The sequence below is a fragment of the Bordetella sp. genome, from assembly GCF_051960075.1.
Classification (GTDB): Bacteria; Pseudomonadota; Gammaproteobacteria; order Burkholderiales; family Burkholderiaceae_B; genus Bordetella.
Window position 1 is genome coordinate 1 of sequence record NZ_JBQCER010000091.1, and the last position, 55,668, is coordinate 55,668.

52 protein-coding genes (1 of these 52 only partly in view) are annotated in these 55,668 nt (G+C 64.4%); 23 read left to right on the forward strand and 29 right to left on the reverse strand.

What is annotated here, in order from left to right:
• Window positions 1-106: 106 nt before the first annotated feature.
• The 4 genes from ACTHJ1_RS15440 to ACTHJ1_RS15455 all read right to left on the reverse strand — a co-directional run bounded on the left by ACTHJ1_RS15440 (window position 107) and on the right by ACTHJ1_RS15455 (window position 3,964).
• On the reverse strand, window positions 107-1,309 hold the full coding sequence (locus ACTHJ1_RS15440; RefSeq protein WP_440193970.1) for a trans-sulfuration enzyme family protein: 1,203 nt from the start codon (window positions 1,307-1,309) through the stop codon (window positions 107-109).
• Window positions 1,310-1,315: 6 nt separating this feature from the next.
• A complete protein-coding gene (locus ACTHJ1_RS15445; RefSeq protein WP_440193972.1) occupies window positions 1,316-2,008 on the reverse strand; it encodes a nitroreductase in 693 nt (230 codons plus the stop codon).
• 8 nt (window positions 2,009-2,016) lie between these two features.
• Window positions 2,017-3,078 carry an MBL fold metallo-hydrolase gene (locus tag ACTHJ1_RS15450; protein WP_440193975.1) on the reverse strand — a complete coding sequence of 354 codons (1,062 nt, stop codon included), beginning with the start codon at window positions 3,076-3,078 and terminating at the stop codon, window positions 2,017-2,019.
• A 136-nt stretch (window positions 3,079-3,214) separates the two neighbouring features.
• Window positions 3,215-3,964, reverse strand: a complete 750-nt coding sequence (locus ACTHJ1_RS15455; RefSeq protein WP_440193978.1) for an SDR family oxidoreductase — start codon at window positions 3,962-3,964, stop codon at window positions 3,215-3,217.
• A 126-nt stretch (window positions 3,965-4,090) separates the two neighbouring features.
• On the opposite strand from ACTHJ1_RS15455, the gene ACTHJ1_RS15460 reads away from it, so the two are divergent.
• The gene (locus ACTHJ1_RS15460; protein ID WP_440193981.1) at window positions 4,091-5,008 is read left to right on the forward strand and encodes a LysR family transcriptional regulator; all 918 of its coding nucleotides are present in this window, start codon (window positions 4,091-4,093) and stop codon (window positions 5,006-5,008) included.
• 21 nt (window positions 5,009-5,029) lie between these two features.
• On the opposite strand, the gene ACTHJ1_RS15465 is transcribed toward ACTHJ1_RS15460, so the two are convergent.
• Genes ACTHJ1_RS15465 through ACTHJ1_RS15475 form a run of 3 tightly spaced genes read right to left on the reverse strand, consistent with a single transcriptional unit; the run spans window position 5,030 to window position 8,713 of the window.
• A complete protein-coding gene (locus ACTHJ1_RS15465) occupies window positions 5,030-6,202 on the reverse strand; it encodes a M20 aminoacylase family protein (RefSeq protein WP_440193984.1) in 1,173 nt (390 codons plus the stop codon).
• A complete protein-coding gene (locus ACTHJ1_RS15470; protein WP_440193987.1) occupies window positions 6,192-7,421 on the reverse strand; it encodes a diaminopropionate ammonia-lyase in 1,230 nt (409 codons plus the stop codon). The genes ACTHJ1_RS15465 and ACTHJ1_RS15470 overlap by 11 nt, the downstream gene beginning before the upstream one ends.
• 38 nt (window positions 7,422-7,459) lie before the next feature.
• On the reverse strand, window positions 7,460-8,713 hold the full coding sequence (locus ACTHJ1_RS15475) for a Zn-dependent hydrolase (RefSeq protein WP_440193990.1): 1,254 nt from the start codon (window positions 8,711-8,713) through the stop codon (window positions 7,460-7,462).
• A 120-nt stretch (window positions 8,714-8,833) separates the two neighbouring features.
• Here ACTHJ1_RS15475 and ACTHJ1_RS15480 point away from each other — a divergent pair, with 120 nt between their 5' ends.
• Together ACTHJ1_RS15480 and ACTHJ1_RS15485 are read left to right on the forward strand one after the other, a co-directional pair.
• A complete protein-coding gene (locus tag ACTHJ1_RS15480; RefSeq protein WP_440193993.1) occupies window positions 8,834-9,310 on the forward strand; it encodes an Lrp/AsnC family transcriptional regulator in 477 nt (158 codons plus the stop codon).
• A gap of 27 nt (window positions 9,311-9,337) precedes the next feature.
• The gene (locus ACTHJ1_RS15485) at window positions 9,338-9,976 is read left to right on the forward strand and encodes a VOC family protein (protein ID WP_440193996.1); all 639 of its coding nucleotides are present in this window, start codon (window positions 9,338-9,340) and stop codon (window positions 9,974-9,976) included.
• Between the two features lie 32 nt (window positions 9,977-10,008).
• On the opposite strand, the gene ACTHJ1_RS15490 is transcribed toward ACTHJ1_RS15485, so the two are convergent.
• A complete protein-coding gene (locus tag ACTHJ1_RS15490; RefSeq protein ID WP_440193999.1) occupies window positions 10,009-10,524 on the reverse strand; it encodes a MarR family winged helix-turn-helix transcriptional regulator in 516 nt (171 codons plus the stop codon).
• Window positions 10,525-10,562: 38 nt separating this feature from the next.
• Between ACTHJ1_RS15490 and ACTHJ1_RS15495 the strand changes: the two genes are divergently transcribed.
• The gene (locus ACTHJ1_RS15495; RefSeq protein WP_440194002.1) at window positions 10,563-10,853 is read left to right on the forward strand and encodes a DUF1330 domain-containing protein; all 291 of its coding nucleotides are present in this window, start codon (window positions 10,563-10,565) and stop codon (window positions 10,851-10,853) included.
• 108 nt (window positions 10,854-10,961) lie between these two features.
• Here ACTHJ1_RS15495 and ACTHJ1_RS15500 read toward each other — a convergent pair whose 3' ends face one another.
• Complete coding sequence (locus ACTHJ1_RS15500; RefSeq protein WP_440194005.1) at window positions 10,962-12,146, reverse strand: acetyl-CoA C-acetyltransferase; 1,185 nt, start codon at window positions 12,144-12,146, stop codon at window positions 10,962-10,964.
• A gap of 278 nt (window positions 12,147-12,424) precedes the next feature.
• Between ACTHJ1_RS15500 and ACTHJ1_RS15505 the strand changes: the two genes are divergently transcribed.
• Window positions 12,425-13,177, forward strand: coding sequence for a TVP38/TMEM64 family protein (locus ACTHJ1_RS15505; RefSeq protein WP_440194008.1), 753 nt, complete (start codon window positions 12,425-12,427; stop codon window positions 13,175-13,177).
• Between the two features lie 6 nt (window positions 13,178-13,183).
• On the opposite strand, the gene ACTHJ1_RS15510 is transcribed toward ACTHJ1_RS15505, so the two are convergent.
• The 7 genes from ACTHJ1_RS15510 to ACTHJ1_RS15540 form a co-directional block, all read right to left on the reverse strand.
• On the reverse strand, window positions 13,184-15,235 hold the full coding sequence (locus tag ACTHJ1_RS15510; RefSeq protein WP_440194011.1) for an EAL domain-containing protein: 2,052 nt from the start codon (window positions 15,233-15,235) through the stop codon (window positions 13,184-13,186).
• A 187-nt stretch (window positions 15,236-15,422) separates the two neighbouring features.
• Entirely contained in the window at window positions 15,423-15,809 is a 387-nt protein-coding gene (locus ACTHJ1_RS15515) for a type II toxin-antitoxin system VapC family toxin (protein ID WP_440194014.1), read from the reverse strand.
• On the reverse strand, window positions 15,806-16,054 hold the full coding sequence (locus ACTHJ1_RS15520) for a type II toxin-antitoxin system Phd/YefM family antitoxin (RefSeq protein WP_440194017.1): 249 nt from the start codon (window positions 16,052-16,054) through the stop codon (window positions 15,806-15,808). The genes ACTHJ1_RS15515 and ACTHJ1_RS15520 overlap by 4 nt, the downstream gene beginning before the upstream one ends.
• A 302-nt stretch (window positions 16,055-16,356) precedes the next feature.
• Window positions 16,357-16,830, reverse strand: a complete 474-nt coding sequence (locus ACTHJ1_RS15525) for a Mov34/MPN/PAD-1 family protein (RefSeq protein ID WP_440194020.1) — start codon at window positions 16,828-16,830, stop codon at window positions 16,357-16,359.
• Window positions 16,815-18,482, reverse strand: coding sequence for a ThiF family adenylyltransferase (locus tag ACTHJ1_RS15530; RefSeq protein WP_440194023.1), 1,668 nt, complete (start codon window positions 18,480-18,482; stop codon window positions 16,815-16,817). The genes ACTHJ1_RS15525 and ACTHJ1_RS15530 overlap by 16 nt, the downstream gene beginning before the upstream one ends.
• A gap of 8 nt (window positions 18,483-18,490) precedes the next feature.
• Window positions 18,491-19,651 (reverse strand): CBASS cGAMP synthase, encoded by a 1,161-nt coding sequence (locus ACTHJ1_RS15535; protein WP_440194026.1) that lies wholly within the window; start codon window positions 19,649-19,651, stop codon window positions 18,491-18,493.
• Window positions 19,645-20,664, reverse strand: coding sequence for a CBASS cGAMP-activated phospholipase (locus ACTHJ1_RS15540; protein ID WP_440194029.1), 1,020 nt, complete (start codon window positions 20,662-20,664; stop codon window positions 19,645-19,647). Before ACTHJ1_RS15540 ends, ACTHJ1_RS15535 begins: the two co-directional genes overlap by 7 nt.
• A 306-nt stretch (window positions 20,665-20,970) precedes the next feature.
• Here ACTHJ1_RS15540 and ACTHJ1_RS15545 point away from each other — a divergent pair, with 306 nt between their 5' ends.
• From ACTHJ1_RS15545 to ACTHJ1_RS15580, 8 genes are all read left to right on the forward strand, one after another.
• Window positions 20,971-22,170 carry an AAA family ATPase gene (locus ACTHJ1_RS15545; protein ID WP_440194032.1) on the forward strand — a complete coding sequence of 400 codons (1,200 nt, stop codon included), beginning with the start codon at window positions 20,971-20,973 and terminating at the stop codon, window positions 22,168-22,170.
• Between the two features lie 8 nt (window positions 22,171-22,178).
• Window positions 22,179-22,691 (forward strand): hypothetical protein, encoded by a 513-nt coding sequence (locus ACTHJ1_RS15550; RefSeq protein ID WP_440194035.1) that lies wholly within the window; start codon window positions 22,179-22,181, stop codon window positions 22,689-22,691.
• A 199-nt stretch (window positions 22,692-22,890) separates the two neighbouring features.
• Window positions 22,891-23,271, forward strand: a complete 381-nt coding sequence (locus ACTHJ1_RS15555; RefSeq protein ID WP_440194038.1) for a MerR family transcriptional regulator — start codon at window positions 22,891-22,893, stop codon at window positions 23,269-23,271.
• Between the two features lie 21 nt (window positions 23,272-23,292).
• Window positions 23,293-24,471, forward strand: a complete 1,179-nt coding sequence (locus ACTHJ1_RS15560; protein WP_440194041.1) for an isovaleryl-CoA dehydrogenase — start codon at window positions 23,293-23,295, stop codon at window positions 24,469-24,471.
• Window positions 24,472-24,510: 39 nt separating this feature from the next.
• Window positions 24,511-25,692, forward strand: coding sequence for an acetyl-CoA C-acyltransferase (locus ACTHJ1_RS15565; protein ID WP_440194043.1), 1,182 nt, complete (start codon window positions 24,511-24,513; stop codon window positions 25,690-25,692).
• A 42-nt stretch (window positions 25,693-25,734) separates the two neighbouring features.
• Window positions 25,735-27,342: a carboxyl transferase domain-containing protein gene (locus ACTHJ1_RS15570; RefSeq protein WP_440194046.1), complete on the forward strand. Its 1,608-nt coding sequence runs from the start codon at window positions 25,735-25,737 to the stop codon at window positions 27,340-27,342.
• Between the two features lie 16 nt (window positions 27,343-27,358).
• Window positions 27,359-29,404: an acetyl/propionyl/methylcrotonyl-CoA carboxylase subunit alpha gene (locus ACTHJ1_RS15575; protein ID WP_440194049.1), complete on the forward strand. Its 2,046-nt coding sequence runs from the start codon at window positions 27,359-27,361 to the stop codon at window positions 29,402-29,404.
• Between the two features lie 44 nt (window positions 29,405-29,448).
• Window positions 29,449-30,678 carry an MFS transporter gene (locus tag ACTHJ1_RS15580; protein ID WP_440194052.1) on the forward strand — a complete coding sequence of 410 codons (1,230 nt, stop codon included), beginning with the start codon at window positions 29,449-29,451 and terminating at the stop codon, window positions 30,676-30,678.
• A 1-nt stretch (window position 30,679) separates the two neighbouring features.
• Here the strand turns inward: ACTHJ1_RS15580 and ACTHJ1_RS15585 are convergent, their stop codons facing one another.
• Complete coding sequence (locus ACTHJ1_RS15585) at window positions 30,680-32,233, reverse strand: MFS transporter (protein ID WP_440194055.1); 1,554 nt, start codon at window positions 32,231-32,233, stop codon at window positions 30,680-30,682.
• Window positions 32,234-32,385: 152 nt separating this feature from the next.
• On the opposite strand from ACTHJ1_RS15585, the gene ACTHJ1_RS15590 reads away from it, so the two are divergent.
• The gene (locus ACTHJ1_RS15590; RefSeq protein WP_440194058.1) at window positions 32,386-33,276 is read left to right on the forward strand and encodes a LysR family transcriptional regulator; all 891 of its coding nucleotides are present in this window, start codon (window positions 32,386-32,388) and stop codon (window positions 33,274-33,276) included.
• 76 nt (window positions 33,277-33,352) lie between these two features.
• Here ACTHJ1_RS15590 and ACTHJ1_RS15595 read toward each other — a convergent pair whose 3' ends face one another.
• Entirely contained in the window at window positions 33,353-34,543 is a 1,191-nt protein-coding gene (locus ACTHJ1_RS15595; protein WP_440194061.1) for an acetylornithine transaminase, read from the reverse strand.
• A 232-nt stretch (window positions 34,544-34,775) separates the two neighbouring features.
• On the opposite strand from ACTHJ1_RS15595, the gene ACTHJ1_RS15600 reads away from it, so the two are divergent.
• The 5 genes from ACTHJ1_RS15600 (at window position 34,776) to ACTHJ1_RS15620 (ending at window position 41,254) form a co-directional block, all read left to right on the forward strand.
• A complete protein-coding gene (locus tag ACTHJ1_RS15600; protein ID WP_440194064.1) occupies window positions 34,776-35,234 on the forward strand; it encodes a DUF494 family protein in 459 nt (152 codons plus the stop codon).
• Window positions 35,235-35,243: 9 nt separating this feature from the next.
• Window positions 35,244-36,128, forward strand: coding sequence for a tRNA glutamyl-Q(34) synthetase GluQRS (gene gluQRS / locus ACTHJ1_RS15605; protein WP_440194067.1), 885 nt, complete (start codon window positions 35,244-35,246; stop codon window positions 36,126-36,128).
• A gap of 88 nt (window positions 36,129-36,216) precedes the next feature.
• Window positions 36,217-38,838, forward strand: coding sequence for a DNA topoisomerase III (locus tag ACTHJ1_RS15610; RefSeq protein ID WP_440194070.1), 2,622 nt, complete (start codon window positions 36,217-36,219; stop codon window positions 38,836-38,838).
• Window positions 38,839-38,952: 114 nt separating this feature from the next.
• Complete coding sequence (locus ACTHJ1_RS15615; RefSeq protein WP_440194073.1) at window positions 38,953-39,738, forward strand: SDR family oxidoreductase; 786 nt, start codon at window positions 38,953-38,955, stop codon at window positions 39,736-39,738.
• A gap of 79 nt (window positions 39,739-39,817) precedes the next feature.
• Entirely contained in the window at window positions 39,818-41,254 is a 1,437-nt protein-coding gene (locus ACTHJ1_RS15620) for an aldehyde dehydrogenase family protein (protein ID WP_440194076.1), read from the forward strand.
• Between the two features lie 115 nt (window positions 41,255-41,369).
• Here the strand turns inward: ACTHJ1_RS15620 and ACTHJ1_RS15625 are convergent, their stop codons facing one another.
• The 8 genes from ACTHJ1_RS15625 to ACTHJ1_RS15660 form a co-directional block, all read right to left on the reverse strand.
• Window positions 41,370-42,659, reverse strand: coding sequence for an amino acid ABC transporter substrate-binding protein (locus ACTHJ1_RS15625; protein WP_440194079.1), 1,290 nt, complete (start codon window positions 42,657-42,659; stop codon window positions 41,370-41,372).
• Window positions 42,660-42,709: 50 nt separating this feature from the next.
• Window positions 42,710-43,207 carry a MaoC family dehydratase gene (locus ACTHJ1_RS15630; RefSeq protein ID WP_440194082.1) on the reverse strand — a complete coding sequence of 166 codons (498 nt, stop codon included), beginning with the start codon at window positions 43,205-43,207 and terminating at the stop codon, window positions 42,710-42,712.
• On the reverse strand, window positions 43,204-44,019 hold the full coding sequence (locus ACTHJ1_RS15635) for an IclR family transcriptional regulator (protein WP_440194085.1): 816 nt from the start codon (window positions 44,017-44,019) through the stop codon (window positions 43,204-43,206). The genes ACTHJ1_RS15630 and ACTHJ1_RS15635 overlap by 4 nt, the downstream gene beginning before the upstream one ends.
• On the reverse strand, window positions 44,020-45,177 hold the full coding sequence (locus ACTHJ1_RS15640) for a CaiB/BaiF CoA transferase family protein (RefSeq protein ID WP_440194088.1): 1,158 nt from the start codon (window positions 45,175-45,177) through the stop codon (window positions 44,020-44,022). It lies immediately after the preceding gene.
• A gap of 10 nt (window positions 45,178-45,187) precedes the next feature.
• Complete coding sequence (locus tag ACTHJ1_RS15645; RefSeq protein ID WP_440194091.1) at window positions 45,188-46,354, reverse strand: acyl-CoA dehydrogenase family protein; 1,167 nt, start codon at window positions 46,352-46,354, stop codon at window positions 45,188-45,190.
• A 39-nt stretch (window positions 46,355-46,393) separates the two neighbouring features.
• A complete protein-coding gene (locus tag ACTHJ1_RS15650; RefSeq protein WP_440194094.1) occupies window positions 46,394-46,786 on the reverse strand; it encodes a cupin domain-containing protein in 393 nt (130 codons plus the stop codon).
• 204 nt (window positions 46,787-46,990) lie between these two features.
• On the reverse strand, window positions 46,991-48,703 hold the full coding sequence (gene leuA / locus ACTHJ1_RS15655; RefSeq protein WP_440194097.1) for a 2-isopropylmalate synthase: 1,713 nt from the start codon (window positions 48,701-48,703) through the stop codon (window positions 46,991-46,993).
• Between the two features lie 449 nt (window positions 48,704-49,152).
• Window positions 49,153-49,782: a hypothetical protein gene (locus ACTHJ1_RS15660; RefSeq protein ID WP_440194100.1), complete on the reverse strand. Its 630-nt coding sequence runs from the start codon at window positions 49,780-49,782 to the stop codon at window positions 49,153-49,155.
• 64 nt (window positions 49,783-49,846) lie between these two features.
• Here ACTHJ1_RS15660 and rpoN point away from each other — a divergent pair, with 64 nt between their 5' ends.
• Both rpoN and ACTHJ1_RS15670 read left to right on the forward strand, forming a co-directional pair.
• Complete coding sequence (rpoN, locus tag ACTHJ1_RS15665; protein WP_440194103.1) at window positions 49,847-51,277, forward strand: RNA polymerase factor sigma-54; 1,431 nt, start codon at window positions 49,847-49,849, stop codon at window positions 51,275-51,277.
• Window positions 51,278-51,618: 341 nt separating this feature from the next.
• Window positions 51,619-52,461 (forward strand): DMT family transporter, encoded by an 843-nt coding sequence (locus ACTHJ1_RS15670; protein ID WP_440194106.1) that lies wholly within the window; start codon window positions 51,619-51,621, stop codon window positions 52,459-52,461.
• A gap of 7 nt (window positions 52,462-52,468) precedes the next feature.
• Here the strand turns inward: ACTHJ1_RS15670 and ACTHJ1_RS15675 are convergent, their stop codons facing one another.
• Both ACTHJ1_RS15675 and ACTHJ1_RS15680 read right to left on the reverse strand, forming a co-directional pair.
• Window positions 52,469-52,993 carry an N-acetyltransferase family protein gene (locus tag ACTHJ1_RS15675; protein ID WP_440194109.1) on the reverse strand — a complete coding sequence of 175 codons (525 nt, stop codon included), beginning with the start codon at window positions 52,991-52,993 and terminating at the stop codon, window positions 52,469-52,471.
• 13 nt (window positions 52,994-53,006) lie between these two features.
• The gene (locus tag ACTHJ1_RS15680; protein ID WP_440194112.1) at window positions 53,007-53,567 is read right to left on the reverse strand and encodes a helix-turn-helix domain-containing protein; all 561 of its coding nucleotides are present in this window, start codon (window positions 53,565-53,567) and stop codon (window positions 53,007-53,009) included.
• Between the two features lie 171 nt (window positions 53,568-53,738).
• Here ACTHJ1_RS15680 and ACTHJ1_RS15685 point away from each other — a divergent pair, with 171 nt between their 5' ends.
• Window positions 53,739-54,017 carry a (2Fe-2S)-binding protein gene (locus tag ACTHJ1_RS15685; RefSeq protein ID WP_440194115.1) on the forward strand — a complete coding sequence of 93 codons (279 nt, stop codon included), beginning with the start codon at window positions 53,739-53,741 and terminating at the stop codon, window positions 54,015-54,017.
• A 39-nt stretch (window positions 54,018-54,056) separates the two neighbouring features.
• On the opposite strand, the gene ACTHJ1_RS15690 is transcribed toward ACTHJ1_RS15685, so the two are convergent.
• A complete protein-coding gene (locus tag ACTHJ1_RS15690) occupies window positions 54,057-54,902 on the reverse strand; it encodes a LysR family transcriptional regulator (protein WP_440194118.1) in 846 nt (281 codons plus the stop codon).
• A 148-nt stretch (window positions 54,903-55,050) separates the two neighbouring features.
• Between ACTHJ1_RS15690 and ACTHJ1_RS15695 the strand changes: the two genes are divergently transcribed.
• Window positions 55,051-55,668, forward strand: the 5' portion of a protein-coding gene (locus ACTHJ1_RS15695; RefSeq protein ID WP_440194121.1) for a DMT family transporter. It continues 327 nt past the right edge of the window; only the first 618 of its 945 coding nucleotides appear in the window; it begins with the start codon at window positions 55,051-55,053; its stop codon lies beyond the right edge, outside the window.

Consider the following 55,668-nt stretch of genomic DNA (forward strand, 5'->3'; position numbering starts at 1 on the left):
GGGGGCTCGTTTTCTTGCGCCGCATCGCCGCCGCGGGCATAAAGCGCTCCGGCTTCGAAGTGCCGGGTTTGGCCGCCGCAGACCGGACTAGAGCCGAGCAGGATCGTCAGGCCTCTTTCGCGGCTTCCAGCGCTTGCGTCAGGTCCGCGATCACGTCGCGCGGGTCTTCCAGGCCGATGTGCAGGCGCACCAGCGCCAGATCGCCTTCGGACCAATAGGCATGTCGCGCCAGCTCGGCCGGCGTCACCAGCTGCACCAGGCTCTCGTAGCCGCCCCACGAGAAGCCGATGCCGAAGAGCGTGAGCGATTCGACGAAGCGGCGTGCCTGGGCGGGCGTGAACTTGAGCGAGACGGCCAGCATGCCGTTGGTGCCGGTGCAGTCGCGCTGCCATAGCGCGTGCCCCGGGTCTTGCGGCCAGGCGGGGTTGTAGAGACGCGAGACTTCGGGGCGCCGGGACAGGAAGTCGCAAATCGTCATGGCATGCTTGGCATGCTGCTCCATGCGCAAGGGCATGGTGCGCACCCCGCGCAGGGCAAGCCAGACGTCGTCGGCGCTGATCGAGTTGCCGACGGCGTATTGCGTGCGGGCGATGCGCTGGAAGAGGCCGTGATCGCGCGCCACCACCGCGCCGAGCATGAGGTCGGAATGGCCGGCGATGTATTTGGTGCCTGCGATGACCGAGATGTGCGCGCCCAGCTGCAGCGGGCGGTAGATGTAGCCCGAACCCCAGGTGTTGTCGGTGGCCAGCACCAGGCCGCGGCGGTTGGCCAGCTCGGCCAGCGCGGGGATGTCCATCATCTGAAAGAGCAGCGAGCCGGGCGTCTCGATGTAGAGCAGGCGCGTGTTGGGCCGGATCAGCTTTTCGAGCTCGTCGGGCGTGGCGCTGCTGGGGAAGTAAGTGACCTCTATGCCCATGCGCTTGAGCACGGCGTTGTTGAACTCATAAATCGGGCCGTAGACGCAGTCGGCCACCAGCGCATGGTCGCCCGCCGACAGCAGGCCCAGAAAGACCATGGCGATGGACGCCAGGCCCGAGGGTTGCAGGGCGCAATGTTCGCCGTCTTCCAGCGCTTTGAAGATGTCTTCCAGCGCAATGTGCGTGTCCATGCCGTAGATGCCGTAACTGGCCGGGCGGCCGCCTTCGGCGCGGCGGCGCTGGACGTGCTCGAGCTTGTCGAGGTCGCGAAAGCGCACGGTGCTGGCGCGCATCGGCGGCAGGTTGACCGGTGCGACGCCGGTCTCGGGGTTGAAGGGGGCGGCGCCGGAGTGGGCCAGGAAGGTGGATATGTGCTTGGAAGAGTCGGACATGGCTTTCTATTCGTCGATCCAGTTCACGGTTTCGGACTGGGGTGCGCGACGGGTTCGGTATTGGTTCGCGGGATGGTCGCGGTCTTCGTAGCCGAAGGAAATTCCGCAGACCACGAGTTGATCGTCGGCCAGGCCGAGCTCGCGGCGCAGCACGTCGGGATATTGCGCCACCGCCGCCTGCGCGATGCAGGCGACGCCGTTGGCGCGCGCGGCCAGCATGAACGTGGACACATAGCCGCCGCAATCGATGGCGCCGTAATTGCCGAGCGCAGCGGGGCTGCTGACGACGGCCAGGTGCGGCGCGTCGAACAGCGTGAAGTTGCGGGCAGCCTGGCGGCCGTAGGCTTCGCGGTCGCCGCGCGCGATGCCCACCGCTTCGTACAGCTGGTAGCCCGATTCGCGGCGACGCTCGAGGTAGACGCCTTCGTAGGCGCTGGGATCGCCGAAGTCGCGCCGGCCTTGCGGGTCTTGCGCGTAGCGGGATGCGAGCGCGGCGCGCACGCGCTCCGTGCCGGCGCCCGATGCGATGGCGAGCTGCCAGGGTTGGCAGTTGCACCACGAGGCGGTGCGCTGGGCCAGCTCGAGTATGCGTTCGATGACGTGGCGCGGCACGGGTTCGGGGCGGAAGGCGCGGCAGCTGTAGCGTTCGCGCAGCCACTGCTCCAGCTGCGCGTCGTCGTGATCGACAGGCGTTTGCACCGCAGGTCTCACGCCGCCGAGAAGCGGATGATGCCGTCTTCGCCGACGCGGCGCGTGAGCTTGCCCGCGTGGTAGAGCGCATGCAGGTGCGCGAGCGCCTCGCCCATGGCGAAAGTCAGCTGGTGCAGGTCGAGCGCGCGCTTGAACAGCACGGGCACGATGTCGGTCGTCGACTTCGGCCCTTCCTGGCAGGCAGCCAGCACGTCGGCCAGCCGCTCGGCGTGGTGTTCCTGCTGCTGCCGGATGCGTTCGTGCAGGCCGGTGAAGGGGCGACCGTGGGAAGGCAGCACCAGCGTGTCTTCGGGCAGATCGGCGTAGCCGTCGAGCGAGTTCAGGTAGAGCGGCAGCGGATTGGCGTCGGGCTCGTGGTCGAACACGCTGATGTTGGTCGAGATGCGCGGCAGCACCATGTCGCCCGAGATCAGCAGCTTGAGGTCGGCGCAGTACAGCGACACGTGCTCGGGCGCATGCCCGTAGCCGGTGATCACGCGCCAATCGTGCTGGCCGATGCGCACGATGTCGCCGTGCATCATGCGCGTGAAGCGCGCGGGCACCGAAGGCACCAGGCCCAGGTAGTAGTTGGAGCGCTCGCGTATCTTGGCCTGCGATTCGGCGTCGACCAGGCCGTGACGGGCGAAATGCGCCACCGCGCCTTCGCCGCCGGCGCCCGAACCGCCGGCGCGCGACGACCAGAACGAGGCTGTCATGAAATCGGTCATGCTGATCCACAAAGGCGCCTGCCAGCGTCGGCATAGCCAGTCGGCCAGTCCGATATGGTCGGGGTGCATATGGGTGACCAGCACGCGCAGCACCGGCAGTCCGTCGAGCGAGGTCTCGAACACGCGCTCCCACAAGGCTTTGGTGTCTTCGCGCGCCACGCCGCAGTCGACGATGGTCCAGCCCTGGCGGCCGTCGATTTCGTCGCGCAGCAGCCAGAGGTTGATGTGGTTCAGGGCAAAGGGCAGGGGCATCTGCACCCAGGCCGCGCCCTCGGCGATCGGGCGGGCCAGACCGGGTTCGGGCTGGGCCTCGCCGAAGGGGTAATGCAGTTTTTGCTCGTTGGGATTCATGGGGCGCATCGATTCGTCGTCGTTGCGTTAAGCATACGACAAACGGGGATGCCGCCTGGCGACGATCCGGGCGCCGCAGCCATTGGCGCCGATCCTGTCGGCTTGCCGCCGGCCGCTCGGATCGTCTTCATGTCTCTTAGAGGCGGCTCATGCCGCCGTCGACCACGATTTCGGCGCCGACGATAAAGGCGGACTCCGCGGCGCTCAGGTGCAGCACGGTGGCGGCGATTTCCGCGGGGGTGGCAAAGCGCCCCAGGGGTACCTGACCCTGAATTTGCGCCGATGTCTCCCGCAGCGCCTGCGCATCCAGTCCCAGCTTGTCGTACAGGGGCGTCGTGACCGGCCCGGGGCTGACGACATTGACGCGTATGCCTTGCGACAGCAGTTCGCCGGACAGCGTGCGCGCCAGCGAAATGAGGGCTGCCTTGCTGGCGGCATAGATGGACGATCCCGGCATGCCGATGTGAGCGTTCACCGAGCCGTTGAGCACGATGGCCGCGCCGCGGTTGAGCAGAGGCAGCAGGGCCTGCAGCTGAAAGTAGGCGCCCTTGACGTTGGTGTCGAAGATCTGGTCCCACAGCGCGGGATCCGCATCGGACAGCGCCGAGAACCGGGCCATGCCGGCGTTGATGAATACGGCGTCCAGCGTCAGGCCGGCGCCGCGAATGGCGCTGGCCAGTTCGGCGGCGTTCGCGATGCTGCTGGCATCGTTGCGCACGGCCAGGGCGCCTCGGCCGATCTGCTCGCGGGCGGCGGCCAGCGCCGCTTCGTCGCGGCCCGTGATGACGACGCGAGCGCCCTCGGCGGCATAAGCCTGGGCGGCGGCCAGGCCTATGCCGGTGCTGCCGCCGGTGACGAGTACGGTCTTTCCTTGAAAGCGTTGCATGATGGTCTTCCTCGATATGGGGTGGGGGAACGGGCGGGGTGCGTCGTTCGCCATGGATGTATCTTGTTCCTCGGCCGCGCGTCTTACGTACAATCGCACCGATGATCTCGTTCGAAGGAATCGAACATGTTGTCCGAGGATGAACTGGCGCTTCTCGAAGCCATCTCGCAATGCGGCAGCCTTACCCGCGCCGCTGCGCAACTGGGCAAAGCCCCGTCGACCGTTTCCTATGCGGCACGGCAACTGGAGGCGCGCTTCGACGCATTGTTGTTCGATCGCCGCCGCTACCGTTTGCAGCTCACGCCCGCGGGCCAACTGTTGGCGCAGGGCGCCGAACGGCTCATGCTGGATAGCCATCGCCTGGCGCATCGCGTCAAGCAAGTGGCCGGCGGCTGGGAAGACCGCCTAGGAATCGTGAGCGACGAGATACTGGAGTTCGACACGTTCCTGCCGCTCGTGCGCGACTTCGACGCGCTGCGCTCCGGCGTGTCCCTGCGCTTCACCGCGCAAGTGCTGGGCGGCACCTGGGAGGCATTGGGCGACGGCAGGGCCGATCTGGTCATCGGCGCGACCAACGCGCCGCCCGCCATGTCCAAATTGCACTGGGAAGAGCTGGGCGTCATGGAATGGGTATTTGCCGTGTCGCCGCGCCACCCGCTGGCCAAGGAGCGCGAACCGCTGTCCAGCGAAACCATCGCGGCCCATCGAGCCGTGGTGGTTGCCGACACATCGCGGCGCGCGGGCGAGCGCAGCTATGGCTTGCAGAGCGGCCAGAACGTTCTGGCCGTGCCGAGCATGCATGCCAAGGCCATGGCGCAATGCGCCGGGCTGGGAGTGGGTTGGCTGCCGCTACAGCGGGTCGCGGGCTTGGTGCAGGACGGCCGGTTGATCGTCAAGCGCACCGCGGACCAGCGCGAGCCCAACACGCTGTACGTGGCCTGGCGCGGCGACAGGCCCGGGCGCGGCCTGTCGTGGTGGTTGGAAAAGCTGAAGCAACCGAGGCTGGCCAAGCGCCTGGTGCAAGGCTTGCCGTATCGGGGTTGACCGGCTTCCGGTCGAGCAGGGTCAGGCGGCGCGAGGCAGGCGCTGGCGCACCAGCTCGGCGAAGAAACGCGCCCCCACGGGCAGCACGGCATCGTTGAAATCGTAGCGGCTGTTGTGCAGCGGGATGCCGCCCGGCGTGTCCGCCGCGCCGTTGCCCAGGAGCACGAATGCGCCGGGCACTTCCTGCAGGAATCGGCCGAAGTCTTCGGAGGTCATCATGGGCGCGACGTTCTCGTCCACATTGTCGGGGCCCACCACGGCCTGAGCCGCGCGCACAGCCGTGGCGACGCATTGCGGCCAGTTGACGGTGGGCACGAATTCGTGGGTGTATTGCACCTCGCAAACGCAGCCGTGGGCCAGGGCAATGCCATGGCAGATCTCGCGCATGCGCTTTTCCAGCAGAGCCTGCACGTGCGGCGCGTAGCTGCGCGTGTCGCCCTTGATTTCGACGTGCGTGGGAATGGCGTTGCGGATGCCGTCGGTGTGGATCTCGGTGCACGACACCACGGCCGTATCGGCCGGATCGACCGAGCGCGCCACGACGGTTTGCAGCGCCAGGATGATGTCGGCCGCGGCGACCAGCGGGTCGGCGGCCATGTGCGGGCGCGCCGCGTGGCCGCCCCGGCCCTGGACGCGGATGACGAAGTTGTCTTCGCTGCCCATGATGCCGCCCACGCGCGTGGCGATGCGGCCCGCGGGCATGCCGGGGTTGTTGTGCACGCCGTAGATCTCGTCCACCGGGAAGCGCTGGAGCAGGCCGTCCTCAATCATGGCGCTCGCGCCGCGACCGTGCTCTTCGGCCGGCTGGAAGATGAAGCGCACCGAGCCGCTGAAGTCGCGGCTTTGCGTCAGCAGCTTCGCCGCGCCCAGCACCATGGCCATGTGGCCGTCGTGCCCGCAGCCGTGCATGCAGCCGGCGTTCTTCGAGATGTGCGCCCGGCCTTCGGCGGTCTCGGCCATGCCCAGCGCATCCATGTCCGCGCGCAGGCCAATTGTGCCCGGGCCGTCGCCCACGCGCAGGCTGGCCACCGGGCCCGTGCCGCCGATGCCGCGATGCACTTCCAGGCCCATGAGTTCCAGCGCCGTCGCGACGAAGCGCGAAGTCTGGTGTTCGTTGAAGCCGGTTTCCGGTATCTGGTGCAGGTGGTGACGCCAGCCCACCAGTTGAGCGCCCAGTTCGGTGTCAACGTACATGATTCTTCCTTGAAAATTGCTGCTGCCGTTGAAGTATTTCGTCGGCGGACGTGCCGGCCAATTGCCTGAAGACACTGGGCGCGGTGGCGCCCTCGGTGTTGATGATCAGCACGCGCGATTGCGCGTCGAGCCCGGCCTGCGCCGACAAGCTCGCGTCCCCGCGCAGGCGCCGCAGGGCGGCCAGGCCTGCGACGCCGGATTCGCCGGCGACGATGGGAATGTCCTGCTCGCTGCCGCGGGCCAGTACGCGCATGGCGTCGATCGCTTCGTTGTCTTCGATGGTGGCGAAGTGATCCACGCTGGTGTCCAGAAAGCGCCAGGCCAGGGGTGACGTCTCGCCGCAGGCCAGGCCTGCCATCACCGAATCGACCGATCCTGTCGCCCTGGCCGGGCGGCCTTGTATTGCGCTCTGCATCAGACAGTCTGCCTGAACGGGCTCCACCACGATGAAGCGCGGGCGGTTCACACCCTGGTGTTCCCACAGATAGCTGATGAGTCCGGCCGCCATGCCGCCGACGCCGCCCTGCAGCATGACGTGCGTGTAAGCGCCGGCTGTGTCGGGTTGAACGGCGGTCTGCTCCACGATCTCGGCGGCGATGGTGCCGTAGCCCTGCATCACGTCGCGCGGAATGTCCTCGTAGCCTTCGTATGAGGTGTCGGAGACGACCTGCCAGCCGTGGGCGGAGGCCAGGCGGGCGGCCTCCTGGACCGACTCGTCGTAGTTGCCTGCGATGCGCACGATCTGCGCGCCGTAGGCGGCGATGGCCTTCTCGCGCTCTTGGCTGACATTCGCATGCAGCACGATCACGCAATAGCAGCCGGCGTCGCGCGCGGCGGCGGCCAGCCCGCGGCCGTGGTTGCCGTCGGTGGCGCTGACGACGGTGTAGTTCTTGAGCCGGTCGGCATAGCGGCCCGCGAGCACGCCTTGCGGATCGATGTCGGGATGCAGCCGCAGGATCTGGCGCACTAGCGCCGCGGGTGCGCCCAGGGCCTTGAAGCTGCCCAGCGGCGAACGCGCCGATTCGTCCTTGACGCTGAAGCGTGCGATCTGCAGCGCTTCAGCCAGGTCCGGCAAATCGTGCAAGGGCGTGGCGACGGGCGCAATCTCGCGCCAGTGCGACAGCCACTGGCGGCTTTGCCGGGCTTTGTCGATGGACAGGATCGCGCGCAGTTCTGCCGGATAGAGCGTGCGCGCGGCGCGTGGGTTGGCGATCAACATGGGTTTTTTTCCGTGATTCGAGATGAGAAGAAAACAGATCAGGCGCGCGCCAGGCGCCGCTGCACCACGTCCAGCAGCACCTGTGCGCCCTGCACGAGTTGTTCGTCGTCGGTGTGCTCGCGCGGGTTGTGGCTGACGCCGCCGCGGCTGGGCACGAAGATCATGGCCGCCGGCGCGATGCGCGCGATCATCTGCGCGTCATGCCCGGCGCCCGAGGTCATGCGCCGATGCGTAAAGCCGAAGCGCTCGGCCGAGGCTTCGATCTCATCGGCCAGGCCGGCGTCGAACACCACGGGTTCGAAGCGCGCCAGGCGTTCGGTCTTGATCTCGACGCCTTCGCGTTCGGCGATCTGCGCGAGAAAGCCGGCCAGGCGCTTTTCGGCAACCTGCAGGCGCTGTTCATCCGGATCGCGCAGGTCCACCGTGAACGTGGCCTTGCGCGCGATCACGTTGATGAGATCGGGCTCCAGGCGCAGCGAGCCGACGGTGGCCAGCGTGGTGTCGGGCGCGGCGCCCACCACCTCTTCGCGCAGGAAGGCCGCGACGGCGCAGGCGGCATAGCCCGCGTCGTGGCGCAGCCGGGTCGGCGTGGTGCCGGCGTGATTGGCTGTGCCTAGTATGGTGATCTTCTGCCAGGAAATGCCCTGCAGGCTCTCCACCACGCCGATGAGCTGCCCTTCGGCTTCCAGCACCGGGCCTTGCTCGATGTGCAGTTCCAGGTATTCGCGCGGCACGATGGCGCCGGGCTCCATGTCGCCCGCATAGCCGATGCGCGCCAGTTCGTCGCCCAGGCGCGTTCCGTCCGTGCCCAACGTGTCGAGCGCGGCCTGCACGTCCAGCGCGCCCGCATACACCAGCGAACCCATCATGTCGGGTTGGAAGCGCACGCCCTCTTCGTTGGTGAAGGCGCCCACGACGATGGCGCGTTGCGGCGTGATGCCCGACGCGCGGTAGGCGCGCGCCACGGCCAGGCCCGAGAGCACGCCATAGCAGCCATCCAGCGCGCCCGCGTTGCGCACGGTGTCGATGTGCGAACCGATCATCAAGGGCTGCTCGTCGCCCGCGTCCGTGGCGGCATGCAGGATGCCGAAGAGGTTGCCGATGCGGTCGACGCGCACGTCCAGATCCAACTCGCGCATCCATTGCGCCAGCAGATCGCGGCCCGCTTTTTCGTCGTCGGTCAGCGCGATGCGCGTGCGCCCGCCTTGTTCGGCGTCGGCGCCGATCTCGCCCAAAAGGCGGATCTGTTCGAGCAGGCGGCCGGCATCGAGGGTGGGCGTAGGGGTGGACATAGGTTCTCCAGGGGATGGATTGAAATAATATTTCTCCGCAAGGCGAATTTTTTATGAATTAATGGGCTTTGAATTGAATCTTTTATCGATTCATCGCGATTCTCCGAACCGGTGTCCACTATGACCTCCGATATCGACCGCTACGACCGCGTGCTGCTGGCCGCGGTGCAGGAAGACGCGCGCATCGCGCAAAGCGAGCTGGGCGTGCGCGCCAACCTGTCTACCGCGGCCGTCAACCGCCGGCTCAAGCTGCTGTCGGGCGCCGGCGTCATCGAACGCTACACGGCCAGCATCAACCCCAAGGCCCTCGGCTACGACTTGACCCTCATCGTGGAGGTCAAGATGGAAAGCGAGCGGGCGGACCTGCACGACGAAATGCGCCGCAGTTTCGAGGCCTATCCCCAGATCCAGCAGTGCTACTACGTAGCGGGCGAGTGCGACTTCGTGCTGATTTTCCTGGTGCGCGACATGGCCCAGTACGTGGAGCTCACGCGCAAGCTTTTTCACGGCAACAACAATGTCAAGGCATTCAAGACGCTGGTTGCGATGGACCGGATCAAGACGGGGATGAACGTGCCGATCGACGGGGTCGATTAGCCAGGAGATAAGGAGGCACACAGAAATATGCCCAAACTCGACCACCTGTCCGTCATCGCGCCCTCTTTGAAAGAAGGCGTGGAGCACGTTCGCACCTGTCTTGGCATAGACATTCCCTTTGGCCGCAAGCACGCCAACATGAGCACGCACAATCATCTGCTGCGGCTTGGCGACACGGTTTATCTCGAGGTGATCGCAATCGACGAGAACGCGCCGCCTATCGTCGGTCCCAGATGGTTCGATCTCGACAATCGCGCGGCGGTTCGCAAGGCATGGGATGAGGGGCGGCGCTTGCGCAGCTGGGTGGCGAGCACAGACCATTTCGATCGCCACATGGCCGAGCACGCGTCCGTTTATGGCGAGAAGCGGGAATTCCAGGGCAGCGTCTCCAGCTACTTCTTTTCCATTCCCAATGGTGGTTTGCTGCCCTTGAATGGGGTGGCTCCGGCATTGATAGACCGGCAAGGCAAGAGCCCCTCCTTTTCGTCGGAGGCGGAACAGGGCTGCAAGCTGCTCGGCTTTGTGCTCGAACATCCGGACGCCGAAAAGGTGCGGGCGCTTTATCGTACTTTGAACATCGCTGGCGCACCTGCGGTGATTCAAGGCACGGTGTTCAGATACACGGCCAAAATCCAGACGCCCGGGGGCATCAAGGTGCTTTGCTAGGCTGCAATGCGTTGCGACCGCAGCCGACCCCGTTAGCGAGAACGATGCGACGGTTCGAGAGCGACGGATGATGAGGCTTCCGCCGCCTCGGCCAGTTCTGCCATGGCCTGCCTCGTCGATAGAAGTCCTTTCTCGCCCAAGTGGCGGGACAGTTCCGCTTTGGCCCATTCCCATACCGGGAAGGCATCGGCCATGAGGCGACGTCCGGAGCGGGTCAGGCTAAGCCGCTTTCCGGCGCGGCCACGTCCGCCTTCGGCGCAGACCAGATCCCGCTCTTCGAGGTTGCGGACATTGCGGCTCAGCGTGGTCGCATCGACCCCTGCGCTGGCCGCGAGCTGGACAACGGTGGTTTCCTCGGCCGCCCCGATTCCGACCAAGAGGCTGAATTGCTCGGCCGTGATCCCGAACTGCCGAAAACACGCGTTGTAGAAGCGCGTGATCGCACGCGCCGTCGCGCGAGCCTGGAAGCCCGGGCATTCCGCGGCGACGTTCTTCAAAGACTTGGGATCGAACCCGTTCACATCCGCTTCCTCGACGGCTTGGTACATGCAAATTATAATGTATATACATTATTTGGAGGTGTACCGTGCCGGCCTATGTGCATATCAATCTGCGTGTCATCGACTCCGCCAGGCAGGCGGCGCTCGCTCCTCGTTTCCAGGCGGCGCTGCAGGAAGCAGGCGGACGGATCCTGTACTTCGGCCGCGTTGCCCAGGTTCTCGAAGGCGACGAGACGCCGCTGCCGATGGCTGGCGTGTTCGAGTTTCCAACCCTGGATCAGGCGCTGGCTTTTTACAACTCCGAGCGATACGCGCCGATCAAGGCCGAACGCCAGGAGGCTCAGCAGGCAAGGATGTTCGTCGTCGAAGCCGGCTGAAGAACACAAGCGGATATCGCATACGCGTCGACGCAAAAAGGGCCACTCCGAAGAAGAGTGGCCCTTTTACTTGAGCTCCTGACGGAACCGCGAGCGGCTAGCTCGACATCAAGCGCGCTCGACTGCCAGCGCCACGCCCATGCCGCCGCCGATGCACAGCGAGGCCAGGCCTTTCTTCGAGCCGCGCCGATTCATTTCGTGCAGCAAGGTCACGAGCACGCGGCAGCCCGACGCCCCGATCGGGTGGCCGATGGCGATGGCGCCGCCGTTGACGTTGATCTTGCTGGTGTCCCAGCCCATTTCGTTGTTGACGGCGCAGGCCTGCGCGGCGAAGGCCTCGTTGATTTCCATCAAGTCCAGGTCCTGCGCAGTCCAGCCGGCCTTCTTCAGGCACAGCTGCGAAGCGGGTACCGGGCCCATGCCCATGATGGACGGATCCAGGCCGGTGGTGGCGTAGGCGCGGATCACGGCCAGCGGCTGCAGGCCCAGGCTGGCCGCACGTTTGGCCGACATCACCATGACCGCGGCGGCGCCGTCGTTGATGCCGGACGCATTGCCGGCGGTCACCGAGCCGGCCTTGTCGAAAGCGGGCCGCAAACCGGCCAGGACTTCGGCATTGGTCTTGCGGTTCACGAATTCGTCGACCTCGAAGACGATCGGGTCGCCCTTCTTCTGCGCAATGCTGAACGGCAGGATCTCGTCCTTGAACTTGCCTGCGTCCTGGGCCGCGGCGGCCTTCTGCTGGGAGGCCAGCGCCAGCGCGTCCTGCATCTCGCGGGTGATGCCGTATTTCTTGGCCACGTTCTCGGCCGTGATGCCCATGTGGTACTGGTTGTAGACGTCCCACAGGCCGTCGACGATCATCGAATCGATCATCTTCCAGTCGCCCATGCGCTGGCCGTCGCGCGAGCCGAGCAGAACGTGGGGCGCGGCGCTCATGTTTTCCTGGCCGCCGGCGATGACGATCTCGGCGTCGCCGCATTTGATCGCCTGCGCCGCCAGCATGACGGCCTTCAGGCCCGAGCCGCAAACCACATTGATGGTCATGGCCGGCACGGCCTGCGGCAGCCCGGACTTTATGACGGCCTGGCGCGCCGGATTCTGGCCCACGCCGGCCGTCAGCACCTGGCCCAGGATGATTTCGGAAATCGCGTCGCCGGGTAGGCCCGTCTTGGCCAGCAGACCTTTCACTACGTGCGCGCCAAGCTCGCTCGCCGGCGTTTTGGCGAGCGAGCCGCCAAACTTGCCAACGGCCGTGCGCTGGGCCGCTACGATGACGATATCGTCGGACATGAGAATCTCCTTCCTTCTGGGCTGATTGATTTTTAAATCAAAGCACGGGGTGCATCGGCGAAAGCTGACTGAAAACAAGCTTTGCCGATGAAGTCGCCGACATGCGCACCTACGATACCACCGTGCAACCCTGCCCGATCCGGATGCCCGGCCGTAACGGCTTTGTTCCGACGTACGGCGCCGTGTGCGGGCCTTTCGTTCCGAAGCCCCGGAAAAGGGCGCCGGCAGGTGCGCAAGCAAGCCATGCGCGATATTCTCGCGCCGATACTGAACAATAAATGAAACCTCTCGACATGCAAGCAGCGCCTGTTCCCCCGGAAAAGACCGGCAAGAAATCGATTCTTGCCCGACGCGGCGCCGGCCGTATCGTGCTGCTGGCGCTTATCGCGGCGCTGGCAATAGTCTTTTTTCGGACCGGCGGCGCGCAGTATCTGTCCATCGACTATCTGAAGGCGCAACAGGCCGCCTTCCTGCACCAGCGCAACCTACATCCGGTGGCGGTGTCCCTGGCTTTCTGCGCCGCGTACGTTGCGGTCACGGCGCTGTCCATTCCGGGGGCGACCGTACTGACGCTTGCCGCCGGCACCTTGTTCGGCGCGCTGTGGGGCGTCGCCCTGGTCTCGTTCGCATCGACGCTCGGCGCGGCGCTGGCCTTCGGCATATCGCGCTACCTGCTGCGCGCGGCCGTCGGCGCGCGCTTCCCTGACCGCGTGCGTGCGATCGATGCCGGCCTCAGGCGCGAAGGATGGATGTATATGCTGACCCTGCGTCTTATTCCCGTCATCCCGTCCTGGCTGGTCAACCTGCTGATGGGCGTGACCTCCATCAGGCTTTCGACCTTCTGGTGGACCAGCCAATTGGGTACGCTGCCGGCCACGGCCGTCTATGTCGGCATCGGCACGCGGCTTTCCAGTGTGACGTCTTTGCGCGACGTGGTGTCTCCGGCGGTTCTGGCCGCCCTGCTCGCGCTGGCAGTGCTGCCTTACGCGGCCAGGAGAGGGCTGGGCTTGCTGAGCCGGCGCAGCGCCTAGCCGAGGTTACGGTGCACCTGTCTCCGCGTGCCATATCTGCGTCAGTCCAGCGATGACATGGGCTCGTATGCGGGAGCGGGCCGAGCCGCCGCGTTCGAAGTGTTCCGCGAGCAGGCCGGCCAGCTCCGTCCGTTCGAGGCCGCGTTCGGCAATGAACGCTTCCATGATCCGGCGCGCATCGACAAGATCATCCGGTTCGCCGTAATGCGAGGCAATGGCCTGGGTATCCCATAACAGATAGGTCGCCAACGCGCCCAACGCCGTTTTCGGGCGGCGCGAGTCCACGTCGTACCGAAACCCGTCATGCCAGGCCGGCAGGTCGTGGACGGGCATGGGGCGTGCAATGCCGTACCCCTGGCCCAGGTCCGCGCCCAGGATCAGGGCGCCTTCGATCAGGCCGCGATGTTCCAGTCCTTCCACAGTGACGCGCATGTCGAAAGCGTGCACCAGGCGCGTGAGATACAGCATGAACTCCAGCGCGCGCTGAGGGCGCTGCGTTGCGCCTCGGACGAACCCCTGATCCATCTTGACTTCATCGAACGCGTATTTGTCCAGCCTGAGCAGCGAGCTATGTCCCGAGCCGAGATCGTCCTGCGCCAGCCTGATGCCGGCATCGCGCAGCTTCTGCAGAAAGGCGTAGCGATGTTCGTCGGTGTCATGGCCCTCGCGGCTCTCGAGAAGTTCCAGCTCAATGCCTACCCCGCTGGATTGACAGCGCTCCACCGCTTGAAGAATGGCGCGTTCGCAGCGCGGATCGCCGATGCCTTCGGCAGGAAAATTCAATGCGATCAATGAGCATAGACGCTCGCCGGTCAGCACGGCCGCGTCGGTCTGCGCTTGCGCCAGTCCCAGCTCCAGCAGCTCGAATAGCTCTTCATTGCCGCAGGCCGGCAGAAAGCGGTTCGGCGTCACAATGTGGCCATCTTCGTCGAGCACCCGGGCCAGGGCCTCGACCTTGCGCAGCTCGCCGCTGCGCAGATCGATGATCGGCTGGTAGAAAAACGTCACTTTTTTCTGGGAGATCTGCGCGCGGTACCGCTGCCGCAGCGGCAGGGAAATGACCGGCACGGTGTTCAAGCTCTCGACCGCATGGCTCAGCATCTTTTGCAGATGGTTGAGAAAGGTGCCGATGCGCAGCGTGGAAAAGAATCGCGGCCAGCCGCTGTAGAGGCTCAGCAAGGCGATCGTCTTGCCCGAGTCGTCCAGCAGCGGCACCGCGGCGCTGGAGCGAAACCCCAGCTCTTTGCCGAGCACCTGCCAGGGCTTGTTGCGCGACTCGAAGACCCAGGCGTCTGTCACGACGATCTGGCCGCTGCGCCACGCCCGGCCGCCCGGACCTTGGCCGGAAGCGCGGGCCGGATCGATGCTGATCCTGGGCACCAGGCCGGTTTCCATGGCCTCGTGGTAACGATGTCCCGCCGCGCCTTGCGAAACTTCGATCTGTAATTCGCCGGAGGTGTCGCAGCGCGCGAAAAAGACGGACAAATCCCCCTCGACCTTTCCGATGATGCCCATGACGCCGCGCACGAGATCCGAAAAATTGGCGGTCTGCTGAATCAGCTCGTCGATCGACGCGGCGGCCAGGGAAAGTTCCGTATCGACGCGCTGGTAAGCCCCTGCCTGCGACTGCAGATCCATGAAATTGCGCTTTTCGATTATCTCCAGAAGATCCTGGCGGGACTCCTGCGCGATCAGGGGAAGGATCTCCTGATGTATTTCCTGCTGGAACAGGGCGAAGGATTCGATCAGCGTCTGCAGTTCGACGCCCACCAGCGCGTGCGCGCGCCCGATGCGCTGCGCCGTTTCCTGATGTTGCGACATCGTCAGTTGCGGGGCGAAGAGCAGGCGCAGATGTTGCGCCTCGCGCGCTTTCAGGTGAGCGATGTCCTGCTCGAGCAGCGCCCCAAGGATCCGCGCGCCTTCGGCCGTATTGACCAGCGAATCGAAGAAGTTCGACGAGAACTGCTCGGCGAGCGCGGCAACCGTGTCCTGGATCGGTTGCAGGCGTATCGCCGCCTCCCGGCCGTAGGCCAGATCGTAAGCAACCGCAGACGTCATGACTTTCCCCAGATTTGCACTGCATGCCCGTCGAGACGGACGGTGCTGGTTACATCAAATTACCGGTAGAAATAACAGAAAATCCCCGACGAGGTTGCCGAGGGGTGCCTCGCAGCGGTGGTGGCGGGGGCTTGTGGGGGTTGTCGTATCCAATACCGTGTTGAGCCACAAGCAGTATGTTTAGTGGTCAGACCTGTAAGATGGAGTCGCTGTACAAAGCCACAAGCGGGTCATGCGTGAGCAGCCTCAAAGGTTCAGTCAGCGCTTGTGCCACCAGCAGACGGTCGAACGGGTCTTTGTGATGCGCAGGAAGGTTTTCCACCTCGATGGTGTGCTCCGGCTCGATAGCCAGAACCCGGTAGCCTGCTTCCCGGAAATACACCAGCGCTTGCCTGCCTGAAATCGGCATATCGCCACGTCCCAGACTGAATTTGATGCTGATTTCCCAGATGCTGGCCGCGCTGACATAAATCGTGTTGGCTGGCGCCAGAATGATTTCGCGCGCACGGGAGGTCAGCAAAGGACTATCTTGCACCGCCCAGAGCGCGATATGCGTATCCAGCAACACATTCACTTGGAGTCCCCGTAGAACAGCGCGGCGACTTCTTCGTTGTGCGCGTCGATGGACTCCGGCAAGACGAACTTGTCTTTGGCAACCCCAATCCGCCGCTCAACCGGCGGTTGCGTCGCAAGCGGAACAAGCCGCGCCGCGGGCCGGCCGCCGCGCGCGATGATGACTTCTCGCTCACGCCCGGACTCCACATCGTCCACCAAACGCGACAATGAGGACTTCGCTTCCAGCATGTTGACGTGAGACATGGTGACTCTCCAAGATGTTTGGAGTTAGTCTAGTCTGGCTAATATGAGAAATCAAGCAAACGTGAGGCCACTGTTGAGCAACAATCAAAAACGCTTCTGGCATCCCTCTAGGGAACCTGGTTTCAGGATGGTTGAACGACAAACGTAGAGCGATTGTCGTTACAAATCTGCATGTGCGATCGACAAACAATACCGCTTCTGATTCGCGACAAAGGAAATGCGCCTAACCTCAGGGGACTGTGGTTCAAGTCTCGGAAGCTGCGTAAGGTGCCAGCGTGAAGCCATTTTTGTGGGTGGAGTCACTAGGCCGAGCGTTCACACTTCTGCACACGCTTTCGACTTGAGCAACCTAGCCAGAGCTCGCCGGTCCAACCGACAATCATGAAGAGCATGGGCTTCTGTACGCGTGCGCAGATTTTCGCCCACTCTGTGTAATCCAGACGCGATGGACTTGGCTGAGATTCTGGATGTGTGTGCCATTCGCCGAGATAGTCGATAGTCTGTCCGCTAGCGTGCCATTGGTGTAGTGCGATATCTTGGTGTGTACCCTTGGATCGCCTGAAAAGAAATCTCTGGCGGCGGTCGCTAGGCTGTGGGACTGTGACCATCGTGACGTGTAGGTGGTTGCAGCGGCGGTATCCGAGCAAGATGCCACCGCTTTCCGGTTTGACCCCATCGTCCTGCCAGAACTGGTCCATCAGCATTAATGGTTCGGCCTCCACTAGGATTTGTCCAGCCGGGCTCTTTGGTACTTGCCAGATCAAGGCTGACCGCATGCAGGACACCCTTTTATCTTCGGAAGATTCTGATTTCTCACCTTGAACAGATCCACATTCTCGCGGGGGCGTGTTCGGAATCGTGGCGAAGGATCACCTTGTAGCCAATCACAGATCATGTCGGTAGCCAGCGCTGCAGCATGCATCGGAGCGGACACTGCATAGGGCGTAAAGGCCCGACACCCATCCATGCGGCGGTCAGGGTCTACTTTTCGAAGCTTTATCCGTTCAAGGCGGTGGGTATGCTGGTCCGGGAGCACCAGGCAACGATAACAAGCATCGCCGGCCTTGTCCGCCCAAAGAGCCTGTACTGCCTCTCCGTTGCCACTGACCCAGACGTGCAGAACTGGGACGCTGTGATTGCCTTGTAGGCGCAGGCCGTTGATGTACTCGCTCACAGCCTCTTCGCCGGTGGCATCGACGATCAGATCGGCCGCGAATAGGCGGTCAACGTCGGCGACGCTTTGCGGTGCTGCGTCGATGCGACTATGTGGGAATTGGCGCAGCAGGTCGTCTCGCAACGCAACCGCCTTGGCCTGAAATAGCGCCGGATAACCGAGAGTATGGCGGCCGAGATTTTCGGGGCCAAGATTCTCAGGATCGATAAGGCGAAGACGACCGCGCCCACCCGTGCCTGCGCCAAGGCGTACCAGGGCCATCGCTACGAAAGACCCTATTGCACCGCAACCCACGAGGGTAATGCTCTTGCCGCGAAGGTCGGGGTACGACAGGTTGCGGCTGTGTACAAACTTGCTGCTAATTGGCCGAAGTGCCATGCGAAAAAGCGGCTGCAGACCACCAGCGTTATGCAGGTAATTCCGAAACCTCTTAGGTGCTTTCTTGTATCCCTGACTGTATTGCTTGTTCAGGTCGAACCCGAACCCCACCCAGCCCACGGGCGTATCGATAGCGAAGGTTACATAGTCTTGATTCAGGTAGCCTGCCCCGCCGAGCACACTCTGCAGCGCCTGGGAAAGCTTGGGATCCCATTGCCTCAGCCACAGGAACAGCTCTTTTACCGTCGTGGGCAGACGCTCGGGAACAGACGGCGGAAGAACTGTCTTGAATAGCCAACACTTTCTGTGCAAGGGCATGACGTCCCAGCCCCAGGCCTGCGCAAGCCGGTCAGCCTCAGTAGGATTGCTGCAGACGAGGATGCGGATTTCCGACTTGGTTTTGTCGCGAAGCTTGAAGTAGTGCGCGTGTTTGGCGTCGGTTTCGATCTCGCCGAGATACACCTGCCAACGAGTCTGACCTAGTTCCCAATGTGCAACAAATTCGTCCTGGATGTCAGTGTTCCTGTACTTCGGATCTGTCGCGATCTTGTCCAGGACGCCAGTGGCCTGATGAAGACACTGCGCCAGTGACATCACCGGGTCGTATCGATCCAGAGTCACCGAGCCCTTTGCGAAATAGCAAAGATTTCCGTGGATATCCACGTGAGGTAGAAGCGAAGGCAGGAACGATGGGGGCTCGGCCAGCGCGATCTGCGGGTATTCCAAGAAGTCCCAATCGCTGATCGTCAGGGTGATTGGAACGGGACCCTTCGAACAACGTAGGACGCCGGAAAAGGCGCGCGAAGGACGGCGCGCAGCCCTGGGCTCAAAACCTTGGCTGCGCAAGTACCTCAGCGATTCACCCAGCGTCGTCACGCTCACAGTCAGCCCGACTTGTTGGAGCGGACAACCGGGATAGCGACGCGCTCGGCAGGGGTATTGCGGATGGTATCGGCATCTCCCTCGGGCTCGATGCGGCTCACGTCGTCTGGCAACCGCGGGCCGAGCTGTGCTCGCAAGCTGGTGACCACGGTCTGCTTCTCCGTGGCGTTCAAGCCACGGACCTGGCTCAATGTATCAGCGAGCAGCTGGAAGCGCTGTGCCGCGATAACACGGTCGGCTTCCGGGAGACGGTTGAAGTCTTCCTCGCCATTGTCGATCCCTTTCTCTCGGATATCGCCCCGAAAGGCCGAGATCAACCGACGGGCCGCCTGCTCAATCGCAAGGTCATCGCGCTCGGGGCGGGCTGCAAAACCTTGAGCCGCCGCGATCATGATTGACACCGAGGTGGGGCCGCCCTGGTTCCAGTGATGATCCCGCCATGCCTTGAGGTAGCGGCAAACACGGCGCAGCTGAAAGCCATGCTCCTCAATGCGATCTTTGAACCAGTTGGCTACCGTCTGCGGATCGGACTTCCGCCATTCTCCCTTGCGTGTGGCCATGACGATGCAGTTGAGCTGGTCCCACTGCTGCTCGGTCCATTCTTCCTCTGCGAGGCTATCCGCCTTGATTCCATCGAAGGCGTAAGCCTTCATGGAGGTCGCCTCGACAATCTTCCCGAACTCGCCCTCAGGGGCTGCATATAGCGGCAAGTCGATATGTGCCGTTTTGGAAATCTGGATCCGTATGCAGGTGTCCTTCCCGCTGTTCAGCGTCCAGCGCTCCTTCCGACACAGCTCGTCGAGAATTTCCTCCATCAGGTCGAAGTAGGCCTTGGCCATCTCGTTGGGCGGTCCGTTCTCTTCCCAAACCGTCACGGGAAGGTAGATGCCGTAGTCCCAGTCGATTTCCTGAGGGGGCGTTTGATCGGGTGTGACGCAGGTGTCATAGGACCAGGAACCCTGCGTCCGGAAGCGCGGCGTGACCGGGCGCTCCATACCGAGCTTGGACACGGTTGCCGCGGCCACGCGAGGGCGCACATATTCACGGATCTTCTTGATGCTGGAGCGCAGCGTCTCTTCCTGCTCGGCATCGGGACGGATGTGATTTTCGAAAGTGTCCTTGTCCAGACCATGCTGGTATAGGAGCTTGGAGAATTTCAGCATGGCGTTTCTCGCTTTACGTTGGTGCCGTAGTAAAAGGTGGGTTGGACAGCTTGGTGTTGCAGGAACTCAATGAAATCGGGCTGACCGAGGCTGAACTTGGAGCGTTCTGACGCTGCGCCGAGCAGTACTTCTCGAGCCGGTCCGTCGGTTTTGTCGAGCGCGACGGCGCCCGCACGCTCATCGGTGAGGACATCGTCCAGGGATATGTACTTGGAAGACAGCCGGTGCTTGAGCATGAAATCGCTCAGGGACTCTTGGACGGAGATCGACAGGCCGAAGAGGCGCTTGGGCATGTTGATCGGATGCAGGCCACCCCAGTCGTAACTGCCGCCGCTGCGATTGCGTCGCGGATCTGCCGTGAACTTCGACGACATTGTTCCAATCGAGATCATGTGCACGTCCTCCGGCTGCTGGCCCAGGAAGCTTTGCGCTTCGTGCAGCGCCAGTAGGCCGGGTGCATTCGCATAAAGGCCGCCGTCGACGTATTGATTGTTGTTGAATGTGTGCCGCGGGAAGTAGGCAGGTGCCGCGCTGGTGGCCAACGCCACATCGACCAACGAGAAGGTATGGTCGCGCTTGAAGTTGGGATGATGGGGCGTCTTGAACAGCTGAGGCTGACCGGTCGAGTAGTTGATCGCCGGTACGATCACCGGATGCTTGCAGTCACCGAGCGTACGACTGCCAAAGATCTCGTCGCCGCTCAGCAATTCCTTCAGGCGCTCGGACGAGTACGGCGCGCGCAGAACGCCCCAGAGGCAGAAGCGCCGCTTGAAGATCTCAGCGCCGTGTTTCTCGAACAGTTCGACCATGCGCGAGGCCGGAATCTCCATCGCGACGGCAAGCGCGAGAATGCCTCCGATCGACGTCCCGGCGATCAGGTTGAACCGCGTGGCGATCGGCCCGCCGATTTCCTGCTCGAGGTCCGCCAAGATCTTGGCGCTGTAGAGGCCTCGATAACCTCCCCCAGAGAGCGCAAGCACTTGGAATCGCGGTGCGGCAGCTGCTTCGGTCATGTTTTTCCCTTTTGGCTTGGTGATTTGAGGGACGAATCCATAAAATCTGATTTTTTGCTGTTAGTAGTTGATAAATCATAGCACAAATCTACTTTCGTACAAAAAATTGTAGAAATTGTTGTTTAAAATGAAAAACAAAGGAATTTAGGACCTCGGCGATCTGCCTGAACTAGATGCTCACGTATTGGCACAGAAAGCGCCATTTATTGGGTCATTTTCTTGGGTTATTCACAAATTTTTGTTGCTAACATCGAATAATTCTCTGGTTGCCCCAGATCTAGAGACTTCATCCCATCTTTAAACGTCATGCTTCATTACTACGCCTTCAGCAATGTGCAGAGTTTTCTCGAGCGCACAGAGGTCTCGCTTCGCCTAACCGAAAAAGCGAGCACTCGCGGCTGGGATCGGACTGCCCTATCAGGGCAACGCCTAAGCACCGCCATTGCTGCTCTAGGGGCGAACGGTGCAGGTAAGACATCGCTTCTCAAACCGTTAGCCTTCCTCATTTGGTTTGTCCGTGGATCTTTTACGGGGCTCAAACCAGACCAGCCGATCCCAGTCGAGACGCACTTTGCTGCGAAGGAGAAACCTTCAGAGTTCGAAGCAGAGGGCGAAGACGGTGAGGGCACGGTCTGGCGCTACGTCTTACGTGTGACGTCCAAGCAAGTCATTCACGAGGCGCTATATCGCAAGAGAGAGCGTTTTGGCTACGTCTTCGTGCGTGACTGGGATGAGACGACAAGCTCTTACCAGATCAAGCAGCAGGATTTTGGTTTTAATTCGACCGAAGCTGCGAAGGTCCGCCCAAATGCTTCCTTGATTGCGACGGCGGCTCAGTATGGCGTTGAGGTAGCCAAGCACCTGACCGGAAATAGATTGCGCGCCAACATTAGCTTCGCTGGTCGACATGGGTTAGATCAACAGGCATTGTTTAATGCGGCTGATTTCTTTGCTCAGCAGGTTGCGCTGCAGGATCAGATGAAGGTGTTGCTAAGCTCGTGGGATCTCGGATTGCAGGACGTCCAATTGCGAGAGTTGAACGTGAAGCCGCCAGTGACTGCCGCGCCAGATGAGCAAAAAAAGGTCTGGTATCCGTGGGGAATCCACAAGTCCCGCAGCGGGCAGATCCATGAAGTGCCTTTTTTTCATGAGTCGACGGGCACGCAGGCCGCCTTTGTTCTTCTATCTGATCTACTGCCTGCACTTGCTAATGGTGGGATTGCGCTTATAGATGAATTCGAGAACGACCTGCACCCGTTGATGATCGAGCCAATCCTTTCTTTGTTTGACAACCCTTCCACTAACCCTCATGGTGCACAAATCATTCTTTCGTGCCATTCGGCTGAGGTACTGAACCTTCTACACAAAGCTCAGATTTACATGGTTGAGAAAAAGGAATGCGAGAGCCAGGCTTGGCGACTCGACTCCGTCCAAGGCGTTCGAAGTGATGACAATTTCGCTGCAAAGTACCTCACGGGTGCCTACGGCGCCATACCTCGTGTTTGAGCAAAGACATGGCAGCGCGTGACAAGATTATTCGCGTTGTCCGGGAGACGGTCCTAGTTGTTGGGCAAGGATATGCGGAGGAGGCTTTCCTTAAGCATCTTAGGGAGCTCTACACTTCGAGGGTCGAGGGAAGGAATCTGACAGTTCGCAATGCGAGGGGCAATGGTGCGGAGAGCGTCGTATCGGATACCGTGCGCATTGCTCGTCAACTCCCTCACTCGCACGTTGCGTTGTTGTTCAGCGCTGATGCAGATATTGGTGCGCGCGCGGTTGAAGACGCGCATAAGAAAAAGATACTCCCGGTGTATTGTGATCCTTGTGTTGAAGCGATCTTGCTTCGGATGCACGGAGATACAGGCGTGCGCAGCTCTGCGGATCACAAACGGGTTTTTGAAGAGCGGTTCTCCCTCCCAGCAACTGTTGCTAGTGTTTATCCGGGTCACTTTCCGCGAGAGCTCCTGGATGCAGTGCGCGCAGGCTGCGCGCAACTGGAAGCGCTGCTTGGCATCCTCGGGTGCTAGTTCACCTCACGCAGCGATGGGTTATTACTGATTCTGCCGGTCCAGCCGCTGAGGAAAGCCCGACGCAGGTGTTACTTAGAAGCGCTATGTTTGTCACAGAAGCGCTTTTGTTTGTCGATCAACACCACCGCAAGACATCTTGACGCAGCTGCCAGAGGCAGTTACTTTACGTTTACGTAAACTGCTCCAGAGATATCGCATGTCGCCCACCTGGACCATTTCCGAACTCTCCCGCGAGTTCGAGATCACGCCGCGGACGATACGTTTCTACGAAGACCAGGGCATCGTCAGCCCGGCCCGCGAAGGGCGCAACCGCATCTACGGCGCGCGCGACCGCACGCGGCTCAAGCTCGCCCTGCGCGGCAAGCGCCTGGGCCTGCAGCTGGCCGACATCCGTGCGCTCATCGATATGTACGACACGCCAGGCGACACCGAGCTGCAATTGCGCGAATATTTGAACGTGCTGGCCCGCCACCGCGCGGCGCTCGAGCAGCAGCGCCTGGACATCGAAGAAACCCTGCAGGAAATCACCGAGCAGGAGCGGCTCTGCAAAGAACTGCTGCTGGTCAAGCAAGCCTAAACACGAGCGAGGAGATAACCCGTGAACATACCCGGCCTGAACTTTGACTTGGGCGAAGACATCGACATGCTGCGCGAGGCCGTGGCTGCCTTCTCGCAGGCCGAGATCGCGCCGCGCGCCGCAAAGGCCGACCGCACCGACCAGTTTCCCATGGACCTGTGGCGCAAATTCGGCGAACTGGGCGTGCTGGGCATGACGGTGAGCGAGGAATACGGCGGCACCAACATGGGCTATCTGGCTCACATGGTGGCGATGGAAGAAATCTCGCGCGCCAGCGCGTCCATCGGCCTGTCGTACGGCGCCCACTCCAATCTGTGCGTCAACCAGATCCACCGCAACGGCAACGAAGCGCAAAAGCGCAAATACCTGCCCAAGCTCGTCAGCGGCGAGCACATCGGCGCGCTGGCCATGAGCGAACCGGGCGCCGGTTCGGACGTGGTCGGCATGAAGCTGCGCGCCGAGAAAAAGGGCGACCGCTACGTGCTCAACGGCAGCAAGATGTGGATCACCAACGGCCCGGACGCCGATACGCTGGTGGTCTACGCCAAGACCGATCCCGAGGCGCACCAGCGCGGCATCACCGCCTTTCTCATCGAAAAGGGCTTTAAGGGCTTTTCCGTCGCGCAGAAGCTGGACAAGCTGGGCATGCGCGGCAGCCACACCGGCGAGCTGGTGTTCCAGGACTGCGAAGTGCCCGAGGAAAACGTGCTCGGCCAGGTCAACGGCGGCGTCAAGGTGCTGATGAGCGGCCTCGATTACGAACGCGCCGTGCTGTCGGGCGGGCCGCTGGGCATCATGCAGGCCGTCATGGACGTGGCCGTGCCCTATCTGCACGATCGCAAGCAGTTCGGGCAGGCCATCGGCGAATTCCAGCTCATGCAGGGCAAGATCGCCGACATGTACACCGTGCTGCAGGCCAGCCGCGCCTTCGCCTACGCGGTAGGCAAGAACCTGGACCGCCTGGGCACGGCGCACGTGCGCCAGGTTCGCAAGGATTGCGCCGCGCTGATTCTCTACACCGCCGAGAAGGCCACCTGGATGGCAGGCGAGGGCGTGCAGATCCTGGGCGGCAACGGCTACATCAACGAGTTTCCCACCGGCCGCCTCTGGCGCGACGCCAAGCTCTACGAGATCGGCGCCGGCACCAGCGAAATCCGCCGCATGCTGATCGGCAGAGAGCTGTTCAACGAGACGGCCTGAGGCCTTCAACCCAACACAGTCAGAGCGAGGAGCTACATCATGTCCGACCCCATCGTCATCGTTTCCGTCGCCCGCACGCCCATGGGCGGCATGCTGGGCAGCCTGTCCGGCCTGGCCGCGCACCAGCTGGGCTCCGTCGCCATCAAGGCTGCCGTCGAGCGCGCCGGCATTGCGCCCGACCAGATCGACGAAGTCATCATGGGCAACGTGCTGCAGGCCGGTCAGGGCCAGGCGCCGGCGCGCCAGGCCGCACTCAACGCCGGCCTGGACAAGCGCGTGGCCTGCACCACCATCCATAAGGTGTGCGGCTCGGGCCTGAAGGCCGCCATGTTCGGCCACGATCTGCTTGCAGTCGGCTCGGCCGAGGTCGTGGTGGCCGGCGGCCAGGAAAGCATGAGCAACGCGCCCTACCTGATGCTCAAGGGCCGCCAGGGCTACCGCTACGGACACAGTACCGTATACGACCACATGGCGCTGGACGGCCTGGAAGACGCCTACCAGCGCGGCACCGCCATGGGCGTTTTTGCCGAAGACTGCGCCGCCAAGTACCACTTCACGCGCGAAGAGCAGGATGCCTTCTCGATCGAATCGTTGCGCCGCGCGCGCGCCGCGACCGAGGATGGCAGCTTCAAGTGGGAAATCGCGCCCGTCACCGTGGCCGGCCGCAAGGGCGACACCGTGATCGATACCGACGAAGCGCCGACCAAGGCGTCGCCCGAGAAGATTCCCACGCTCAAGCCCGCGTTCAAGAAGGACGGCACCATCACGGCCGCCAATGCCTCGTCGATCTCCGACGGCGCGGCCGCGCTGGTGATGATGCGCGCCTCTACCGCCGCCAAGCTTGGCTGCACGCCCATCGCCCGCGTGGTCGCCCATGCGCAGCACGCGCAGGAACCGAACTGGTTCACCACTGCGCCGGTCGGCGCGATGCAGAACCTGTTCAAGAAGACGGGCTGGAAGGCCGCGGACGTGGATCTGTACGAGATCAACGAAGCCTTTGCCGTGGTGACCATGGCCGCCATGAAGGAGTTCGATCTGCCGCATGCCAAGGTCAATATGCACGGCGGCGCGACGGCCCTGGGTCACCCCATCGGCGCCTCGGGCGCGCGCTTGCTGGTGACACTGATCGGCGCGCTCAAGAAGACCGGCGGCAAGCGCGGCGTGGCCACGCTGTGCATCGGCGGCGGCGAAGCGGTGGCCATGGCCATCGAAATGGTCTGACGCCGCATCGCTGTTTTCGAGACAACTTTTTCGGGGTCGTGCATGCCCACCATCGATTCCCGCGTCAATGCGCGGTCGCAGGATTTCACCGACAACGCCCGGGCCATGCAGACCCAGATCGACGATCTGGCCTCTGTCACGGCCAGGACGGCCAAGGGCGGCACCGATGCCGCCCGTGCCAAGCACGTGGCCCGCGGCAAGCTTTTGCCGCGCGACCGCGTCGAGCGGCTGATCGATCCGGGCAGCCCCTTTCTGGAGCTCTCGCCGCTGGCCGCGCACGGCATGTATGACGACGAAGCGCCCGGCGCCGGCATCATCACCGGCATCGGTCGCATCGAAGGCACCGAGTGCGTCATCGTCTGCAACGACGCCACCGTCAAGGGTGGCACGTATTACCCGATGACGGTGAAGAAGCACCTGCGTGCGCAGGAAATCGCGCAGCAGAACCGTCTGCCCTGCGTCTATCTGGTCGATTCGGGCGGTGCCAACCTGCCGCGCCAGGACGAGGTCTTTCCCGACCGTGACCACTTCGGCCGCATCTTCTACAACCAGGCCGTCATGTCGTCGATGGGCATCGCGCAGATCGCGGTGGTCATGGGCTCGTGCACGGCAGGCGGCGCGTATGTGCCGGCGATGAGCGACGAGTCCATCATCGTGCGCAACCAGGGCACCATCTTCCTGGGCGGTCCGCCGCTGGTGAAGGCGGCCACGGGCGAGGTCGTCAGCGCCGAGGACCTGGGCGGCGGCGATGTGCACACGCGTCTGTCGGGTGTGGTCGATCACCTGGCCGCCAATGACATGCACGCCCTGCAGCTGGCGCGCCAGGCCGTGGCGCGGCTGAACCGCAAGAAGCCGCAGCCGCTGGCGCTTACGCCCGTGCGCGAACCGCTGTACGACCCGGCCGAGCTCAACGGCATCATTCCCGCCGATACGCGCAAGCCTTTCGACGTGCGCGAGATCATCGCGCGCGTCGTCGACGGTTCCGAGTTCGACGAATTCAAGGCGCGCTACGGCACCACGCTCGTCACGGGCTTTGCCCATATCCACGGCATGCCGGTGGGCATCGTCGCCAACAACGGCATTTTGTTTTCCGAATCGGCGCAGAAGGGCGCGCACTTCATCGAGCTGTGCGCGCAGCGCAAGATCCCGCTCGTGTTCCTGCAGAACATCACCGGCTTCATGGTGGGTCGCAAATACGAGAACGAAGGCATTGCGCGCCACGGCGCCAAAATGGTGACGGCCGTGGCCACCGCGGCCGTGCCCAAGTTCACCGTGCTCATCGGCGGTTCGTTCGGCGCGGGCAATTACGGCATGTGCGGCCGGGGCTTCTCGCCGCGCATGCTGTTCATGTGGCCCAACGCGCGCATCTCGGTGATGGGCGGCGAGCAGGCGGCCAGCGTGCTGGCCACCGTGCGCCGCGAAGGCATCGAGGCCAAGGGCGGACAGTGGTCGGGCGACGAAGAAGAAGCCTTCAAGGCGCCCATCCGCGCGCAGTACGAACGCGAAGGCCACCCCTACTATGCCACGGCGCGCCTGTGGGACGACGGCATCATCGTGCCGTCGGACACGCGCCGCGTGCTGGGCCTGGCGCTGTCGGCCGCGCTCAACGCGCCGATCGAAGACTCGCGCTTCGGCGTGTTCCGCATGTAGAAGAGGTGAGAAAAAAATGTTCAGCACCCTGTTGATCGCCAATCGCGGCGAAATCGCCTGCCGCGTCGCCGCCACCGCCCGCAAGCTGGGCATACGCACGGTGGCGGTGTATTCCGATGCCGACGCGCAGGCCAAGCACGTCGCCGCCTGCGATACGGCCATCCATATCGGCGGCCCCGAGCCGCGCGCCAGCTATCTGCGCGCCCAGGTCATCCTGCAGGCTGCCAAGGACACGGGGGCGCAGGCCATCCATCCGGGCTATGGCTTCCTGTCCGAGAACGAAGAATTCGCGCTGGCCGCGGAAAAGGCCGGCATTGCTTTCGTCGGCCCGCCGGCCGCGGCCATTGCCGCCCTGGGCAGCAAATCGGCCGCCAAGTCGCTGATGGAAAAGGCCGGCGTGCCGCTGGTGCCCGGCTACCACGGCGACAATCAAGACCCGCAGTTTCTCAAGTCGCAGGCCGACAGAATCGGCTACCCCGTGCTCATCAAGGCCAGCGCGGGCGGCGGCGGCAAGGGCATGCGCGTGGTCGAGTCTTCCGATGCGTTCATCGAGGCCCTGGCCTCCTGCCAGCGCGAAGCCAAGTCCAGCTTCGGCGACGACCGCGTGCTCATCGAGCGCTATCTGCAAAAGCCGCGCCACATCGAGATCCAGGTGTTCGCCGACAAGCACGGCAACTGCGTCTATCTGTTCGAGCGCGACTGCTCGGTGCAGCGCCGCCATCAGAAAGTGATCGAAGAAGCGCCCGCCCCCGGCATGACGCCCGAGCGCCGCAAGGCCATGGGCGAGGCCGCCGTGGCCGCTGCCCAGGCCGTGGGCTATGTGGGCGCCGGCACGGTGGAGTTCATCGCCGAGCCCGACGGCCGCTTCTACTTCATGGAAATGAACACCCGACTGCAGGTCGAGCATCCGGTCACCGAGATGATCACCGGGCTGGATCTGGTGGAGTGGCAATTGCGCGTGGCAGCCGGCGAACCGCTGCCGCTGCGCCAGGAAGACTTGCGCATAGCCGGCCATGCCATCGAGGTGCGCCTGTACGCCGAGAATCCCGACACAGGCTTCCTGCCGTCCATCGGCACTTTGTCGTATCTGGAATTTCCGCCGCACACGGCCTTTGCCAACGCTGCCGTGCGGGTGGACGGCGGCGTGCGCATGGGCGATGCCATCACGCCGTTCTACGACCCCATGGTGGCCAAGCTCATCGTGCACGGCGCCGACCGCGACCAGGCGCGCCGCCGCATGCTGCAGGCCTTGGCCGAGACGCGCGTGGTGGGCGTGCAGACCAATGTGGCCTTCCTGGGCCGCCTCATGCGCGACGCGGCCTTTGCCGCGGCCGATCTGGACACTGGCCTGATCGAACGCCGCCGTGCCACGCTGCTGCCGCCGCCCGCCGAGATCGGCGGCGACGTGCTGGCGCTGGCCTGCGCGGCGGTGCTGGCCGGGTTGGGCCTGTCGGCTTCTCGCGCCGCCGCGGTGGTGGCCAACGCCGCGCCTGCCGACCCCTGGCTCGCCAATGACGGCTGGCGCCTGGGCAACGGCGCCTACATGCTGCCGATCGAATGGCTGATCGACGCCGCGCCCCGTCAAGTCTCGCTCGTGCGGCAGGGTACCAACTGGCAGATCGATTGCGGCGCGGGCCTGCAGGTCTATGCCTGGCAGACGCAGGCGGCCGCGGGCGCGTCCGGCCTGGCCGTGCGCGTGACGCTGGCCGGCCGCGAGCTGGGCGGCACCGTCGTCACGCAGGGCGAGCATGTGCACGTCTTCATGGACGGCAACACCTACGTGCTCGAGCGCCACGATGCCATGGCCCACGCGGGCGACGACGAACAAGGCCATGCCGGCGGGCTGGCCGCGCCCATGCCCGGCAAGATCGTTGCTATTTCGGTCCAGGCCGGCGACGCGGTCAAGAAGGGCCAGGCCCTGCTGGTCATGGAAGCCATGAAGATGGAGCACACCATTGCCGCGCCCGCCGACGGCACGGTGCGCGAGATTTTCTACGCCGTAGGCGACCAGGTGACCGAAGGCGCCGAACTGGCCGCGATCGACGACGCAGCCGAAAAGTAGAATAGGGGTCCTCGGCGCCGAACGCGCCTTTCCCGAGCGACTTCATGGCTGTTTCCAAGGTCGGGCCCGACGACGACGCACCGGGTCCGATGCCCGCGGCGTTCCGGCATTTTCTGCTGGCCCGCATGGGCTCTTCCTTCGCCTACCAGATCGTCTCCGTCGCGCTGGGCTGGCAGATCTACGCCATGACGGGCAATCCGCTGGACCTGGGCCTGATCGGCCTGGCGCAGTTCCTGCCCATGGTGGCGCTCACGCTCTTCGTGGGCCACGCCGCCGACCGCTATGACCGCCGTCTCATCGTGGCGGTCTGCATGGCGCTGGAGGCGCTCTGCGCCGCGGCGCTGGCGGTATCGAGCCTGGCCGGCGCGGGCAGCGTGCCGCTGCTCTACGGCATCGTGATACTGATGAGCGCGGCGCGCGCCTTCGAGGCCCCGACGCTGCCGGCCTTGCTGCCCGCCCTGGTGCCGCGCCCGGCCATTCCGCGCGCCACGGCCATGTCCACCTCGGCCAACAAGGCCGCGCAGATACTGGGGCCGGCGCTGGGCGGCGTGGGTTACGGACTGGGCGCGGGCTGGGTGTACTGCGCCGCAGCGCTGTTGTTCATCGTGGCATGCGCCGGTATCGCGACTGTGGCCGTGCCGCGCCAGCCCGCGCGCAAAGAGCCCGTGACGCTGGCCTCGCTGTTCGCCGGTATCCGGTTCATCTTTCAGCGACGCATTCTGCTGGGCACGCTGTCGCTGGACCTGTTCTGCGTGCTGCTGGGCGGCGCCACGGCGCTGCTGCCGGTCTATGCCAAAGATATCCTGCACGCCGGCCCGTGGGCCCTGGGACTGCTACGGGCCGCACCGGCCTGCGGCGCTATCCTCATGTCCCTTGTGCTGACGCGCCGCGGCCTGCGCGGCGCCATCGGCATGCAGCTGTTCGCGGCCCTGTTCGTCTTCGGCCTGGCCACGGTGGTCTTCGGCTTGTCGAGGTCGATTCCCCTGTCCCTGGTCTCGCTGGCCGTGCTGGGCGCGGCGGACTCGGTGAGCATGGTGGTGCGCGGCTCCCTGGTACCGCTGCATACGCCCGACGACATGCTGGGCCGCGTCAGCGCCGTCAATACGCTGTTCATCGGCACGTCCAACCAGCTGGGCGAATTCGAATCGGGCGTGACCGCGGCTTTGATGGGCACGGTGCCCGCCGCGGTGCTGGGCGGCATCGGCACCATCGCGGTCGCGGGGCTGTGGATGGGGTGGTTTCCGGAGCTGCGAAGACTGCGGTCCTTGCACTGACCTAAGGCAGGGCGACATTTGCGTCACCCGGCTTCGCGTCTTCCGCTTCTTGCGTGCGGACTCGGCTCAGAAAAGCGAATGCCGCAAGCGCGCAGAGCAGCGTGACCACGGTGAGTATGTCCAGCAAATGGCTGAACGCCGTGTGATAGCTGGCTCGCAACGCCGCGGGTGAGATCTCCGGCAGCAGCGCCGCCGCATGCGCGAGGTCGCCGACCGTGAGCCGAGCCGCGGCGCGGGCGATTGCCGCCGTTTGAGCCTGGGGGGCCGCGGCCTGCAGATCTGCCTGCATGAATGCGGCAAGCATCGCGCTGGCAATGGCAAGCGCGACCCCTTCGCCCGCGACCCGCGTCGTGCTGAAGATTCCTGTCGCCATTCCCGCGCGCGACTTGGGCACCACGCTCACCGACAGGCCATCCATCAGCCCCCAGGGCAAGCCTGCGCCGATGCCGATCGTGACCATGGACCCGAGCGTGGCAAGAGACATGCTGTTGCGCAGCGCGCCGTCCAGGGCGTGCAGTCCCGCGGCGGCAATGACCAGTCCGATCCCTGAAATCGTGCCCGCCGACATCCAGCGGGTAAGCGCCGCTGCGGCAAAGGGTACGACCAGCATGGGTGCGGACAACGCCAGCATCAGCCATCCCGCATGCATCGCGTCGTAGCCGTCGATGCCGATGAAGCGTAGCGGCAGCACGACCAGGAGCACGATGTAGCAGTAGCAGGTCGCGATCGGCAGCACCTGCACGCCGATAAAGCGCGGATAGCGAAACAGCGACAAGTCCAGCATCGGCTGCGCGGCGCGGACCTCGATCGAGGCGAAGGCCACCGAAGCAAGGACGGATATCGCCAGCAAACCGACGACGGCAGCGGACCCCCATCCGCGCGACGGGGCTTCGATCACGCCGCACGTGAAGCACGCGAGCGCGATCGTGAATGCCGCCAGCCCCGGCCAGTCCAGTTTGCCAGCGTGCGGATTGCGCGACTCCCGCATCCGCGGCATGCCGAGCCCGAGCGACAGGACGCCCGCGAGCGCGCTCGCGGCGAAAATCGCGCGCCAGCCGAGCTGCGTGATCAGCCAGCCGGCGAGCACGGGTCCGAAAGCGAGACCGACGCCGAAGGTCGTTCCCAGCGCGCTGAATGCCCGGGTCTGCGCTGCGCCTTCGAATTCCTGCGCCAGCGCGGCGGTGCCGCCGGCAAGCGCCGCTGCTGCCGCGATGCCTTGCGCCGCGCGCAGCATGTCGACGACGGTGATCGACGGCGCGAAGCCGAGCGCAAGTGAACTCAAGGTGAAGCCTGCGACGCCGCACGCGAACAGGCGCTTGCGGCCAAACCGGTCGGCGAGCGTACCCGCCGCCATCAGCAGGCTGCCGAACGCAAGCATGAATGCATTGGTGATCCAGGTCATGGCGGCCGGACTGCCGCCGAGGCTGTCGCTGATCGCGGGTGTCGCGACAGCGCCCACGGAGAACGACAGCGGCAGCGCGAGCGCTGCCATGCAGACAGCCGCGAGCACGACGAGCCGGCCGCTGGAATCGGGAGCGTGTTTCGTGGGATCCATCTTCATTCCTTCTGAAATGCCGAGGCATTGCGATGCAATGCGCGAATCGAGGAATGGAGGATAATTTGGATCTAATAAAGGAAAAACAGGGTTGAATTCCGTATATTAAGGAATCTAATTCTGCAATATATGCGGCGTCGGCGAGGGTTGATATGGACAATCTGAACGGCATAGTCGCTTTCGTGCGCACGGCGGAAACGCTCAGTTTTGTCGCGGCCGGAAACAAGCTCGGTATCTCGGCGTCGGCAATCGGCAAGGCGATCGCAAAGCTCGAGCGTTCGCTCGGCGTGAGGCTGTTTCATCGCACCACGCGCCGTGTGACCCTCACCGAGGAAGGCAGGCACTTTCACGAGCGTTGCCACCGGATTCTCGAAGAACTGCGTGATGCGCAGGCGATGCTGTCGAAAGCCGCGCAGACGCCGCGCGGCCGCTTGCGTGTGAGCCTGCCCGTGATCGGCTACCGCTTTTTGCTGCCGGTGCTGCCGGCGTTCAATGCGCAATACCCGGACATCGAGCTCGACCTCGATTTCAACGACCGGCTTGTCGATGTCGTCGAAGGCGGCTTCGACGCCGTAATCCGCAGCGGCACGCTGTCCGACTCGAGCTTGATGTCGCGCCGGCTCGGCCCCTTTCGTTTCGTGCTGTGTGCATCGCCAGGCTATGCGGCGCGCGCCGGATTGCCGCGCACGCTTGCGGAACTTGCCGGCCATGGCTGCGTGCGTTATCGGTTTCCGACTACGGGAAAGCTGCAGCCATGGACGCTGGCGCCGGACGGCGGCGAACCGCCGAACCTGCGGGCCGCCATGACTTGCAACAATATGGAGGCGCTTCGGGGCGCGGTGATCGCCGGCTTTGGAATAGGCTTCATGCCGGATTTCCTGGCCTGCGATGCGCTGGCCGGCGGCACGCTCGTCCCGGTATTGAGCGACTGCGCGATCGCGCCCGGCCAGTTTTCGATTCTGTGGCCGTCGAGCCGGCAGTTGTCGTCCAAGCTGCGCGTCTTCGTCGATTTCATGTGCGCGCACTTGTTTCAGGAATCGTGACGCGCATGCCGGCTCGACCGCGTTCCAAAGCGATAACGGCTGCCCAGGCAGCCGTTATGTCTTGCTCTGCCAGCGCTTACTTGCGCAGCTTCGCGATCACGCCGTCGAGCATCTCCAGCATCTGCCGGGTCTCGGCCTCGCTCACGTTCAGCGCCGGCATGAAGCGCAGCGAACTGGCGCGCGGGGCATTGAGCAGCAGGCCTTGCGGCGCCAGGTCGCGCGCGGCGTTGACGATGGCCGGACCGATGTCGGCGTCCATTTGCAGGGCGCGCAGCAGGCCCATGCCGCGTTCGCCCTGGAAGCCCCATTTGGCCGAGAGCGCCAGCAGGCCTTCGGAGAGCTGTTTGGCGCGGGCGTTTACGCTTTCCATGAAGCCGGGCGAGGCGAGCTTGTCGAACACGGCGATGCCGACGGCGGCCATGAGCGGGTTGCCGTTGTAGGTGCCGCCCTGGTCGCCGTGGGAGAAAACGCAGACGTCCTGGCGGGCCAGCAGCGCGGCCAGCGGCACGCCGCCGCCGATGCCCTTGGCCAGCGTCATGATGTCGGGCGTGATGCCGTATTGCTGATAGGCGAAGAGCGTGCCGGTGCGACCCATGCCGGTCTGCACTTCGTCGACGATGAGCAGCAGCTGGTTCTCGTCGGCCAGCTGGCGCAGGCCCTGCATGAACGCCTGCGTGGCGGGGTAGACGCCGGCCTCGCCCTGCACGGGCTCGAGCATGATGGCCACGGTCTCTTTGTCGATGAGGCGCTTGACCGATTCCAGGTCGTTCAGGTCGGCCTTGGGAAAGCCCGGCACCTGCGGCGCGAACATCGTGTCCCAGCCCGGCTTGCCCGACGCCGACATGGTGGCGAGGGTGCGGCCGTGAAAGCCGTGGTCCATGGTGATGATCTTGTAGGCGCCGTTTTTGTTGACCTTGCCCCATTTGCGCGCGAGCTTGATCGCGCCTTCGTTGGCCTCGGCACCGCTGTTGGCGAAGAACACGCGGTCGAACACCGAGCTTGCGGTCAGGCGCTCTGCCAACGCGATGGACGGTTCGTTGTAGAACGCCGGCGAGGGGTTCATGAGCTTGCCGGACTGTTCGATGATGGCCGCGCGCATTTCGGGCGCGCAATGGCCCAGGGTGTTGACCGCCCAGCCCTGGATGAAATCCAGGTATCGCTTGCCGCTATGGTCTTCCAGCCAGGAGCCCTCGCCTCGCACGAACACCAACTCGGGGCGCGAGGTGATTTCCATCAGGGCGTTGACGTTGAACTGGCTGAATTGCATGGCGGTTCCTTGTAGGAAGAAACGTGGCAGGGAAAACCAGAACTTTAGCACCCATGGGGCCATCCGCGAGATGTCGCTTTTACGACACGGCCCGGCAGGTTTTCCCTCTGACGGGAGGGCCTTCTCGTGTTGCCGCAGGGGGGGAATCGGCGTAGAGTAAAATCACATTTGCTGGTTTGCCGATGAGCGGGCCGACTGTGCAAATGGGCTCCAAACAGGCACCTGCACTTATATGTACGACATTCTGGTATACCTGTTCGAGAACTACTACACCCCCCAGGCTTGCCCCGCGGCCGATGTGCTGGCCAAGCGGCTCGCTGCGGCAGGGTTCGAGCACGACGACATCGACGATGCCCTCGGCTGGCTCTATGGCCTGGCCGAAACCACGGAGCGCTGCGTCGAGCTGGCCCAGGTACCCAGTTCCGGGGTGCGCATCTACGCCGAGTCCGAGTATCGCCAACTGGGCACCGAATCCATCGGCTTCATCACCTTCCTGGAAGCGGCGGGCATCTTGCCCGCGCCCCTGCGCGAAATCGTCATCGATCGCGCCCTGGCCGCTCCCGAGGCGCCGGTGCCTCTGTCGTGCACCAAGATCATCGCCCTGATGGTGCTGTGGAGCCAGGAAGCCGAGATCGACAACCTCGTCCTGGACGAGTTGCTCGAAGACGAAGGCGGCCGCCGTCTGCATTGAGCGGCGCCGTTGTACACAGGTCGTTTCGCCCCCAGTCCTAGCGGACCCTTGCATGCCGGCTCGCTGGCGGCCGCGCTGGCCAGCTGGCTGGACGCCCGCGCGCATGCGGGCCGCTGGCTGGTGCGCATCGAAGACGTCGATGCGCCGCGCACGGTGGCGGGAGCCGACACATTTATCCTGAACCAATTGCGCGCGCTTGGCCTGCTCTGGGACGGCGAGGTGGTCTGGCAGTCGCAGCGCGACGATCTCTATCAGCGGGCGTTCGACGATCTGGCCGCGCGCGGCCTGGTGTACGGCTGTGGCTGCACACGTCGGGAAATCGCGGATTCGCAAAGCACGGCCGTAGCCGCTGGGGTCGATGGCGAGCGCCCTTACCCCGGTACCTGTCGCAACGGCCTTGCGCCAGGCCGGCGGGCTCGGGCTTGGCGGGTGCGGTTGCCGGACGATGCAGGCATCGAGCATTTTGACGACCGCTGGCTGGGTCCGCAGGAGCAGGACGTGGCATTAGCAGTGGGCGACTTCGCTCTGAAACGGGCCGATGGCCTGTGGGCCTATCAGCTGGCCGTCGTGGTCGACGATGCCGATCAGGGCGTGACCGACGTGGTGCGCGGCGCCGACCTGCTGGGCTCCACGGCGCGCCAGCGCGTGCTGGGGCGCTTGCTGAATCTGCCGCTGCCGCGTGTGATGCACGTGCCGCTGGTGGTGGATCCGGCTACCGGGATGAAATTGTCCAAGCAGAATCATGCCCAGGCGGCGGACACCGCCAGACCCCTGGCAGCTCTGGGCGCAGCCTGGCGCAGCCTGGGTTTCGAGGCGCTGCAGGCTCCCGACGTGCCGGCTTTCCTGGCCGATGCCACAGCCCGCTGGGCAGGGCGGTTTGGCTTGTTGCAATAATGGGGTCGAACCCCTGCTACTTGCACGTCTCGAAGCCGCGCACTTATCATCCGCGCTAATTGGCAGCTTTGCGCCAGCCGGAACCCTCATGACAACAAAAACCCTGATCATTGCCGAAAAACCTTCGGTGGCCCTGGATATCTCGCGCGCCCTGGGCGGCTTCACGCGAGAGGGCGACTACTTCGAGAATGATCAATATGTGCTGTCCTCCAGCGTCGGGCATCTGCTCGGCCTGGTGGCGCCCAACGATCCGGTCAAGGGCAAGTGGAGCTTCACCCACCTGCCGGTGATCCCGCCCGAATTCGACCTGGGCCCGGCCGACAAGCGATCCACCGAGCGGCTCAAGCTGCTGGTCAAGCTGGCCAAGCGCAAGGACGTGGATGCCGTCATCAACGCCTGCGACGCGGGGCGCGAGGGCGAACTGATCTTTCGCTACATCATCCAGTACGCGGGCGTGAAAAAGCCCATCAAGCGCCTGTGGCTGCAGTCCATGACGCAGGCCGCCATCCGCGATGCCTTCGACAACCTGCGCGATGACGTGCAGATGAAGCCTCTGGAAGCTGCCGCCCGCTCGCGCGCCGAGGCCGACTGGCTGGTGGGCATCAACGGCACGCGTGCCATGACGGCCTTCAACAGCAAGGACGGCGGCTTCTTCAAGACGCCCGTGGGTCGCGTGCAGACGCCCACGCTGGCCATCGTGGCCGAGCGCGAAGAGCGCATCCGCAAGTTCGTCTCGCGCGACTATTGGGAGGTGCGCGGCACCTTCGTGGCCGCCGCCGGCCTGTACGAGGGCCGCTGGATCGATCCGGACTTCAAGAAAGACGAGCGCGATCCGGAAAAGCGCGAATCGCGCCTGTGGTCGCTTGCCGCCGCGCAGAGCGTGGTTGCCGCATGCCGCGGCCAGGCCGGCGTGGCCAGCGAAGAGTCCAAGCCGTCGACCCAGATGTCGCCGGCGCTCTACGACCTGACCTCGCTGCAGCGCGAGGCCAACGGCCGCTTCGGCTTCTCGGCCAAGACCACGCTGGCCCTGGCGCAGACGCTGTACGAGCGCCACAAGGCGCTGACCTATCCGCGTACCGACTCGCGCTATCTGCCCGAGGACTACATCGCCACAGTGCAGCAGACGATGCAGGTGCTGGCGCAGGGCGATTCGCGCGCCGTGGGCGGGCTGTCGCAGCACGCCGCCACGGTGGTCAAGAACCAGTGGGTCAAGCCCAACCGCCGCATCTTCGACAACAAGAAGGTGTCGGACCACTTCGCCATCATCCCCACGCTGCAGGTGCCGCGCGAACTGAGCGAAGCCGAGGCCAAGCTCTACGACCTGGTCCTCAAGCGATTTCTTGCGGTGTTCTTTCCCGCGGCCGAGTACCGCGTCACGACGCGCATTACCCAGGTGCAGGGGCACCAGTTCAAGACCGAGGGCAAGGTGCTGGTCACGCCGGGCTGGCTGGCCGTCTACGGCAAGGAGGCGCAAGGCGAAGACGCGAACCTGGTGCCGGTGGCCGAAGGCGAGAAGGTGCGCACCGAAACCGTCGAGGCCGTGGGCCTGGCGACCAAGCCGCCGGCGCGCTACAACGAAGCGACGCTGCTTTCGGCCATGGAAGGCGCGGGCAAGCTGGTGGACGACGAAGAGCTGCGCGAAGCCATGTCCGAACGCGGCCTGGGCACGCCGGCCACGCGCGCGTCCATCATCGAAGGCCTGATCAACGAAACCTATCTGCGCCGCGAAGGCCGCGACCTGGTGCCCACGGCCAAGGCGCGCCAGCTGATGACGCTGCTCTCGGGCCTGGACGTGAGCGAGCTGACTTCCCCCGAACTGACAGGCGAGTGGGAGCACAAGCTCAAGCAGATCGAACAGGGCAGCCTGGACCGCCAGGCCTTCATGCGCGAGATCGCGCAGATGACGCAGATCATCGTCAAGCGCGCCAAGGAATACGAGCGCGACACCGTGCCCGGCGATTATGCGACCCTGCAGACGCCCTGTCCCAAATGCGGCGGCGTGGTCAAGGAAAACTATCGCCGCTATGCCTGCACGAATTGCGATTTCTCGATCGGCAAGCATCCAGGCGGGCGCACGTTCGAGCTGCCCGAGGTGGAAGAACTGCTGGCCAAGCGCGAGATCGGCCCGCTGCAAGGCTTCATCAGCAAGATGGGCCGGCCTTTCGCGGCCATTCTGCGCATTAGCGACGAAGACAAGCTGGAGTTCGATTTCGGTCAGAGCGACGATGATGACGCTGAGCCCGTGGATTTCTCCGGCCACACGCCGGTGGGCGCGTGCCCCAAGTGCGGCGCCAGGGTCTTCGAGCACGGCATGAGCTATGTGTGCGAGAAATCGGTGGGGCCGGAAAAGCACTGCGACTTCCGGTCGGGCAAGGTGATTCTGCAGCAGGAGATCTCGCGCGAGCAGATGGAGAAGCTGCTGACCCAAGGACGCACGGATCTGCTCGACGGCTTCGTGTCCAGCCGCACGAACCGCAAGTTCAAGGCCTTCCTGGTGCGTCAGCCGGACGGCAAGGTGGGCTTTGAGTTCGAGCCGCGGCCCGAGCGGCCCGGCGCGCGCAAGACGGCGGCCAAAACCGCGGCGAAGACGCCCACGACGCCCGTCGCGGCGAAAAAAGCCGCTGCCAAGACCGCGGTCAAGAAAACCGCGGTGAAAAAAGCTGCGGCCAAGAAGGCTGTTAAAAAGGCCGCGAAGAAAGCCGATTCTTGATATCGTAGGTCGATAGCAAGCCCCCGGTGCGGCCTCTGCGCAGGCCCGCCCTCGGGGGCTTTGCTGTTTCCGGCGGCTGCAAAGCCCGATCGAACAAACAGCTTCTTGGTGGACATGATGACGGCCTCTACTGCTTTTTTTTCCAAGTTTTCCCTCGCAGGTCAGGTCGCACTGATCACGGGCTCGGCACGCGGCCTGGGGCTGTGCATGGCGCGTGCGCTGGCCGGCTGCGGCGCGCACGTGCTCGTCAACGGCCGGCAGTCGCAGGCGGTCGAGGAGGCCGTGGCGGCGCTGAGCGCCGAGGGCCTGGCGGCGTCCGCCCTGCCCTTCGACGTGACCGACGATGACGCCTCGGAGGCGGCGTTCGCGCGCATCGATGCCGAGTTCGGCCGGCTCGATATTCTTGTCAACAACGTGGGCATGCGCCTGCGCAAGACGCTGGCCAACGCCACCGTGGCCGAAATCCGCGAATTGATCGACGTGGATCTGGTGGCCGGCATGCTGCTCTCCAAGCGGGCGGCCGAGCGCATGCTCAAGCAGCAGTACGGCCGGCTCATCACCATCACCTCGGTGCTGGGCGAGGTGACGCGTGCGGGCGATGCGCTGTATCCGGCAGCCAAGCAAGGGCTCACGGGCATGATGCGTGCGCTGGCGACGGAATATGCCAGGCACGGCATTACCAGCAATGCCATTGCGCCGGGCACGTTCGTCACCGAGACCAACGAGGCCATGGCAGCCGATCCCCAGGTGGGCCCGGCCGTTGGGGCGCGCAATCCTATGGGCCGCTGGGGGCGTCCCGAGGAAATCGCCACGGCGGCGGTGTTCCTGGCCTCGCCTGCTTCGTCCTTCGTCAACGGTCACGTGCTGGTGGTCGACGGCGGGCTGTCGGTGCAGATGTAGCGCTCGGCAGCGTTCGTTTCGGCATTTGGTTTTATGCTGATCCCTTCGGTCGCGCACCGACAGAACACAGGAGACTACAGTGAAGTCGCATTTCATCGATAACCGTGCCGCCGCCGGCGCTTCGGGCGAGTCCATCCCCGTCATCGATCCCTCCACCGGCGAAGAATACGATCGCATCGCGCGCGGCAACGCCGCCGACATCGACCTGGCCGCGCAGGCCGCGCGGCGCGCCTACGACGAAGGCGCCTGGGGCAGGCTTTCGGCGGCCGAACGCGGCCGATTGCTGCTCAAGTTGGCCGTGAAGGTGCAGGACCATCACGAAGAACTGGCGCAGATCGAGTCGCGCGATTGCGGCAAGCCCACCAAGCAGGCTCGCGCCGACGCCACGGCGCTGGCGCGCTATTTCGAGTTCTACGGCGGCGCGGCCGACAAGCTGACCGGCGAGACCATACCTTATGCCCAGGGCTATACCGTGCTGACGCTGCGCGAACCGCACGGCGTCACCGGGCACATCGTGCCCTGGAACTACCCCATGCAGATCTTCGGCCGCAGCGTGGGCGGCGCGCTGGCGGCGGGCAATGCCTGCGTGGTCAAGCCGGCCGAAGACGCCTGCATGTCGCTCTTGCGTGTGGCCGAGCTGGCCGCCGAAGTGGGCTTTCCGCCGGGGGCGCTGAACATCGTCACCGGCTACGGCCACGAGGCCGGCGACATGCTGGTACGCCATGCCGGCGTGGATCACATCTCCTTCACCGGTTCGCCGCGCGTGGGGGTACTGGTGACGCAGGCCGCGGCCGAACGCCATGTGCCGGTCACGATGGAGCTGGGCGGCAAGTCGCCGCAGATCGTGTTCGCCGACGCCGACATGGAGGCCATGGTGCCGGTGGTGCTCAATGCCATCGTGCAGAACGCCGGGCAGACCTGTTCGGCCGGCAGTCGCCTGCTCATCGAGCGCAGCGCCTACGAACAGGTGCTCGACCAGGTAGGCAAGGCCTTCGCCGCGCTGCGCACCGGCCCGGCCGCGATGGACCTGGATTGCGGCCCGCTGATCCGCAAGACCCAGCAGGAGCGCGTGCAAGGCTTTCTGCGCGACGCCGAGCGCGACGGCATCGCCACCGTGGCGCGCGGCAGCGTGGTACCCGAGGCGCCGCACACCGGCTTCTATCAGGCCCCTACGCTATTGCGCGACGTGCCGGTCAAGCACCGCCTGGCGCAGGAGGAAGTCTTCGGTCCAGTGCTGTCGGCCATGCCGTTCGACAACGAGGCCGACGCCGTGCGGGTTGCCAACGCCACCGAATACGGCTTGGTCGCCAGTGTCTGGACTCGCGATGGTTCGCGCGCCCTGCGCATGTCGCGCAAAGTGCGCAGCGGCCAGGTCTTCATCAACAACTACGGCGCGGGCGGCGGCATCGAGCTGCCCTTCGGCGGCGTCAAGGCCAGCGGCCACGGGCGTGAAAAGGGTTTCGAGGCGCTGTACGGCTTCACCGTGCTCAAGACCGTTTCGATCAAGCACGATTGAACCGTAGTTGGCGGCGGCGTGGGCGCTGAGGCCCGCGCCGCCGCCGCACTGACTCCCGGCTTTGCGCCGGGAGTCGTCTGACGAGCCGGGCGACCGGTTCGTCTGATGGCCGGTTTCAGTGGCTGCCGAAAATCGGCGCGGCTTGCGCCACGTCGGCGGGGTAGACCGACACCATGCTGACGCTCTTGCCCTTGGCTTGCAATTGCCCGATCGGCATCAGGTTCCCTTTTTGCGCGCCTTCGGGCGTGAGTTCGAACGAGCCGTTGAGCGTCGTCAGTTTGCCGGATTGAGCGAACACCGCGTCGCGCAAGGCGAGCTGATCCATGCTTTGCGTGGTGTTGAGCGTCTTCTCGATCACAAGACCCGTGTTGTAGCCCGCCACGGCATTGAACCCGACATTGACGTCAGCGCCATACAGCTTGCGATAGGCCGTGGTGAACGCTTCCATATCCATGCCGAACGAGGGCTTGTACTTGACGCCCGTGGCCGGCACGTAGGAAAAGACATTCTTGAGTGCGTCGTCGCCGGCGTTCTTCTGCAGCAGGTCGGTCTCCAGGCCGGCATAGATCGAAAACACGACCGGGAATTTGAATCCCGTGGAATGCAGCGCCTTGAGAAAGGCGATGTCATTGGTCGGATAGCCGAGCTCGAGCACCGCGTCCGGATGCGTGGCCTGGATGCGATGGATCAGCACCTGGTAGTTCGTCGTGCTGGTCGGCACCCCGAGGTAGTAGACGATGTCGATCTTGCCTTTTGCGGCCTCCAGATAACCGTGCATCGCCTCGGCTTGCGCGCCGGTGAAATCGTTGGTCGAGTACAGGATCGCGACGCGGCGGATGTGGTGCTTGGGTCCTTCGTTGATGAGGAACTGCGCCAGCCGGTGCGGCCAGATCGACGAAACCGGGTCGTCGAGCAGCACGTTGTATTTGTTGTCTGCCGAGAAGAAGTTCGTTCCCGTGCCGGTCTGATCGAACAGCAGTTTTTGGTGCTCGCGCGCCAGCGGTACCGCCACCGAGGTCAGCACCGAGCCCGAGTCGGCGACCAGAAGGTCCACCTTGTCCTGCGTGATGAGCTGGTTGTAGAGCGTGGTTGCCGTGCTGGTCGAGCTCTGGTCGTCATACGAGATGAGCTTGACGGGCAGCTTCTTGTCATAGGGCTTCACATAAACGCCGCCGTGGGCGTTGATGTCGTTCACCCAGAGCTTGAGCCCGTTGTAGACCGGCATGGAGATCGCCGCGAACGCGCCGCTGGACGCGTACAGCGTGCCTACCGTGATCGCGTCCGGCACAGGGCCGGCCGCCGCCGCGAGCGATGCGGTGCAGGCTGCCATGCCCGCGCCCAGCAACGCCATCCCGGCCAGGCTCTGCCTGACGAATTTACGCATTTTTCCGTTTTGCTTTTTCATGCCTCTTCCTCCTCTCCTTTTTGTTCCGCGTGATCGCGGACAAGAAAAACTCAGTGTTCCGAACGGCTGCTTCCTGGTTCAGGGTTATCGGGCCGGCCTGCCAGCATGCGGGTCGCGGTATAGGTCATGACGGGTTGATCGTGTTGATTGCGAACGTCGATCAGAGACACTACTACTGCCCGGTTGTGCTTGGAAGTCGGACGTATACCGGTGATTTCGATTTCGGCCCAGACGGTATCGCCAGCCACGACCGGGGCCAGCATTTTCTTGTGCACCTCCAGCAGGGCCAGGCCGGTGCCCTGCACCATGCCCTGCATGATGAAGCCCTCGATCAGGCTGTAGGTCAGCGCGCCGGGCACCGGCCGGCCCTGGATCGCGCCGTGCGAGAAGGTCGTGTCGATGAAGATCGTCTCGAGCATGCCCGTGGCGCTGATGAAGTTGACGATATCGGTCTCGGTGATGGTACGGCGGAAGGTACGAAATTTCTGGCCGACCGCGATGTCCTGCCAGTAAAAGCCCTGGCTCAAGGTGGGAATGGCAGAGGTCATGCGGGGTTTTCCGGCGGCGGTGTGAGGGGATCGGCGTCGCGCATCGCATGCGAACCGAGTGTGCGCACAGCGGCGTGCAGCGCTGCGACGATCTCGGCGGCGCGCGGCTGCACGCGATAGAGAGGCCCCGCCACCGACAGGCCGTAAAGGGCATCGCCGATCGGGATCGGAACGGCGATGCCGCCCAGGTCGGCGAGGGATTCGCCGAAGTTGGGGTACCACCCCTGCTCGCGCCATTGCCGCAACTGCGATTCCAGGGCTTGTCGCGCCAGATTCGCGTGCGCCGCGTCGGGCGAGAGCGAAAGCTTGTCCAGTATCCGGTCTCGGGCGTCGTCGCTGGACATGCCCAGGATGGCGCGGCCGATGGAATTGATATGCGGCTCGCGCAGCTCGCCCGGCGCGGTGATGTAGCGCACTGGGTTGGCCGATTCGCACACGTCCAGATAGCGCACCCGGTTGTCCTGGAGCTGACCGAATACGACGGTCTCGCCCGTGGCGTCGCGCAGCGATTGCATCACGGGCTGCATGCGTTCGAGCACCGGATCGTTGTGCGCGATGCGCAGGGCGGCGTGCAGCAGGCGAGCCGTGGGGTAGTAGCCCTGCCGCTTGCCGGTTTCGTACAGGTAGCCGCGCGACACCAGCGTGCGTATCAGGCCCAGGCAGCTGGACATGGGCGCGTCCAGCAGCCTGGATAGTTCGGTCAGCGTCAGCGACCGCCCTTCCTGCGCGTAGATCTCGATGATCTCGATTACGCGCAGCGCCGTCTTGACGCTCGCGTGGCCGGACCTGTCGGCGCTTTGCGTCGTGGCCATTCAGCCTTCCTTGTTCTCGTGCGCCGCATCGCGTTCCAGCGCCTGCGGCCATGACCGGATGTTGCCCGGCGTGCGCGAGAAGCGCGTCGGAATGCCGACCGCGCGCAGGCGCCCTTCGGTGGGGTGATCGTATTCGAAGACCATGCCGGTCTCGCGCAGATGCCGATCGTTCAGCACGTCTTCGTAGCGCGGCACTTCGCTGTGGGGAATGTCGGCATCGGCGAGCAAGGCCAGCCATTGCGCCGTGGTGCGACCGCTGACGATATCGGCCAACGTGGCATAGAGCTCGACGATGTTGGCGCTGCGCGAAGCGAGGTCGGCATAGCGCGGATCGGCCACCAGGTCGGGCCGGTCGGCCAGGGTGAAAAAGCGCATCCACTGGGCCGTGGTGTAGGGCAGCAGCGCAATATGGCCGTCGGCGGTGCGATAGGGCTTGCGGTGCGGCGTCATGACGCGCGGATATCCGGCCGGGCCCTGGGGCGGCACGAAGGTCTGTCCGGCCAGCTGCTCCGGCGCGAGAAACGACACCATGGTCTCGAACATCGGTATTTCGAGGGCCTGCCCCTGGCCCGAGCGCTCGCGCTCGTACAGGGCCATGGCCAGGGCATAGGTCACGGTCAGGCCCGACACTTTATCGACCATGATGGTGTTGACGTATTGCGGCTCGCCCGCGTTGGCGCCCTGGAACTGCGCCATGCCGCAGCGCGCCTGGATGATGTCGTCGAAGGCCGGCTGACCGCTGTAGGGGCCCGACTCGGCGTAGCCGTAGGCGCCGCAGTAGATCAGCCGCGGATGGCCGGCGCGCAGCGACTCGTAGTCCAGGCCCAGCCTGCGCAGCGCCTGCGGCCGCACATTGGAAATGAAAATGTCGGCCTCGGCGATCAGCGTCTTGAGCTCGGCCAGGTCGTCTTCGCGCTTGATGTCCAGCGCGCGATAGCGCTTGTTGCGGTTCAGATTGATGAAGGCCGCGCCCATGCCGGTGTGCAGCGCCGGCTCGGCATAGCGGAACACGTCGCCGGCGGGGGCTTCGATCTTGAGCACGTCGGCGCCCATGTCGCCCAGGATCTGCGTGGCGTAGGGGCCCATGCCCACCGAGGTCATGTCGACGACGCGTACGCCGGCCAGGGGGCCTGTGGGTTTGGCATCCGGATTCATCATGGCGGTTCTTTCAATACGACTTGGGCAGGCCCAGCACGCGCTCGGCGATGAAGCACAGGATGAGCTGCGGGCTGACGGGCGCGATGCGCGGAATGTACGACTCGCGCAGCAGGCGCTCGACGCGGTACTCGCGCGAGTAGCCCATGCCGCCCAGCGTCATGACGGCGGTCTGGCAGGCGTTGTGCCCGGCCTCGGCCGCCAGGTACTTGGCGGCATTGGCCTCGGCGCCGCACGATAGGCCGGCGTCGTAGCGCGAGGCCGCCTTGAGCATCATGAGGTTGGCCGATTCCAGCTGCATCCAGGCCTGCGCCAGCGGATGCTGCACGCCCTGATTCATGCCGATGGGGCGGCCGAACACCTCGCGCTCCCTGGCGTAGCGCGTGGCGATGTCCAGGGCGGCCCGGCCTATGCCCACGGCCTCGGCGGCGACCAGGACGCGCTCCGGGTTCAGGCCGTGCAGGATGTATTCGAAGCCCTTGCCCTCCTCGCCGATGCGGTCTTCCTCGGGAATGAAGAGGTCGTCGATGAACAGCATGTTGGTGTCGACCGCCGCGCGGCCCATCTTGTCGATCTTGCGCACTTCGACCTTGCTGCGGTCCAGCCGGGTGTAGAAGAGCGACAGGCTTTCGCTGGCCTTTTTCACCTCGTCCAGGCGCTGCGTGCGCGCCAGCAGCAGGATGCGGTCCGCGACCTGCGCGGTCGAGATCCAGATCTTGCGGCCGCTGACCGAATAGCCGCCCGGCACTTTGCGGGCGAAGGTCTTGAGCTTGGTGGTGTCCAGTCCCGCGTCGGGTTCGGTCACGCCGAAGCAGGCCTTTTCCTGGCCGGCGATGAGCGGCGGCAGAAAGCGCGCCTTCTGCTCGTCGGTGCCGAAGACCACGACCGGGTTCAGGCCGAATATGTTCATGTGCACGGCCGACGCGCCGCTCATGCCCGCGCCGGATTGCGCGATGGTCTGCATCACCAGCGCCGCCTCGACGATGCCCAGGCCCGCGCCGCCTACGGCCTCGGGCATGGCCACGCCCAGCCACCCGCCCTCGCACAAGGCCTTGTAGAACTCGTGCGGGAAGGTGCCGGAGACATCGAGCCGATCCCAGTACTCCATGTCGAACCGGGAGCAGACCGATTGCACGGCCTGGACGATGGACGTTTGATCTTCGGTGAGATCGAAATTCATGCGCGCTTCCTTTGAGCTCGTGTCGCGGCTCGGCCGCCCTCAGGCGGGGCGCACCACGCGTTCGGGGGATTCTTCATACGGCGGGGAATAGATGACCAGGATCTGGGCCGGTTCGTCGCTGACGACGGTGAAGACGTGCATGGCGTCCGGCGGGAAAAAGCAGCAATCGCCGGGGCCCAGTTCTTTGCGCTGCCCGTTCACCTCGGCCACGGCCCGGCCGCTGATCACGTAGCAGACCTGCTCGATGCCGGGATGGGCATGGGGCAAGGCGCCCTGGCCTTTTTCGATCGTGCCGTGAATGACCTCCAGGTGCCTGGCGCCGACGGTTTCCGGGCCGATCAGGCGGCGGTTGAGCGTGCCCAGATGATTGGCGGGGTGGTAGCCCGGCGTCTCGGCGCCGCAGACGAAATAGACGGGGGGATTGCGGGACATGCGTGCCTGCTCCGGTAGCCGATTGGGTCGGACTTATATTTTTTATGATGAATAAATATTCTGTATATGGAATTTATAGGGGAAAACTCCCGGCGTGGCTAGCTGCAGCGCAGCATAGGAAATAAAAAAAGCCAGCCCGGATAAGGGCTGGCTTTCAGGGGGCGGGCCGTGCCGGAAGATCGTTCCGGGGGCTGCTTTGAAGCGTTATGCGATGGCTTCGTCCTCGGCGGTTTCGGCGATCATGCTGCGTGCGGCCACGCGACGGTTCACCGCGCTCAATACCGCGCGGAACGAGGCCGTGACGATGTCGCCGTCGATGCCGACGCCGAAACCGGTCGGCGAATCGCCCACGCGCGTTTCCACGTAGCAGGCGGCGCGGGTGTCGGTGCCGGTGCCGATGGCGTGCTCGGTGTAGTCCATGATGCGGATCGGTTCGCCCACGGCGGCGACGAAGGCCGCCAGCGCGCCGTCGCCGCTACCTTGCACCGTGCGGCGCTCGCCGTCGTAGTCGAGTTCGGCCGTGACCGTGTAATGCTTGCCTTCGCCGGCCGAGGGGTTGCTTTCGATGCGGTGGCTGATGAGCTTCCAAGGCGAGGTCTGCGCCAGGTATTCGCTGTCGAAGATGCCGTACACGTCGCCCGAGGTCACTTCGCGGCCGGTCTCGTCGGTGACGCGCTGGATGGCGCGCGAGAACTCGATCTGCAGGCGGCGCGGCAGGACCAGGCCGTGTTCCTGCTCGAGCAGGTAGGACACGCCGCCCTTGCCCGATTGGCTGTTCACGCGGATGACCGCATCGTAGCTGCGGCCCAGGTCGGCCGGATCGATGGGCAGGTAGGGCACTTCCCACACGGCGTCGGGTTTCTGCACCGCAAAGCCCTTCTTGATGGCGTCCTGGTGCGAGCCGGAGAAGGCCGTGAATACCAGGTCGCCCGCGTAGGGGTGGCGCGGATGCACGGGGATCTGGTTGCAGTACTCGGCGGTGCGGCGCACTTCGTCGATATCGGAGAAATCCAGGCCCGGGTGGATGCCCTGGGTATAGAGGTTGAGCGCCAGCGTCACCAGGTCGACGTTGCCGGTGCGCTCGCCGCTGCCGAAGAGGCAGCCTTCGATGCGGTCGGCTCCGGCCATCACGCCGAACTCGGCGGCCGCCACGGCGGTGCCGCGGTCATTGTGCGGGTGCAGGCTGACGATGATGCTGTCGCGGCGCGCCAGGTTCTTGCACATCCATTCGATCTGGTCGGCGTACAGATTGGGCTGGGTGGCCTCGATGGTGGCGGGCAGGTTGAGCACCAGCTTGCGCTCGGGCGTGGCGCCCCAGGTCTCGGCCACGGCATTGGCCACTTCGAGCGCGAACTCGGGTTCGGTGGTGGAGAAGACCTCGGGCGAATATTCGTAGCGCCAGTCGGTGCCGGGATGTTGGGCCATGTATTTCATGACCAGCTTGGTGCCGGTGACCGCGACGTTCTTCACCTCGTCTTTGTTCATGTTGAAGACGATCTTGCGGAAGGACGGGGCGCAGGCGTTGTAGAGGTGGATCATGGCGCGCTTGGCGCCGGCGGCCGATTCCACCGTGCGGCTGATCAGTTCTTCGCGCGCCTGCGTGAGCACGATGATGGTGACGTCGTCGGGGATGCGCTTCTCGTCGATGAGCTTGCGCACGAAATCGAAATCGGTCTGCGAGGCCGAGGGAAAGCCCACTTCGATTTCCTTGAAGCCGATCTTCACCAGCTGATCGAAGAAGCGCAGCTTGCGCTCGACGCTCATGGGTTCGATCAGGGCCTGGTTGCCGTCGCGCAAGTCGGTGCTCATCCAGATGGGGGGATGGGTGATGCGCTTGCTGGGCCAGGTGCGCTCGGAATAATCGCGCGTGAAGGGGCGGAAGGGAACGTATTTGCTGGCGGGGTTGGCGAACATCATTTCGGGGCCTCGGGTCTCGTGAATCCGTCGTGCCGGCAGGTGGCCAGGGTGGCGGCCAGTGGCAAAGCGGTGCCGACATCAGTCCGCAAGGTATGCGGGCTGGATTCAAATTTTTAAGCAGAAAGCGGGCTTGTGGCAAGCTGCGCCGCGGCGGGGAGATCCGCGGGCCTGGGGCTGCCGAACACCACGAACGCTAGGCTCGGCAACCGATCGCTAGGTCTAGGGGTAGCGCTAGCGCGGCCGAGACGGCCACAGGGGAGGCGTTGCAGGAAAGACGCGCGGCGGCAAACCCGGCGCGGGCGTTGCCCCGGGCCGCAGCTTGTGCAAAAAAGGTGCGTTGCGCGTTCATCTTTCTAGTCTTTCACATTTTTTGTGGCGGCGCAAACTAACTTTTTGCTGGCGCGCCACCCGAAGGCAAAAAGCCCCCCTTTTGGGGCATTTTTCGACGGTCAGCGAGATCGGCCGAGCGTGGGTTCGGTCTGGCGCCGTGTTGCGCGCGGCAGGTCCTCGGAACGCATATCGTCGGCGCTACCCTGGTCGAGAATGGCGCTTTGGTCGCGCACCAGGGCGATCTTGCCGACGCGATTGCCGCCGAGCTCTTTGTGGGCACGTTGCAGATCGCCGATGGTGAAGGGCTCGCTGCGGTCCTGCCAGACCCAGCGCAGCACGTCGATCACCTCATCGCACAGCTGGGGGTGCATCTCGGCCAGCACGCGGCTGTCGACCGTATAGAGTCGACCGGCGGCCAGGCTGGACAGCACCCATGCCTTGAGGCTGTATGCGACGATGAGCGTCCAGATGAGCGCCAGGATGCGCCACAGCCAGGGATTGATGAAACCGTTGAGAAGGCTGACGGCCGTGGGGCCCAGAATGTGCTGCCAGTTCAGGCCGATGCGCTGGTCCAGGCCCTGAATCCAGGGCGAAGCGTCGTTCAGGATCCAAGATGCGATGTAGATCCAGATGCCTGCGGCGACGACGATGCCTACGGCCAGAATGGCCAGGCGCGTCAACGACAGCTTGAACAGTGTCTTGCCGATGAGACGGCGATCCTGGCGTATGCGATCGGGAGTGGCTGGCATGTCTGGCGCGTGAAAGTGTTGGCGTACGAGGGTCGGCGTCCGATTGACCTTTATGATTGTACCTATGAGCAATCGCCCCACCCTGGAAATTCGCCAAGGCCAGCATCTGGCCCTGACGCCGCAGCTGCAGCAGTCCATCCGGCTGCTGCAGCTGTCGTCCATCGAGCTCGATATGGAGATTTCCCAGGCGCTGATCGAAAACCCGCTGCTCGAGCGCGACGACGAACCGGCCCCGGTCGCCGAAGCGACCGATCCCGAGCGCGAGGATTCGCTGGAACAGGCCGACTCGTACGGCGAGTCGGCCGAGCTGCGTGCCGAGGAGATGCCGGGCGCGGGCGGGGTGTACCCCGACGACGATCTGCCGCAGGCCGCGCACGCCGATACCCTGCGCGAACATCTGCTGGGCCAGCTTGCGCTTACCCGAGCCCAGGCGCGCGACCAGACGCTGGTGCGCGTGCTGATCGACGAGCTCGACGACAATGGCTACCTGGGGTCGCCGCTGGACGAAATATTGACCTGGCTGCCGCCCGAGCTCGAGGTCGATGCCGATGAATTGCGCACCGCGCTGACGCTGCTGCAATCCTTTGATCCGCCCGGCATCGGCGCACGCGACATGGCCGACTGTCTGTGGCTGCAATTGCGCAATCCCGACGTCTCGCGCCTGCCGGAAGCCGCCGACAGCCAGGTGCTGGCCTGTGCCCGGCAGATATGCGCCCAGCATCTGCCTTTGCTGGCGGCGGGCAATCCGGCGCGGCTGCGAGAAGCCCTGCAGTGCGATGCCGAGTTGCTGCGCTCGGCTTATGCGCTGATCGTGCGGTTGGATCCGCGTCCAGGGCGCGCCTGGACCGTGCCGGCAGCCGACTACGCCGTGCCCGACGTGCTGGTGCGCAAGACCCGTCAGGGCTGGCAGGCTGTGCTCAACAGTGCGGTGGTGCCGCGCCTGCACGTCAATGGCGTCTATGCCCAGCTGCTGGGCAGTCGGCGCGAAGGCGGCCATACGGCTTTGCAAGCCCAACTGCAGCAGGCCCGCTGGATGATACGCAACGTCGAACAGCGTTTCGACACCATCCTGAGGGTGTCGCAGGCCATCGTGGCGCATCAGTCGGATTTCCTCACTCACGGCGCCGCAGCCATGCGCCCCCTCATCCTCAAAGACATCGCCAATGAGCTGGGTCTGCACGAATCCACGATTTCGCGGGCCACAACACAGAAGTACATGCTCACACCGTTCGGTACGATGGAACTCAAACGCTTCTTCGGCACGGGGCTGGCCACCGACACCGGCGACTCGGCGTCGGCCACGGCGGTGCAGGAACACATCCGCAAGATGGTGGCCGAAGAAAATCGCAGCAAGCCGCTCTCCGACAACCAGATCATGCAATGTCTGTCCGAGCGCGGCATCGTGATTGCCCGCCGTACAGTGGCCAAGTATCGCGAAGCGCTGCGCATCGCGCCGGCGGCGGTGCGCAAGGCGCAGGCGCAGGTGCTGCGTTGATGCGCAGCGCCGCTTGTCGCGTTGGCTTTCGTGCATAACGCAGGTATAGTCGCTCGGTAAATACATCCTACTTCGGCACGGCACGCACACGCCATGAAATCCAGCGCCTTTTATGTTGATTGCCCGTCTCTCGTCAAGGCAGCGGGCATTGGCGCGCGGGCGGCCATGCCTCCTCCCTCGTCTGTCGCACCTCCGACGGTTTCCGGCGCGCACCCGCCGCCGAGCATGACCGTTGCGGCCTGACACGGCCGTTTTCGCGACTCCAGCCTGATTCTTTGTTGCCGGGTGAGCACCCGGCCGGGCGGAGTTCGTCATCATCATTCGACAGACGAGTCCCAGACATGACATCTCGACATTCATCGTGGGCCACTATGGCCCTCTTCGTTCTCTTGTGGGGCAGCGGCGCCATCTTCACGCGCTGGGGCCTGGATCACGGTTCGCCTATGGCGTTTCTGGTCCTGCGGTTCGGACTGGCCCTGATCTTTCTGACCGCGTTGCGCGGCCGCCGCCGCTGGCTGCCCACGCCCGGCACCCGCGGGCGCGTGGCGCTCGCGGGCCTGCTGCTGATCAGCGGCTATTCGCTGTGCTACTTCCAATCCATGGCGTACGGCGTCACGCCGGGGCTGCTGGCCACCCTGCTCGGCATTCAGCCGATCCTGACCCTGCTGCTCACCGAACGGCGATTTTCTCCCTGGCGCCTGGTCGGCTTGCTGCTCGCGCTGGGCGGGCTGGCGCTGGTGGTCTGGGAGAGCCTGGCCGTTGCCCGGTTTTCGCTTGCCGGCATTCTCTTCGGCCTGGCCGCGTTGGGCTGCATGACGGTGGGCGCGCTGATGCAGAAGCGGATCGACCAGGCGCCAGATCAGGTTCTGCCGCTGCAATATGCGGTCAGCCTGGCGCTCTATCTGCTGTGCGTGCCCTTCCAGCCCTTCACGATCGAATGGACCTGGGGCCTGCTCGTGCCGGTGCTCTGGCTCGGATTGGTGATTTCCGTCGTGGCGCAGCTGCTGCTGTACCGGATGATCCGCTCGGGTAACCTGGTCAACGTCACCAGCCTGTTCTACCTGGTGCCGGTGGTGACGGTGCTGCTGGATTACCTGGTGCTGGGCAATGCCCTGCCCTGGCTGGCGCTGGCCGGCATGGCGGCCATACTGGCCGGACTGGTGCTGGTGTTCCGGCAGCAGTGAGGTCCGTTCAGAGCCTGCAGTACATGTAAGTGGTCGCGTGCCGGGCCTTGCCGTCCGGGTCCCATGCGTAATCGGGAATCACGCCCGCGGCCTCGAAGCCGACCGAGGCGTATAGCGGTTCGGCGACGTCGCCGGTGCGCGTGTCCAGGGTAATGAGCGTCTTGCCGAGCTCGCGGGCGCGGTCGATGGCGCGGTTCATGAGCGCCCGGCCCAGGCCGAGTCTGCGCGCGCGCGGATCGACCATCATCTTCGCGATCTCGCAGCGATGGGGCTGATTGAGCGGCATGCCGGTGATGAGCTGCACGGTGCCGAGAACCTCTTCGTCGCGCTGCGCGACGAAGAGAATTCGTCTTCCGGCGATGACCTCGGGTTGGACGCTGCCGCGCCAGAAGTGGGCCGCGTCGTCCCGGGTCAGCGTGTCCATGAAGCCGATCGCCGCGCCCAGCGCGACGCTGTCGGCGAGAATTCGCGCAAGCGCTGCCAGTCTTTGTTCGAGCGCGGGGCCGTCGAGTTCGATGATTTGCGCTTGCATGAAAGGCGGTTCCTCACGTCATGGCGATAAGGTAGTGGGCGGCCTGATCGCCGGTCTCGAACGACGACGCGCCGCGCAGCCGATATCGCAGGCAGTCGCCCGGGGCCAGTTCGTACCGTATGCCGTCGACGCTCAGCGTGAGCGCACCGGACAACAGCACCAGATGATGTTCATGGCCCGCGAACGCTGGGCGCTCGTAGGCAATGCGTTGACGAGGCTCGATCGCGCACTCGATCAACTCGAGCTTCAACTGCCTGCTGGGCGGCGAGAGCGTGCGCCGCGAGAACCCATGCTCGCGATCTTGCCAGACGCTTTGATCGGCATGACGCACCAGCGGCGCAAAACTCGTCTCCATCGGCGCCAGCAGTTGCGACAGGGGCAGGCCGAACGCCGATGCCAGTCGGCCGAGCGTTTCCGCCGTCGGGCTGACCTCGCCGTTCTCGATGCGGGATAGCGTCGCCCGGCTCACGCCGCTCTCGGCGGAGAGATTTTGCAGCGTGAGGCCGCGGTCGGTACGGAGCGCACGCAGGTGTTCGGCGAGGGAGCGGTTTTGATCGGCGATTTTTTCATCCATATATGGGAATATATCCCGTATATGGATGAAATATAAATGCAAAATCCGCGGCCGCGAACCGGCAAACAGGCTGTTGCGTAAAAGCCGGCTTCTGTTTATCTGTGCCCAGCGTTGCAATATCCGGGTGTTCAGTGCTTGCGCATGCAGCTTATATAGATGATAATAATTCGCATGTATATTTGCGTCTGTAATGCCATCACCGAGCGTCAGGTTCGCGCTTGCGTCGACGCGGGCGCCGCGTCGCTGGACGATCTTCAGTTTGAACTGGGCGTGGCTTCGTGTTGCGGCCGGTGCGCCAGCACGGCTTGCGAATATCTGCCCGGCGGGCGCGCTTCAAGCGTTTGCGAGATCCGCGACGTCACCATGCCGGCAAAGCCGGCCGCCGTAATGGCCGAGCAAGGCCAGGCCGCCAATAGTTCGCTTCTTCCCACCGCCGCTGCGGCGGCCTGAGGCCCGCGCGGCCTTACGGCAAGGGCTTTGCCCTGCGCGCTATTCGATCGTGTCGCGGCAGAATTGCCTGATGGCCTGCGCCAGCTCGCGTGCCGCGGCGCCGGCCAGCGGGCTCAGGTGCAAGGCCAGCTCGCTGGGCGCCGGTGGCGGCAGCAGATCGTCGCAACTTTGTGTGCCGGGCGTCATACAGCGCTCGGCCAGCAGCCCCACGCCCAATCCACCCTCCAGCGCAGCCTGTAGCCCGTGGATGTTGGGGCTTTCATAGGCAATGCGCCAGCGCCGGCCGGCGCTTTCCAGAGCGTGAATGGCGCGGTTGCGATAGACGCACCCTTGCGGAAAGACCACCAGCGGGATCGGATCGGGCAGCGGCTTGTCGGATTCTCGGTGGCCGCGCAGCCAGCGCAGGCGCTCGGGCCAGGCGGCCAGGCAGTCGCCCGCGCCGGGCTCGCGCTTGATCAGCGCAATGTCGAGCTCGCTGCGGTCCAGCGCGCGGCCCAGTTGCACGCTCAGGTCGCAGCGCATGGCGATGCGGGCTTGTGGGTGGGCGGTGGCGAAATCCGCCGCAAGAGCGGTCAGCTGGGGCACGGCGAAATCATCAGGCACGCCCAGGCGAACGACTTCCAGGTGGGGTTTGCCGCTCACGGTTTCGCGGATTTCGGTAGACAGGGCCAGCATGCGGCGGGCATAACCCAACAACCGTTCGCCGTCTTCGGTCAGGTCCACCTGCCGGCCTATGCGGCGAAACAGGGCGCAGCCCAGGTCGGATTCGAGCTTGCGGATCTGCTGGCTGACCGTGGACTGCGTGCGATGTACGCGTTCGCCCGCCCGCGTGAAGCCGCCCGCGTCGACGACGGAGACGAAACTGTGCAGCAGATCCAGATCCATGGCGTGGCCTCGACGAGACAAAGCATTCGAATTTCAAATACTTTTGATCTAAACAAAGAATTTGTCAATGTATGGGGCTAAGCGCAGAATCGGTGCTCCAGACATGGCCGCCGTCGGCCAGTCGCCCTTTTCCCACCGGCAGCTCGCCATGAAACCCTCCTTCGCCCCCGCCTTGAACCCTTGTGCGCCGCTTGCGGACGCCGGCCCGGATGTCCGGCAGCGCACGGCCTGGGGCATGATCGCCTTGTTTTGCGTACTCTGGAGTTCGGCCTTCGCGGCGGCCAAGGTGGCGCTGGAGGACTGTCCTCCCCTGATCCTGCTAACCCTGCGCTTTCTGGCTGCGGGGTCGATGATGATGGTCATGGCCGCAGCCACGGGCGGCCTGAAGGGAGGCCTGCGCAGCATCGGCTGGCGCGATTTCGGATGCCTGACGGTGCTGGGTCTGTGCAACAACGCGCTTTACCTGGGCTTGAGCTGGATCGGCATGACGACCGTGTCGTCGGCCTTTACCGCGGTGCTGATCAGCACCAATCCGCTTCTGACGGGTCTTTTGGCCGGGCCGGTGCTGGGCGAGCGGCTGGGATGGCGTCAATACGTCGGGCTATGCCTGGGACTGGCCGGCGTGGCGCTGGTGCTGCGTTCGCGCTTTGTCGGCATGCATGAAGATCCGCACGGCGCGCTGTTGGTGGCGGGCGGACTGCTGGGGCTGGTGGCGGGCACGCTGCTTTACAAGCGCATGGCGCCCAAGACCACGATCTGGGTTACG

Excerpts from the sequence above, each read along its gene's own strand:
- ACTHJ1_RS15440 (WP_440193970.1), bottom strand. The coding sequence starts at position 1,309 with ATGTCCGACTCTTCCAAGCACATATCCACCTTCCTGGCCCACTCCGGC.
- ACTHJ1_RS15450 (WP_440193975.1), bottom strand. The coding sequence starts at position 3,078 with ATGAATCCCAACGAGCAAAAACTGCATTACCCCTTCGGCGAGGCCCAG.
- ACTHJ1_RS15455 (WP_440193978.1), bottom strand. The coding sequence starts at position 3,964 with ATGCAACGCTTTCAAGGAAAGACCGTACTCGTCACCGGCGGCAGCACC.
- ACTHJ1_RS15460 (WP_440193981.1), top strand. The coding sequence starts at position 4,091 with ATGTTGTCCGAGGATGAACTGGCGCTTCTCGAAGCCATCTCGCAATGC.
- ACTHJ1_RS15465 (WP_440193984.1), bottom strand. The coding sequence starts at position 6,202 with ATGTACGTTGACACCGAACTGGGCGCTCAACTGGTGGGCTGGCGTCAC.
- ACTHJ1_RS15470 (WP_440193987.1), bottom strand. The coding sequence starts at position 7,421 with ATGTTGATCGCCAACCCACGCGCCGCGCGCACGCTCTATCCGGCAGAA.
- ACTHJ1_RS15475 (WP_440193990.1), bottom strand. The coding sequence starts at position 8,713 with ATGTCCACCCCTACGCCCACCCTCGATGCCGGCCGCCTGCTCGAACAG.
- ACTHJ1_RS15480 (WP_440193993.1), top strand. The coding sequence starts at position 8,834 with ATGACCTCCGATATCGACCGCTACGACCGCGTGCTGCTGGCCGCGGTG.
- ACTHJ1_RS15485 (WP_440193996.1), top strand. The coding sequence starts at position 9,338 with ATGCCCAAACTCGACCACCTGTCCGTCATCGCGCCCTCTTTGAAAGAA.
- ACTHJ1_RS15490 (WP_440193999.1), bottom strand. The coding sequence starts at position 10,524 with ATGTACCAAGCCGTCGAGGAAGCGGATGTGAACGGGTTCGATCCCAAG.
- ACTHJ1_RS15500 (WP_440194005.1), bottom strand. The coding sequence starts at position 12,146 with ATGTCCGACGATATCGTCATCGTAGCGGCCCAGCGCACGGCCGTTGGC.
- ACTHJ1_RS15505 (WP_440194008.1), top strand. The coding sequence starts at position 12,425 with ATGAAACCTCTCGACATGCAAGCAGCGCCTGTTCCCCCGGAAAAGACC.
- ACTHJ1_RS15510 (WP_440194011.1), bottom strand. The coding sequence starts at position 15,235 with ATGACGTCTGCGGTTGCTTACGATCTGGCCTACGGCCGGGAGGCGGCG.
- ACTHJ1_RS15520 (WP_440194017.1), bottom strand. The coding sequence starts at position 16,054 with ATGTCTCACGTCAACATGCTGGAAGCGAAGTCCTCATTGTCGCGTTTG.
- ACTHJ1_RS15525 (WP_440194020.1), bottom strand. The coding sequence starts at position 16,830 with ATGCGGTCAGCCTTGATCTGGCAAGTACCAAAGAGCCCGGCTGGACAA.
- ACTHJ1_RS15535 (WP_440194026.1), bottom strand. The coding sequence starts at position 19,651 with ATGCTGAAATTCTCCAAGCTCCTATACCAGCATGGTCTGGACAAGGAC.
- ACTHJ1_RS15540 (WP_440194029.1), bottom strand. The coding sequence starts at position 20,664 with ATGACCGAAGCAGCTGCCGCACCGCGATTCCAAGTGCTTGCGCTCTCT.
- ACTHJ1_RS15545 (WP_440194032.1), top strand. The coding sequence starts at position 20,971 with ATGCTTCATTACTACGCCTTCAGCAATGTGCAGAGTTTTCTCGAGCGC.
- ACTHJ1_RS15550 (WP_440194035.1), top strand. The coding sequence starts at position 22,179 with ATGGCAGCGCGTGACAAGATTATTCGCGTTGTCCGGGAGACGGTCCTA.
- ACTHJ1_RS15555 (WP_440194038.1), top strand. The coding sequence starts at position 22,891 with ATGTCGCCCACCTGGACCATTTCCGAACTCTCCCGCGAGTTCGAGATC.
- ACTHJ1_RS15565 (WP_440194043.1), top strand. The coding sequence starts at position 24,511 with ATGTCCGACCCCATCGTCATCGTTTCCGTCGCCCGCACGCCCATGGGC.
- ACTHJ1_RS15570 (WP_440194046.1), top strand. The coding sequence starts at position 25,735 with ATGCCCACCATCGATTCCCGCGTCAATGCGCGGTCGCAGGATTTCACC.
- ACTHJ1_RS15575 (WP_440194049.1), top strand. The coding sequence starts at position 27,359 with ATGTTCAGCACCCTGTTGATCGCCAATCGCGGCGAAATCGCCTGCCGC.
- ACTHJ1_RS15580 (WP_440194052.1), top strand. The coding sequence starts at position 29,449 with ATGGCTGTTTCCAAGGTCGGGCCCGACGACGACGCACCGGGTCCGATG.
- ACTHJ1_RS15585 (WP_440194055.1), bottom strand. The coding sequence starts at position 32,233 with ATGGATCCCACGAAACACGCTCCCGATTCCAGCGGCCGGCTCGTCGTG.
- ACTHJ1_RS15590 (WP_440194058.1), top strand. The coding sequence starts at position 32,386 with ATGGACAATCTGAACGGCATAGTCGCTTTCGTGCGCACGGCGGAAACG.
- ACTHJ1_RS15595 (WP_440194061.1), bottom strand. The coding sequence starts at position 34,543 with ATGCAATTCAGCCAGTTCAACGTCAACGCCCTGATGGAAATCACCTCG.
- ACTHJ1_RS15600 (WP_440194064.1), top strand. The coding sequence starts at position 34,776 with ATGTACGACATTCTGGTATACCTGTTCGAGAACTACTACACCCCCCAG.
- ACTHJ1_RS15610 (WP_440194070.1), top strand. The coding sequence starts at position 36,217 with ATGACAACAAAAACCCTGATCATTGCCGAAAAACCTTCGGTGGCCCTG.
- ACTHJ1_RS15615 (WP_440194073.1), top strand. The coding sequence starts at position 38,953 with ATGATGACGGCCTCTACTGCTTTTTTTTCCAAGTTTTCCCTCGCAGGT.
- ACTHJ1_RS15625 (WP_440194079.1), bottom strand. The coding sequence starts at position 42,659 with ATGAAAAAGCAAAACGGAAAAATGCGTAAATTCGTCAGGCAGAGCCTG.
- ACTHJ1_RS15630 (WP_440194082.1), bottom strand. The coding sequence starts at position 43,207 with ATGACCTCTGCCATTCCCACCTTGAGCCAGGGCTTTTACTGGCAGGAC.
- ACTHJ1_RS15635 (WP_440194085.1), bottom strand. The coding sequence starts at position 44,019 with ATGGCCACGACGCAAAGCGCCGACAGGTCCGGCCACGCGAGCGTCAAG.
- ACTHJ1_RS15640 (WP_440194088.1), bottom strand. The coding sequence starts at position 45,177 with ATGATGAATCCGGATGCCAAACCCACAGGCCCCCTGGCCGGCGTACGC.
- ACTHJ1_RS15645 (WP_440194091.1), bottom strand. The coding sequence starts at position 46,354 with ATGAATTTCGATCTCACCGAAGATCAAACGTCCATCGTCCAGGCCGTG.
- ACTHJ1_RS15650 (WP_440194094.1), bottom strand. The coding sequence starts at position 46,786 with ATGTCCCGCAATCCCCCCGTCTATTTCGTCTGCGGCGCCGAGACGCCG.
- leuA (WP_440194097.1), bottom strand. The coding sequence starts at position 48,703 with ATGATGTTCGCCAACCCCGCCAGCAAATACGTTCCCTTCCGCCCCTTC.
- ACTHJ1_RS15660 (WP_440194100.1), bottom strand. The coding sequence starts at position 49,782 with ATGCCAGCCACTCCCGATCGCATACGCCAGGATCGCCGTCTCATCGGC.
- rpoN (WP_440194103.1), top strand. The coding sequence starts at position 49,847 with ATGAGCAATCGCCCCACCCTGGAAATTCGCCAAGGCCAGCATCTGGCC.
- ACTHJ1_RS15670 (WP_440194106.1), top strand. The coding sequence starts at position 51,619 with ATGACATCTCGACATTCATCGTGGGCCACTATGGCCCTCTTCGTTCTC.
- ACTHJ1_RS15675 (WP_440194109.1), bottom strand. The coding sequence starts at position 52,993 with ATGCAAGCGCAAATCATCGAACTCGACGGCCCCGCGCTCGAACAAAGA.
- ACTHJ1_RS15680 (WP_440194112.1), bottom strand. The coding sequence starts at position 53,567 with ATGGATGAAAAAATCGCCGATCAAAACCGCTCCCTCGCCGAACACCTG.
- ACTHJ1_RS15685 (WP_440194115.1), top strand. The coding sequence starts at position 53,739 with ATGTATATTTGCGTCTGTAATGCCATCACCGAGCGTCAGGTTCGCGCT.
- ACTHJ1_RS15690 (WP_440194118.1), bottom strand. The coding sequence starts at position 54,902 with ATGGATCTGGATCTGCTGCACAGTTTCGTCTCCGTCGTCGACGCGGGC.